Raw genomic sequence first — 57,671 nt, forward strand, 5'->3', positions numbered from 1 at the left:
ATGAACTTAGTGGTGGCAGGTGTTGCTGGTGCGAGTATCCCTATTATTCTTAAAAGAATGAATATAGATCCAGCACTTGCAGGGAGTGTAGTGCTAACCACGGTGACAGATATTGTGGGTATATTCGCCTTTTTAGGTACTGCTACTTGGTTGCTGGTTTAAATTAGAAACTTTTGCAAATAACTAAAGTAAAAAACACTTAGGGTAAAGCTGCAGCTATGACAACGGATACCAAAAATAAAAAAGACACACCTAAAAAAACGCCAAAACAAAAAGGGCTATCAATATTAAAAAGTGTATTGATATATGGCTCTATATTTTTCGTAATTTATAACGCTGTTAATTGGTGGAGGCAACCGGTCATGCCTGCAAATCCTCAATTACAATTAATAGACTATAAAGGGCAAAACATTGATTTATCAGCAATGAGCCAAGATAAACCAACGCTTGTGTACTTTTGGGGAACTTGGTGCCCTATTTGTAGTATTACCTCCCCTGCCATAAACGAACTCGCAAACGAGAATAACTACCCTGTCGTGAGCATCGCAATAAAATCAGGTTCTGATAAAGAACTACATGATTATCTAAATGATCACGGCTACAATTTTGCCACTGTCAACGATCAACACGGTGAGATATTTGCCGACTGGCAAGGACAAGTCACGCCATCCTATATAATCTTAAAAGATAATAAAATGAAGCAAGGGCTAACAGGAATTCAACCGTTATGGTCACTTAAATTACGTTTATGGTTATCATCAACGTTTTAAAAAACTAACTAGAAGTATATTGGCTCTAAATACGCCAATCTTAAGGGGAGTTTCTGAAAGTTCGCTCTTTATTACCTACAATAATATAGCCAATAAAGAGCAAGGTTTACTTAATTTACGTACTAACGAGGCTTAAAAATCCTTAGCGTAATTAAACTAATTACGCTAGATATTAGTAGATTAGATTACTAACGTGTACTTTGACGATTACCGCCTACTTTTGGTTTAGTGTTTGCTTTTTTAAATTGGCTAAAACCGGTATGTCGCGTTAGTGCCGGACGTCCGCCTTTACTGCGACCTTTACCTGCTTTTTCATCACGCCCTTCTTCAGGCACTAAACAGTTAGGCCCTTTACCAATTAAATTAGCTTTACCCATTTTACGCAGTGCTTCGCGTATCATCGGCCAACCTGCTGCATCATGGTAGCGTAAAATTGCTTTATGTAATCTACGTTGGCGAGCACCTTTAGGTACTGGAACAACTTCTGTATTGTTTTTTATATTACGTAAAGAGTTCATCTCTGTATGGTAAATAGTCGTTGCATTAGCCATCGGTGACGGGTAAAAATTTTGTACCTGATCAAGCTTAAAGTCGTTTAATTTAAGCCATAAAGCCATGTTTACCATGTCTTCGTCTTTTGTACCTGGATGAGCTGATATAAAGTAAGGAATTAAATACTGCTTTTTACCTGCTTCTTTAGAGTACTTATCAAATAATTCTTTAAATTGATCATACGCGCCCATACCTGGTTTCATCATTTTTGATAATGGACCATCCTCTGTATGCTCCGGCGCTATTTTTAAGTAGCCGCCCACATGATGCGTTACTAATTCTTTAACGTAACGAGGGTCGCGTACAGCTAGGTCATAACGTACACCAGAAGCAATCAAAACCTTTTTAATACCCTTAACTTCACGTGCTTTTTTATATAAGTCTATTGTTGGCGTATGGTCGGTATCCATGTGCTTACAAATCTCAGGGTACACACATGATAAGCGTCTACAGGTACTTTCTGCTTTTTTACTCGTACAACGCAGTTTATACATATTTGCCGTTGGGCCACCTAAATCAGAAATCACACCAGTAAAGCCAGGTACTTTATCTCTAATCTGTTCAATTTCTTCAATAATAGATTCTTGCGAACGACTTTGAATAATACGCCCTTCATGCTCCGTAATTGAGCAAAACGAACAACCACCAAAACAACCGCGCATAATATTTACCGATGTTTTTATCATGTCGTAAGCAGGAATTTTAGAGTCGCCGTAACTTGGGTGAGGAATTCGCTGATACGGTAAACCAAACACAGCGTCCATCTCATGTGTTTCTAATGGGTATGCAGGCGGGTTTACCCAAATAGAGCGATCGCCGTGTCGCTGAAACAGCGCTCTTGCACAACCAGGGTTTGTTTCTTGATGTAAAATACGCGAAGCGTGGGCGTATAGAGGTTTGTTAACACTTACTTGCTCATAAGCAGGTAACTTAACGTAAGTTTTTTCCCACGGTTTAGGTCGCGCAGGCTGAACCATGATTGGTTTTGCAGCTTCCGCCTTTAAATCAATACCCGCTTGTTTAAATTCAGATTTGCTACAGCCAACATCATCAGCGCCGTATGGATTTGGAATAGGATCAATTTTACCAATTTTATCTATAGCGGTAGAGTCACTGCCACGCCAACCTGGTAAAGGTTCTTTTCTAATAACAGCCGTGCCGCGAATATCTTGAATAGTATCCATTGTTTCGCCTGCGGCAATACGATGCGCAACTTCAACTAACGGACGCTCTGCGTTACCGTAAATTAAAATATCAGCTTTAGCATCAAACAAAATACTACGACGAACTTTTTCTTGCCAATAGTCGTAATGAGCAATACGACGAAGACTCGCTTCAATACCACCAATAACAATTGGTATTCCTTTGTATGCTTCACGACATTTTTGCGAGTAAATCATTACGGCGCGATCGGGACGTTTACCACCTACGTTATCTGGCGTGTAAGCATCATCGTGGCGCATACGCTTTTCAGCTGTATAGCGATTTATCATCGAATCCATGTTGCCAGCTGTTACACCAAAAAATAAATTCGGTCTGCCTAGCTCCATAAATGCATCTTTAGAGTCCCAAGCGGGCTGGGCAATAATACCCACTCTAAAGCCTTGCGCTTCAAGTACACGGCCAATTACCGCCATACCAAAGCTAGGATGATCAACGTACGCGTCACCACTAATTATTATTATGTCGCAGCTATCCCAGCCAAGTGCATCCATTTCTTCACGTGTAGTTGGTAAAAATGGCGCGGTGCCATAACATTCAGCCCAATATTTAGGGTATGAAAATAAGGCGCGCTTAGCTTTGAGTGTGCTCATAATTGTGGCCGTAGAATAACAAAAGGCGCGAATTATACCCTACTAAATTGTTTATATATACAAAGTAGTCAAAGCATATCGCACCTTAAATTCTAAATCGTTCATTAGCTTAAATAATAAATTAATCTTTTTTAGCGTTTATTTATAAATTCTATTAATTCATTCTCAGGCATGGGTTTAGCATACATAAACCCTTGTACCTCATCACACCCTAAATTCTTTAAGAACTGGGCTTGCGCTTGTGTTTCGACCCCTTCAGCAATCGTTTTTAAACCCAACTTAGCGCCAAGTGATATAACTAAAGCAGCAATAGCACCTGTATCATCGTTTGGTAAACCCTTTATAAATGCGCGGTCTATCTTTAATCTATCCAGTGGTAAACTTTGAATATAGCTTAACGACGAAAAACCAGTGCCAAAGTCATCAATAGCAACTTCCAACCCTAGTTCTTTAAGCTCTCTTAGAGTATTAATAACAGTTTCTAGCTCATCCATTACTACGCTCTCGGTAACTTCTAATTCTATGTTCTTTGGCTTAACACCATATTTTAACAATGTATTTTTAACAGTTTGTGCATAGCCTTTTACTTTAAACTGCGGAACAGACACATTAACCGCAATACAAATTTCTGTACCCATATTTTCTAGGCGCTTTTGCTGTTGGCAAGCTTGCTCTAATACCCACTGCCCTATATCGACAATTAAGCCCGCATCCTCTGCAAGTGGTACAAATACAGCTGGTGATATATACACGCCATCACCTGTCGGCCAGCGTAATAATGCTTCACACCCAATTAGCGACAAATCATCTAGTGCAAGTTGGGGTTGATACCATACCTCTAACTTATTCCGAGCAAAGTCATGACGTAGCTGCCTAATAATACCTAAACGCCAAGCCATTTTATCTTGCATATCAATACTGTAATAAACGCCTTCTTTATGCTTTGCTTTTTTAGCTTGATTAAGTGCGATATAAGCAACTTTCAGTGTATCAATACCACTACTTTGAAAGTCTTGTTGTTGGCATAAGCCCACTCTAAAGTCGATAGGCAGTAAATGTTCTTCTGCGTAAAATGGAATACCTAGTTGCTCATTCAATTTTTTTAAGTCAAATTCGTCTTGGCGAATAATAAACCCAAAAACATCAGCGCCAATACGTGAAAGTAATTTAGCTGATTGGTAATTTTCTTTTAGCCTTTGAACAATACCAATTAATACTTTATTACCGACCTCTTGCCCTAAGCCATTATTAATATCTGCAAAGTTAACTACATCAAGTAATACAAATACATAATCATTCACGTGGGGCTTTTGATAATGCACTACCCGTTCAATAAAGTTAGTACGATTTGAAATACCAGTAAGCACATCTTTATAAGCTGCATCTCTTAACTTTACAAATAGCCTTATGTTATCAAGTGCTACACTTACATTAGTTAAGAAAATTTCAGCAAATTGAAGCTGTGCTTGTAAGGGAGTGTGTTCGCACTCTATATATAAAGCCGCTTTTCGATGTTTGCTTTTCAATATAAATGTTGAACTTGAATCTATATGTTGGTGCTTTGACAAAGCAAAACATGACTCAACTTGTTCAAATACTCTGCTATCAACATTAATTAATTTTTCACCAAAATAGCCTTCGTAATGCCCACAACCACCTAATACTTGAATAAAGTCATCGCCATCCAACTTGCTACAAACAAGCCCTCTAGGTGCGCACTTTAAAATAACACTCATATGCTTGATGACTTCTTTGCATAATTGCTTAATATCAGTAAGTCCTAAAATAGACTTTGATGCTGAAACAATCGTGTTCATCGCATCACTTTGATATTCAAGCTGGCATACCTGCTCGTATGAGCGAATAGCCGTTATAAGCGAAGTTAATAACTTAGAGCGAGTAAGCTCTGTTTTCGTTTTATAATCATTTATGTCGTATTCTCGTATTACTTTTTCTTCTGGTGTATTGCCTGCTTGCCCTGTTCTTAAAATAATTCTTACATGTTGATTATTTAATTCGTCACGCACTCTTTTTACAACCTGCAAACCGGCATCGTCAGTTTCCATAACAACATCTAAAAAAATAACCGAAATATTTTTATTTTTAGCTAACACTTCTATTGCTTCTGCACCCGAATAAGCATCGTGAAATCGCAAACCAGCCCCTAAAAACTCAACTCCAGACAAAGCTAATTTTGTTACAGAATGAATCTCAGGTTCGTCATCAACAATTAAAATATCCCAAAACTTAGTCTGCTCAACAACAGCATCGTCTTCAAAATCTTGTTCAAAAAATAAAAAATCGTTTTGATCTGACGACATTCGCTCTCCTAAGTAGCAATCTATAAATTATTTTTGGTTTATAGTCTAATTCATACTATAGTCGATTAATAAAAAGTTGTTGTATTTCAACTTGAAAAACTAATAAAAGGTGTGCTTATTAAACCATTAAAAATATTAATCAAATGCGTGCTGTTATTACTATTGGTATTGGCACTGGTAGGGCTAATACTGCCTCAAAGTTATAGTGTAAATAAAACAATCGAAATTAATGCCAATCTTAAAGTAATAAAGCCGCTTATCACCGACTTTAGCCAATGGCAAAAATGGTCTCCATGGGAAAAAGTAGACCCCAGCATACGTTTTACTTTGGGCGAACCCAGTTCTGGCCTAGGAGCTCATCAGTCTTGGAAAGGAAAATGGGGGTATGGTGAAATGATCATAACTTCGGTAAGCCAAAATAAAGTCAGCTTCAACATACTTTTAAATGCTGAACATATTATCAGAGGCACTTTTAACCTTAGCGAGCAAAACGGTATAGTTACGTTAATATGTAATATTAAAGGTCAAACAACGGCTCCTTTAATATCTGGTTACACTGCAATTTTAAGCGAGTACGTACTCAGTAATACAGTTTCACTGGGGTTAAATAACCTTCAAACTGTTGCACAGCTTAGTGATCCACAAAGGATAATGCACAGTCATGACAGTCAAAACAGCACAGGCGAGAATTAATCTAGCCAACATCATTGAATCCTTACTTGGTTACCCTATAACAAAAGTAGGAAGTAACGGTGTACTACCTACTAACGAGCAGAGTTACGATATTAAGGGCCAAATTAAGCCGCTTTATCATATCAATAGTGAAAACTCTGTTTTAGCTCGCGCTCAAAAACGCCAAGATTTATTACTTATTAAACAACAACAAAATATAGAATCAATTTTAGCAATGGCTATGGGATTTTGCCCTGATGTAGCAAGTAGTAAACAGCCCGATGTTGACTGGGTAGAACACTTTATAGCTCTGTGTGAAGATACTTCTAATTCGTCAATGCAAATTTTATGGGCAAAAATTTTAACGGGAGAAACCCTTAATCCTGGTACGTTTTCAATTAAAAGCCTACAAACTTTAAAACATATGACACAGCGAGAAGCAGACTCTTTGCAAAAATGTGTGTCGCTCTCAGGCTATAACGAAAAAGACGACAGCCACTTTATATTACTCGGCTTTTACAAAAAACCGTCCTTGTTTGATTTGCTACGAAAAGGCAATAAAGTATCTCTAAATTTAGGAAAAACGGGTATTAGCTTTCCTGATATTTTAACGCTCATGGATCTTAATTTACTGTATAGAAAAGAAATTGAATCTGCAGTGCTTAAAGCGGGGCAAGAGCTTACCCTTTCATTTTTATCGCAAAAAGTAACGTTAAAGGCAAAGAGTAGTGATTTGGTATTAAGCTATTACAAATTTACGCAAACAGGTGATGAGCTTTCTAAACTCATTAATTTCCCTGTCAATAAGGTCTATAAGCAGTTGATTAATAATGCGCTAGAGGGAGAGTTTGATTTAGCGTGGCACGCAATAAAATAAAATGCCACGCTTTGTTTAATTAGAAAATACTAATTAAAAATGAACCTGAATACCCGCAAATGGGCCAGATGCATCAATATCAGTAGTAATATCATCTACATCATCAAGTTCTAATACCATAGAGCGGTAACCGGCTTTAACAGCAACATCTACTGCTAGGTTATCAATAAGTTCCCACGCTACGCCTACTTGGTAATCTTGTACTTTGCTATCGTCAATAGCCAAAAAGCTACCTTCAAAAAATACACTTAAACCAGTAAATGGTAAGCCAGCTTCGGCACGGCCGTATGCAAGAGGAACAAAACCGGAGAAGTCTTTGGTTTCGGTAAAGTTAGTACCACCATTTTGGGTAGTGCCACTTACAACAATATCACCGTCAAACTGTTTAGCATTTAAACCTAGGTCTATTGAAATTAAGTCATTATCAAAAATTTCATAATAAAAAATATAATCAATATGCGTTAAATCACTTACCGTATTTACAGTAGAACCAACAACATAATCAGAACCATTAAAGCTAAATGTATCTGTAAGCAGCGCTGAACCATTTAGCTCAAGCTCTGTATACTTTAATTTGATATTTGGTACTAACGGCACTGGGTGCTCAAGTGCCGCGTAGTAACTTACAAAAGTCTCATCTTCAAAATCAAAATCTTGAGATGCATTATTTTTGTAAGAAAATTGGCCATCGTTATCTGACTTCCATCCATCAACACCTACATATAAACCTAATAGGGTGTCAGCTTGCGCCGCTGGTGCTAAACATGCCATTGAAAGGGCTGCTGCTAAACAATACTTTTTCATTTTTTATCCTTGAGCTAGTAGTTCGCTAAGTTCGATTAAAGCCGCATTGGCTCTAGAAATATAATTTGCCATAACTAAAGAGTGGTTAGCAACATAGCCAAAACCATTCCCGTTTAAAATAAGTGGGCTCCATACTGTTTCTTGAGTTGCCTCAAGTTCACGTATGATTTGTTGTAAGCTTACACGTGCATTTTTCTTTTCAAGTACATCATTAAAGTCATACTCTATCGCTTGTAAAAAGTGTAGTAACGCCCAAGTAGCACCGCGCGACTCGTAAAACACGTCGTCGATTTCTAACCACGGCGTTCTTACTTGTTGCTGCAGTGGAGCAAGGGTTGCTTGTTTATTAGATGAATTACCTGCTAAATCGGTATTCACTTTTTCTTGGCCTACACTGGCACTTAAACGCTGACTTAAACTACCTAAACGTTTTTCAGCTTCTTTAAGCCAACTACGTAAGTTATCTGCTCGTGCGTAAAATTGGCTATCGCGCTCATGCTCGTTAGCAATTTGTCCTCGATATACCATTAAGTAGTCAATACCTTTTTGGTACTCACCTTCAGCACTTGGCCATGCCCATGCTTCAGAGCTTATATTAAACTGTGGCTGCGCCTTTTTAAGTGCTTCATGTTCAGTAGACTGTGATTGTGAACGACTAAAATCTTTTCGCATAGAAAGCGATAAATCACGTACCATTTCTAGCGCGCCATATTCCCACGCTGGCATATCATCCATAATAATACTTGGCGGTATTACATCATTTGATAAGTAGCCACCCGGTTTATCGAGTAAGGTATTGGCTACTGTAATCAATGTAGAAGTAGTTACATAACCCGTTACTATTTTTTCATTACGAAGCTGCGCTTGCTCTTTGGCGTTTGCAACAACGTCAAAACGTGAAGGTTCAGTGCTCCAATAAACAGCAATTGCGTAAAAAATGATAAGCAGTAAAACAACTATTCCTGCTATTTTTCCTTTATGTTGCGACATGTGTACTCCTAATGGTGAGCGTGTTGAGTAGAAGGTTTCGACTGTTTAGTTTGAGCTTCAAGCGACACGACTTGAGCATTAGTAAACAAGCGATTACCGTCACTAAAATATAGCGTGAGTTTACGTTCTTGCCCTACTTTTAATGGCTCTTGTGGTTCAAATACCATTAAATGATAACCGCCAGGTTGAAAACTGACACTTTCATGCGCTTTAATTTCAACTGATTTAACTTGTTGCATTTTCATCATGCCGTCTACATGTGAGTGCTCGTGTATTTCAACACGGCCCAAGCCATCAAGCGTTGCCTTAGTTAAAGTTGCTGCTGTTCCGCCGTGATTAATAAGCGTTAAGTAACCTACAGTTGAATTACTGCCAGGTAAAAACTCTCTAACTTGCGCGTTAACTACTTCGAGTACAGCCACATCTGAAGCATGTTCGTGTCCTGAGTGCGCCGCCAACGATGACGAAAAAAAACTAAATAGTAATGCAGAAGCCATCGAAAAACATAGTTTCGTCATCATTCTTATCCTTATGAAAACTTTAAATTACAGGCTAAATTTAACATAGTTAACCTATAATAGTCAGTCAAATTAAGGATTAAGAGGCTACTTTTTTGTTATCGGCAACAAGCCAACACAACACTGCAACAAATAGTAACGGCCATGCAATCATTATAGATCCGAATAAAAGCGCTAAAACAGTCCCTGCTAACGCCACTACACCCGCACCTACTAATCCCATAGTAATTAAAGCTACTACCGCAACTACAGTAACAATTGCGGCCAAAGCGCCTACAAGCTCTAGCCCTGCCCAGCTGATATCAGCAATCCATAACGGTAACTGCCAAGAGTCAACATGCACAAACGCTATTAAATCAGTAAACAGTAATAAATAGATAATTACACATACTGCCAAAGCTTTCATAGTAATTCTCCTTATACCAACCGGCTTATATACGGGGTTTATTTAACGATAAGCAAATTGCGCTATAACTAGGCAAAAGTTTTTATATCTAGTTGTTATACATATAAATTTTAACAACGTTATAGAGTGATTTAATTCGTTAAATTGTTCAAATATTTATGCCTATTGGTATTAATACTCTTTATTTTCAAGGCAGCAATGCGCAATAAAATAACCAAGAGCAACTGCAAACGGAAAGCTTAAAAATAATAAAATAGTTACTAAGCGCGTTGCCCACACCGGAAAATCTAATCGATGCGCCAAACCACTACATACACCTGATATTTTTTTATTTAACGTATCTTTATACCAACCACGTTGGCGATTAAAGCTATTCATAATCTTCTCCTTAAGCAGTCTGTTTTAAATCAGTTTTTAAAATTGTTTTCAACTGAGCTAGCTCAGCATCTATTTTTTCATTTTTAACTAAGGCTTCAATTTGTGCAGCTGTCGTATTTGCAGAGTCGGTTAACTCATACGCTTCTATTTGGGCTTCAATACTTTCTACACGTTGCTCAACTTGCTCAAACCGAGATAATGCATTAGCTACTTTGTCGCTTTGTAACGTTGTACTTATCTTTTTTCTTGCAGCTGCTACATCATGGCGTTTAACTAATTGTGCTTGCTTCGTTTTAGCTTCTACTATTTTTTGCTGCAGGCGCTCACAATCAACTTTAATTTTTGCGATAGACTCTTGCAAAGTTTCTAACTGAGTTTGCTTATTTACAATGCTTTCACTAACACGTTGCTTTTCAAGTAAAGCAGATTTAGCAAGGTTATCACTGCCTTTTTCAACCGCATGTTCAGCCTTAACTTGCCAAGCTGCTAATTCTGTTTTTTTAGTATCAATTTGACGATTAATTATTTTTTCTTCACACAATAAAGCAGCAGCTGTACTACGACACTCATTCAACGCATCTTGCATGTCGTTAAGCATTAGGTTTAAAAGTTTTTCAGGGTCTTCTGCTTTATCAAGCATAGCCACAATGTTTGATTGAATAACGTCATTTACGCGGTTAAATATTCCCATGGTATTCTCCTGTTGATTTTTAATTAATTTCAACAAGAAGATTCCAAGAGTTGTGCCAAGTCCATCAAAATAAAAATAAAATATTTAAAATCAAGGTAATAAACAATAAGACATCTAAATCTTAGTGACTTCAAGCTGAACAGGATAGAGTGTAATTGGCCAATAAATTATGATTTTGACTAATTTTTAGGATCAAAAAAGCCACTCGAAAGTAGCTTAAATTTAGAATTTTTAAGGCTTAGCTTTATTCTGGTACAAAGCTTAATGCTTTATCCATTACCGATAAATCAGCTTGCTTCCCGTGACCACTTTCAGAAAGGTGACGCCTAAAGCCTCGTGCACCAGGCTGCCCCTGAAAAATACCGAGCATGTGACGTGCAATATGCCAAAAATTAGCCCCCAAACGCATTTCTTCTTCAATGTAGCTGTACATTGAGCGCACTACGTCGTGGCGTGATTGTGTGTTTGCAGCATCACCATAAATTTTCTCATCAACGTCATTGAGCATAAATGGGTTACTGTAAGCTTCACGCCCAATCATTACACCATCGATATGTTGTAAATGTTCTAGGCTCTGCTCAATTGTTTTAACACCGCCATTTAAGCTTAAATCGAGTTGCGGATAATCTTTTTTAAGTTGATAAACACGTGGGTAATCAAGCGGTGGAACTTCACGATTTTCTTTTGGGCTTAAACCATTCAGCCATGCTTTACGAGCATGAATAATAAAGTCATCACACCCTACTTTATGGGACGCTTCAATTAGCGCACATAAAAACTCATACGAATCTTGCTCATCAATGCCAATGCGCGTTTTAACGGTAACAGGAATGTTTACTTCGCTTTTCATTGCTGCAACACAGTCCGCTACTAATTGAGGTTCAGCCATTAAACATGCGCCAAATCGACCATTTTGAACTCTGTCTGACGGGCAACCTACATTTAAATTTATTTCGTCATAACCACGCTCACCGGCTAACTTTGCACATTGCGCAAGCGCTTTAGGATCAGAGCCACCAAGCTGCAACGCCACTGGGCCTTCGTGTTTATTAAAATGTAAGTAGTCGCCTCGACCAAATAAGATAGCCCCTGTGGTTATCATTTCAGTATAAAGCACAGTATGTTTAGTCATTTTGCGATGAAAAGTACGACAATGGCGATCAGTCCAATCCAACATTGGTGCCACAGAAAAGCGTCTATCCAAAGTACATTTATTCAAAGCAAACCTCAGGGTATTAAAGTTATTAAGCACAGCTTAAAAGGCGCTGCATTTTACACAAAAGCCTAACGGGCATCAATGTTAAGAGAACACCTGCAAGCCAAAATAATGGGCTATGCCATTTAAAATATTGGTAACCGCAACCGAACTTAAAATAAGCCCCATAATTCTACTTATTATACTTGCACCACTGTCACCAATTAATTTATGTACATGCGTTGCAAGCAATAACAAAACCAGTACAACCGCTAATACAGCAAGCATCATTGAAGACGTTAGTAACTGCTCAACCCAGGTATACTCTTCATTACGAGTCATTAATACGGCGCCTAACATAGCGCCCGGGCTCGCAATAGATGGAATCGCTAACGGAAAAATAGCGGTTTCAGTACTATCGCGCACACTTTTAATTTCGGCTTCAGGTTTACTTTCACCAAATATCATTGAAAGCGCAAAAATAAGTAATATGATTCCGCCGGCTATTTGAAAAGCCGAAAGTGGGATTTCAATTGCGTTAAGTAATTGCTCACCTGCAAGTACAAAAAATAAGAGCACTAATGCAGATACGCCTACCGCTTTAAATATAACTTTACGTTTAAATTTCTCATCATCACCACGTGTGACTGCAATAAATACAGGGACAGTGCCAATGGGGTCAATAACCGCAAAAAAGAAAATAAATATAGCCAATAGTTCGTGCATTACTGGGTTTCCTAGGTAAAAAGCGCTTAATAAAAACGCTGCAACTACAACACAGTATGTTAGTATACCACGGTAGCATAAGGATAAGAGTAATGATGAATATAGAATCACTCGTAAGTAAAGCAAAACAAGTTTGTGACAACCGTGGTGCGCGTTTTACGCCTATCCGCGAGAAAGTATTTCGTCTATTAGCCAGTGCACAAGGTGGTGTTGGTGCATACGATTTGCTTGAGCAATTAAAAGTAACTGAAACAGGTGCTAAACCTGCAACTATTTATCGTGCATTAGACTTTTTAGCTGAACTAGGTTTTATTCATAAAATTGAAAGCACAAATGCATTTATGCTGTGCCATCATTTTGATCATATTCATCCTGTACAGTTATTAATTTGCGATACCTGTGGATTTGTTAAAGAGTTGCACTCGACCGTTATCTCTCATGAGTTAAATAATTTAGCCGCTGAAGGTGGCTTCGTTGTTTCTGGACAAACAATCGAAGCACATGGCAAATGTGAGTCTTGTAGAGCATCATAATCCCCCAAAATTATCCTTAGTGGCTATACTCATACTATATAGCCATTTATTAGCCCCAATTTAAGAGTACCCACTATGAATGTAGAGTTCATCAATCCGTTTTTATCATCTTTAATTAATGTTTTGAGCACTATGGCTCAAACTCAATTAAAACCGGGTAAACCTCGCATTAAAACTGATGAGATTGCCTGTGGTGATGTATCAGGTTTGATTGGTATGGTTGGCCCGCAAACTCGCGGATCATTTTCAATTACGTTTGATGAAGGGCTAGCATTAACCATTATGGAACGTATGCTTGGCGAAAGGCCAGATACTATAGATGAAGAAGTAACTGACATGGTTGGCGAGATAACCAACATGGTAACCGGCGGTGCTAAAAACTTACTAGGTGAGAAAGGCTTCGACTTTGATATGGCAACGCCTATTGTGGTATCGGGTAAGGGTCATACAATTACTCATAAAAGCCAAGGTAAAAAGATTATCATGCCATTTAGCTGTGACGCTGGTAATGCAAACATTGAAGTTAGCTTCGATAAACTATGAGTTGGCAGCAAAAGCAAATTACATTAAAACCTCGCCCGCGAGGTTTTCATATAATTGATGACGAAATATTGTCTCAACTTCCTGAACTGGCAAATTACAAAATAGGCTTGTTACATTTATTTATTCAGCATACCTCAGCAAGTCTTACCATAAACGAGAATGCAGACCCCACTGTTCGTATGGACATGGAAAGCCATTTCAATAAATTTGTTCCTGAACGTCAACCTTATTATCGTCACGATTATGAAGGTGATGACGACATGCCCGCACATATTAAAACCAGTACGTTAGGCTGTGAGTTAAGTATTCCTATTTCAAATGGTTATTTAGCGTTAGGTACATGGCAAGGTGTTTACTTGGGGGAGCATCGTGACTCTGGTGGCTCAAGGCGAATTATAGCGACTATTCAAGGGGAGCTGTTTTAACACAAGCTTCTCGGTTTAAAATGTTAACCTCTGTTTTTTTTCAGTCATACCCTCATAGATTCAAAATACGCCACTCTATAGACGTAAATCTTAGGCGCGCGAAGTAATAATTTCTAATAATCAAAACTTCAATGCTGAATATTACACATAGAATATAGTAGATGAGAGATATTTTAAATTATGATTTTTTAATACAGAAAATTTTGAAAGGATATAAAATGATTGGAGCGGTACACGAGGCTCGAACTCGTGACCTCGACCTTGGCAAGGTCGCGCTCTACCAACTGAGCTAGTACCGCATTATATTTTCATTCAACACTACAATTTCTTTTGGTTAGAAATTGGAGCGGTACACGAGGCTCGAACTCGTGACCTCGACCTTGGCAAGGTCGCGCTCTACCAACTGAGCTAGTACCGCATTTTACTTCTTTTAATCACTACAATTTCTTTTGGTTAGAAATTGGAGCGGTACACGAGGCTCGAACTCGTGACCTCGACCTTGGCAAGGTCGCGCTCTACCAACTGAGCTAGTACCGCATTTTAATTATGGATATAAAATGACCACAATAAAAACAACTCAAACACACTAACCCCGCGTGGGTTATCGTCTTGAGCGGGGCAGGATTCTACAATAATCCGATGTGTTTGCAAGTGTTTTTTACAAATTAAAGAAATTTTCTCTATAGACTTTTAATTCCATAATCGAATCTTTAATATCATCCAGAGCAAGATGCGAGCCTTTTTTGTTCACTTTTGCAAGAACTTCTGGTTTCCAGCGACGTGCTAATTCTTTAATAGTACTTACGTCAAGATTTCGGTAATGGAAAAAATCTTCAAGCTCGCGCATATATTTATTCATAAAGCGGCGATCTTGCCCAATTGAATTACCACACATTGGTGATACACCCGCAGGCACCCACTGTTTTAAAAAATCTAAAGTTTGTGCAACGGCATACTCTTCATCGAAAGTACTTGCTTTACAGCGCGCTGTTAAACCTGACTTTCCATGCTGAGTAGTACACCACTCGTCCATACCATTTAGTAATTCATCACTTTGATGAATAGCGATAGTTGGCCCTTCGGCTAATATATTCAAGTCTGCGTCAGTGACAACCGTCGCAATTTCGAGTATTTTATCGGTCTCTGGTTCGAGCCCTGTCATTTCAAGATCGAGCCAAATTAAATTTGATTTATTAATAGTCATAATTACCTAAGCGGTGCTTTCCTTTAGATCCAACGCATTTCGATATATCATATTAGCATCAACCGTCGAGCTAAAGCTTTTTTTAGGAAAAGCGACATTTAACTAAGGTTATAGGCCTCCAGTGGCAAAACAAAAAAAATTAAGTAAAGGCCAATCGCGTCAGATCAAGGCCAATCACCAAAAGCGCATTAATAGCGCAGACTCAAGACCGGCTAAAAAAGGGGCGCAAGAATGGCAAACCGATAACTTAGGTCAGGTCGAGAGCGCAATTGTGATCAGTCGTTTTGGCCAGCACGCCGATGTAGAAACTGAAAATGGCGATGTACTTCGCTGTAATATACGCCGTACCGTGTCTAATTTAGTATGTGGTGATGAAGTATTGTTTCGCCGTGCCAAAGTAAGTGAAGGCGATTTAGCCGGTGTAATTGAAGCCACGCAAGAGCGTCGTTCGCAACTTACCCGCCCTGACTTTTACGACGGTGTAAAAGTTATTGCAGCCAACATTGACCAAATATTGATGGTGTCGGCAGTATTACCCGAGTTTACCCCTAGTATTATCGACCGTTATTTAATAGCCTGTGAAGATATGGGTATTGAGCCAATTTTAGTGCTCAATAAAACCGATTTAATTGACGAAGCAGGCCTTAGCGAAATACAAAAAGTTCTCGATATCTATCGTAAACTTGATTACCAAGTACTCCTTGTTAGTAATATATCAGGCGATGGTATTGATAAATTAAAAGAAGTACTTGTTGATAAAAATAATATTTTTGTTGGCCAAAGTGGTGTGGGGAAATCAACCCTCGTTAATACTGTATTGCCTAACGCTGAAATATTAACTAAAGAAGTATCTGAAAACAGCGGCTTAGGCCAGCACACAACAACAGTTTCGCGACTACACCATTTACCAAGTGGCGGTAACCTAATCGACTCGCCAGGAATTCGTGAATTTGGATTATGGCATTTAGATGTTGAGCGTGTAACGTGGTGTTTTAAAGAGTTTAGAGAATTTATAGGCGGGTGCCGCTTTAGAGACTGTAAACATTTAAACGATCCGGGTTGCATAGTTAAAGAAGCTGTAGCCGATGGCAGAATTTCTCAATTGCGCTTTGACAGCTACCACCGAATTTTAGAAACAATGGCCGATGGCCGTGCAGGCGCCCGTGCGCCTCGCGTATAATTTAGGATAAATACTGTGAGTTTAGACAAATTTAAAATCGCAATGCAGTACGCAATGCCAAAACATTTTATTTCACGCGTAGTAGGTAAATTAGCTGCTGCAAAAGCGGGCGCTTTAACAACTACTTTAATTAAACTATTTATTAAGCAATACAAAGTAGACATGAGCGAAGCGCAATACCCAGATCCGGCTCATTATAAAAGCTTTAATGAATTTTTTACTCGTCCTTTAAAAGACGGCATGCGCCCAATGGTAGAAGATAGCAATATCATCACTCAGCCAGTGGATGGCGCAATCAGCCAGCTAGGCGATATTGTTGACGGACAGCTAATACAAGCTAAAGGTCACGATTACAGCTTACAAGCGCTACTAGGCGGCTCACAAGATGACACAACACCATTTTTAGGCGGTAAGTTTGCCACTATTTATTTAGCGCCTAAAGATTACCACCGTATTCATATGCCAATTGATGGCACCCTAAGCAAAATGGTTTACGTGCCAGGAGACTTATTTTCAGTAAATCCACTTACAGCGCAAAACGTGCCTAACTTGTTTGCACGTAACGAACGTGTGGTAGCAATTTTTGAAACTGAAATTGGTCCGCTTGCAATGGTACTTGTTGGCGCAACAATTGTAGCCAGCATAGAAACTATTTGGGCCGGTACTGTCACGCCACCAGCAGGTAGCGATGTATTTAGTTGGAAATACCCAACCACTGGCGATAATGCCATCACGCTTAAAAAGGGTGAAGAAATGGGCCGCTTTAAATTAGGCTCTACTGTGGTACTTGCATGGGGTGCTGATAAAGCGGAAATACTGGACGATCAATTACCTGAAGTGGTTACTCGCTTAGGTACTGCGTTTGCAAAAATTAACGACTAAAGTCAATCGTTAATTAGAAATCAAAAAACCGCGTTTATTTAAACGCGGTTTTTTAATTTTGTAGACCTAGAGCTTGCTCACGTTAAAAGCGTCAGCTTTTGGTTTATATTTAATTGCAGGCTGCACCGTTTATATTTTTATGGACTTCGTCCATCACGCCAGCAAGCTGTGCGTCTACAATTTTGGTGCAGAAGTTTTGATGTGTTGTAGACGTAGAGCTTGCTCACGTTAAAAGCGTCAGTTTTTGGTTTCTTAACGCCACATGTAATAACAGGCACAAGCCCCTCAAAAACCTATTTACCACACTCTTTACACTCTAAATCTTTAATCACTTTAAAGTGCTGTTGTTTTAAAGTAAGCGCATGAAAGGTTATAAACACACCCCCCTCTGCATGCCCCAGCAATAAATTGAGCGTAAGTTGCGCCTGCATAGAGCCTAATACACCAAGTAGCGGGCTGATAACCCCTGCGTTACTGCAATTTATAACGGGTGTAGCTTCGCTTTGTGGAAAAACACAGCCATAACACGGGCTATTACTTTGCCTAAAGTCAAAGCCCATTAACTGCCCTTTAGTTGCGAGTGCAGCACCAGAAATTAACGGTGTTTTATTAGTAATACAATAACGATTAACACTATAGCGAGTACTAAAGTTATCAGAGCAATCAAGTACTATGTCAGCCCCTTTTAGCATGTAGGCTGCATTATTCTCATCTAACTTTTGGCAATGCGTTACTATTTCTATTTGATTATTCAGGCTCGCTAATACTTTACCCGCTGCGGCGACCTTGTTTTGCCCTAAGTGGTTTATTTTATAAAGCACTTGGCGCTGTAAATTTGAAAGTTCTACCTCATCATCGTCAATTAAAATAAGCGTTCCAATACCCGCCGCAGCTAAATACAAAAGTACTGGGCTACCTAACCCGCCTGCCCCAACAACCGCAACCGTTGAAGTTTTAAGCGTTAATTGCCCTTCAAGCCCCACTTCTTCAAGCAATAAATGGCGGCTGTATCGTAGGGTTTCTTTATCGCTTAGCTCATTCACTTTTACTGACCATATTAAGATTAGCCTTGTTAGTATTACCCTTGTTAGTATTAATGTGCACTGCTTATGGCCACTTTCAGAGCGCTTATAGCCTCTACGTAATTATCAGCCTCTGTTATCGCTCGCACTACGGCAACACTGCCTACGCAGGTTTTAGCTACCTGCTCAGCACGGCTTAAATCTATACCGCCTATTGCTACTGTTGGGTAACTTTGCATAAGTGGTACAAACTTAATCAGCTTTTCAAGACCTTGTATTTGACCTGTCATGTCTTTTGTTGTGGTTGGGTAAATAGCGCCAAATGCCATGTAACTAGGGCGATAATTATGCGCACGCAGCATTTCATAAAAACCATGAGTCGAAAGCCCAAGCCTTAACCCAGCCACTTTAATAGCGGCTAAATTAGCAATGTCTAAATCCTCTTGCCCTAAATGCACACCATATGCACCGTGCTTAATAGCTAACTGCCAGTAGTCGTTTATAAATACCTGTGCGTTGTATTGCTTGCCCAGCTCAACAGCTTGCTTAATGAGCCCATCAAGCTCATCTTGGGTTTTATTCTTAACGCGCAGCTGAGCTGTTTTAATGCCTTGTTGTAAGCACTTTTCTAGCCAATCGGTACTATCTACAACTGCATATAAGCCAAGCGATTTACTTTCGCACGTTGCAAAATCAGCAGCCATATTAAAATCAAGTGGCACATCAAAATCGAGTTCATCGCCAAGCCAGCTACCTGGCTCAATTACTTGTGGGTAGTCAGCTAAATTAGTGGGGAATGAAGTCTGAGCAACCGGTCCAATTCCCTCGCCGTAGCGTACAGACTGTTTTAACCCTTGGTTTATATATGCTTTAGCTAAAATAAAGGCATCTTTTAATGGGTAATCTTTAGCTAAACACGCAGCAATTACCGAAGCCATGCTACATCCGGTGCCGTGGTTATGCGGTGTTTGTATTTTTTGATTACCAAGCCAATACTCTTCACCATCTTGCGTAAAATTATTTACACAATAATCAATACAATAGCCGCTTGGGTAATCCCAATGCCCGCCTTTAATAACAACGGCTTTTGCACCCCAGCTTAATAGCTTATTAGCCGCTTCTTTTATTGCCGCAGGGCCAATTAAATACACACCGGTTAATAACTGTGTTTCGTGGGTGTTTGGGGTTATTACATCCACCAGCGGCAGTAAACATTCTTTAATTGCGCTTACCGTATCTTCTTCTGTTAGTAAGTCACCGCTTGAGGCAATCGCAACAGGGTCATATACAATAACGGGAGGCACTGGCCACTTAGCTTTATAGTGACTTATATGTTCGCTGATCAACTGAATTTGCTGCACGTTGGCTAACATACCAATTTTAATCACTTTGGCTTTCATGTCTTTTTCAAGCGCTAGTAACTGCGATTCAATAATATCGGTAGACACTGCATTAATAGCCTCTACGCCTAAACTATTTTGTGCAGTAAGCGCCGTAATTGCCGTGCAGCCATGCACGCCAAAACTTTGCATTGCTTTTATATCAGCTTGAATACCTGCACCGCCGCCAGAGTCAGAGCCGGCAATTGTCCATACTACGTTATTCATATTTTTTTCCTTACTGCTGATGCCAAAATGGCATCCCCATTGTAGGGGTTGATGGGGCTGCTACGTCTTTTTCCGGCATCGCTTTTGCTTTGTATGCAAAGCGCCCCGCTTCAACTGCGGCTTTAAATGCGCGGCTCATAGTAATTGGGCAACCCGCCCCTGCAATGGCTGAATTTAATAATACCGCATCATACCCCATTTCGAGTGCTTGGCAGGCATGCGATGGTAAACCTAAACCTGCATCTACTATTAATGTGGTATCGGGTAAGCGCTCTCGAATAGTTTTTAAATTATAGCTATTTAACAAGCCTTTGCCTGTACCTATTGGTGCTCCCCACGGCATAAGAACCTCACACCCTAGCTCATTTAAACGCTGGCAAAGTACTAAGTCATCGGTGCAATAAGGCAGTACCTTAAAGCCATCCTTAATCAATATTTTTGTCGCTTCAAGTAGCGCAAAAGGGTCTGGCTGTAAATTGTAATCATCGCCAATCAGCTCTAGCTTTATCCAATCGGTGGCAAATACCTCTCGGCACATTTTTGCAAGCGTTATGGCCTCTTTAACACTGTGGCACCCTGCGGTATTAGGCAGTATTTTTAAACCGGTGTTTTTTATTAACTGCCAAAAGTCATCACCTGCCGCTGCACTTTGTTGGCGCCTAAGCGACACGGTTACAATTTCAGCTCCAGAGGCGACTATTGATTGGGTCATAATATCGGGCGACGGATAAAGCGCAGAGCCTATTAACAAACGACTCTTAATTTGCTCTCCATAAATAGTTAAACAGCCTTTAGTTTGCATGAGCTTTATCCGCCTTGAATGGGTGACAGCAACTCAACACTGTCGCCTTCATTAAGTACATAGTTACTGTGCTGACTTTGTGGAATAAATTCGCTATTAACAGCAACAGCAAAAGGCGCGGCTGCACCAAAACTTTGAAGTACCTCAACGAGCGCTTTGTTATTAACATTAAGTAGCTCGCCATTAATTGTAATGTTCATTTTATTCTCACTCTATTCGTGAAACTGCTTGTGCCACTAATGCCGGCGCCAACATATAACCATGTCGATATAAGCCGTTAATGCTAATTACATTACCAACTTTTGATACTTCTGGGCGGTTATCGCTAAATGCGGGGCGTAATCCGGTTTGAATATTAAGTAGTCGTGCTTCGGCAAACCCGCTATGTACGGTATAAGCGGCTGAAAGTAATTCAAGGGTTGAGCGCACTGTTGCCGCGCCGCTGTCTTGAGATTCGATTTCGGTCGCACCAATTACATATTCATTATTGGGTTTAGGCGCTATATAAATTGGATAACGCGGGTGCATTAAACGCACGGGCCTGATTAAACTTACCTCTGGTGCGTATAACCTTGCTACTTCGCCGCGCACACCTCTAAGCGGTTTATCAACTTGAGTATTTTTAGCACCAAGCCCACGGCAATCAATAATGTAATCGAATGGTCGATTGTTTATTTTGTTGTCGCTAATGGTTACGCGCTGGTTAAACACAAACTTTACTTTGCGTTTGTTGAGCTGTGCAAAGCTGGCTTTATAAAATGCTTGGTTATCTATTTGCCCCTCGCAGGGTAAAAATAAGCCTTGATTAAAGCGCCCTGCAAGTTCAGGTTCAAGCTTTGTAATTTGTTGAGCATTTATATGTTCGGCAGTGTGATCAGCTAGCGGTTTTATACGCTGTGCAAAGCTTTGTAAATCGCCTTTGTCCTGTTGGTGCGCAATGACCAAAGTTCCTTGCTGCTGAAAAAAAACGTCACTTTCAAGTTCAGCAATAATACCCGGCCAGCGCTTCATTGAATCAAGGCCCATTAATGCTAAGTCAGCCTCGCATAATACCGACTCAGCCAGCGGTGCCAGCATAGCTGCAGCCACTTTACCTGCGCTATTTTGTGTATGCTCATCGTCAGCTTCAAACACCGTTACATGATGCAACTTACTTAGCTCAAGGGCAGCTAAGCGCCCTGCTAAACCAAAACCCACCACAGCAATGTTATAAAACATAAAACCTCCAAAGCAGTTATTAGTAGGTGCGAATTCACTCGCACTTCTTCAACTTTTAAAGAAGCGAGGTATAAAACCTCACCTACGTCTGCATCTAACTTTTAGCTATACCGCTTTGTGGTAAATCTCTGAGCCTGTTTGCTTAAACTCAGCTGATTTAGCTTTCATTTCGGCTTCTACATCAACCATTTTGATTTCAATAGCCTCGCCAGCATCATTTGGATCAATACCGCGTGTTTCTAAATCTTTAGCGTAATCGCGTACTTCTTGGCTAATTTTCATAGAGCAAAATTTAGGACCACACATAGAGCAAAAGTGAGCTACTTTGCCTGATTCTTGCGGCAAGGTTTCATCGTGATATTCACGAGCACGGTCAGGGTCTAAACCAATATTAAATTGGTCATGCCATCTAAACTCAAAGCGTGCTTTTGATAAGGCGTTATCGCGCTCTTGCGCGCCTGGGTGCCCTTTTGCTAAATCAGCGGCATGCGCTGCAATTTTGTAGGTAATTAAGCCTTCTTTAACATCTTCTTTATTTGGCAGACCTAAATGCTCTTTAGGTGTTACATAACACAGCATTGCACAGCCGTACCATGCTATTTGAGCCGCCCCAATACCTGAGGTAATATGGTCATACCCTGGTGCAATATCAGTCGTTAGCGGGCCTAATGTATAAAATGGCGCTTCGTCGCAATGCTTTAATTGCTCATCCATATTGGCTTTAATCATGTGCATTGGTACATGACCAGGGCCTTCAATAAATACCTGTACATCGTGCTTCCACGCAATTTTAGTCAGTTCACCTAATGTGCGTAGCTCACTAAACTGCGCCTCATCGTTAGCATCAGCAATAGAGCCTGGGCGAAGTCCATCACCCAATGAAAAACACACATCGTATTGTTTTAAAATTTCGCAAATGTCTTCAAAGTGCGTGTATAAAAAATTTTCTTTATGATGCGCCAAACACCACTTAGCCATAATTGAGCCACCGCGCGATACAATACCGGTCACGCGTTTAGCCGTCATTGGTACGTAGCGAAGCAGTACACCGGCATGAATAGTAAAGTAATCAACACCCTGCTCGGCTTGTTCAATAAGCGTATCGCGGAAAATCTCCCACGTTAAATCCTCAGCCACACCGTTTACTTTTTCAAGCGCTTGATAAATCGGTACTGTGCCAATAGGTACAGGCGAGTTACGTACAACCCATTCGCGCGTTTCGTGAATGTAACGCCCCGTTGATAAGTCCATCACGGTGTCTGCGCCCCAGCGGGTAGACCACACCATTTTTTCTACTTCTTCTTCAATAGATGAGCTAACCGATGAGTTACCAATGTTGGCATTAACTTTTACTAAAAAGTTACGACCTACAATCATAGGCTCTGTTTCTGGATGGTTTATATTATTTGGTAAAATAGCGCGACCACGGGCTATTTCGTCGCGTACAAATTCTGGGGTAATAAATTCAGGAATACTCGCACCAAACGACTCGCCTTTATGCTGCGCGGCTAGTAATTCTTTACGAATTTCTGCACGTCCCATATTTTCGCGAACGGCTACGTATTCCATTTCAGGAGTAATAATCCCTTGGCGTGCGTAGTGCATTTGCGTTACGTTTTTACCAGCGACACCACGGCGAATTTTTGGAAGGTGATCAAAGCGAATATGATCCAGCCCTTCATCTGCCATGCGCTGCTGCGAAAACTGCGACGTCACTGACTCTAAAACCTCAGTGTCACCACGGCTTTCAATCCATTGTTCACGAAATTTTGGTAAGCCTTTGCGCACGTCTAGTTCAAAATTAGGATCGGTATACGGGCCCGACGTATCGTAAACACGAAGCGGATCGTTTGACTCATAAACAGGGTTTTCATCTGTGCCGCCAATAAACGTGTCACTTAATGTGATTTCACGCATACCAACGCGCACGCCAGGTTGAGTACCTTCAACGTATACTTTATGAGAATTTGGGAACGGTTGACCCGTTAAGTTATAAATATATTCAGACGCGGCAGCACGAGTTTCTCGGCGTGACGCTTTATTTGTAGTATTTGACATGACTTGCCTCATTGCTTAAGGGTTGTCTTGTCAGATATTCCGAGGAATAGAGAAAGATCGTAAAGTAGCGTACATGCTACTTTGCAGCCTAAAAAAACAAAATCACTTTATTGTGCGCATAAAAAAAGACGCACAAGCGTCCTGATTTAGGCAGCTTGTTCCCTACGCAGGTATTAACCTGATCAGGTTCACGGATCCCGCTTTCGCGATCTCAGCCACAAACTAATTAATTAGCTTTGGCACTCCGACAAGTATTGATATATAAATTCTGTTCATTGATTTGAAGGTATTACCCAACAAATCTGCACTGAGTGTACGTCAGTTAAAAACTGCCCGCAAGGGGCTGTTTTTCAAAAACTTAAAATTATTTAGGGATAAACACAAATGTTTGCTCGCCTTGCATGACTAATTGCTGGTCTTGCATTTTAAGCTCGGCACCTTGCTTTAAGGCTTGTAATAACTGCTGCTCAAACTCATCAAGGTCTTCGCCGCACGACTTGCGCGTCATTCCTAATTTACTTACGGTAAGGTTACTTTCTTCAAGCGAGCCCTCACCAAAAAATTTGTTACAGCCAGCAAAACCGTTTACTTGCAGTGCTTCAATAAAGCTCATTGATGCATTAAACGAAGGTGGAATTGCTAAACCATCAACACGTGATAATTGCCATTGGGTGTATTTAAGCTGCTCACTGGTAACCGTCCCTGTTGATGCGCAACCAACACATAAACCGACTATAAGCATCGGTATTGCTGCTAATTTCATGCTACTACTAACTAATTGTCTAATTAATATAATTGTAACAATATTTATGCCCTTTATCCGTTAAAAATGCATGTTTTAAATGTAAATTTTTGTTCTATGATAGTTTAAAAGTTATACAATTAAGCACTAAGTTGTAGTTTTGAATACGTTATCTATTTGCTCTGGTAAAAACGGCCTACCTTTTTCATTAACGGACGTTCCTATAACCAGTGCATTGAGCATTACTTTTTCATCGCTTTTACGTATAACCGTTTGCTTAAACGCAAATTTTAAACGACTAATACGCTGCGGCTCTACAGCCACATAAAATTCATCCCCAGGTAATAGTGAATGTTTATAGTCCATTTCGCTGCGCATCACGACTAGGTTAATTTTATCTTTCGCTAATTGAGCAAAATCAATACCGTGTGCGGACAAAAATTCATGGCGAGCATGCTCTAAATAATTAAAATAAACACTGTTATTTACGATACCTTGTAAGTCACATTCGTAATCACGTACTTTGAAGTCAACTTTAAAGGTCATATTAGTAATCCTGATTATTTAACGTATAATTGCCGCGTTTATAGCACATGTGTTTAAATAATTGCTACCATACGAGTCCCTAAAATGGAGTTAAGTAACCCAATGAACTTACGTTTGTCTTTAATTACTGCCGCACTTTTACCGCTGCTTGGTGCACCAATTGCAGCTAACGCTGATGATAGCGACCTAGAAAGAATTGTTGTAACCGGCGATTTTCAGCGCGAAAGCATTCAAACTTTAAGCGCGAGTGCGAGCTTATTCAGCGAAGATGAAATTAATCAACGTGGTGCAAATTACTTAGACGAAATGTTAGGCAGTGCCGCCAATGTAAATTTTGCATCTGGTGCGTCGCGTGGTCGTTACATCCAAATTCGTGGCGTGGGACTTCGCTCACAATTTGTAGACCCTATTAATCCATCTGTAGGCTTAGTAATTGATGGCATTAACTATTCTGGTCTTGGTGGCAGCTCATTATTATTTGATATAGACCAAGTAGAAATTTATCGTGGCCCACAAGGTACACGCTTTGGCGCAGACGGTATGGCCGGTATGATCCAAATGGGTTCAGCTAAAGCCACGAGCGATCCAAGTTTAAAATTACAAGTAGGTGCTGGCACATACAACACACGTGAAGCAGGCATTGCAGCAAGTACAGGCTTAACAGATGATACTAGCGCACGCATTAGCTACTTTCGCAGAAAGTCAGACGGTTACGTAGATAACTTGTATTTAAATGACGAAACACAAAATCAAGACGAACAAGTAGCCCGCTTTAAAATAAACAGTCAGCTTACAAAGCATTTAAATACTGAGTTAAACCTTCACTATATTGATATAAACAACGGTTACGATGCATTTACGCTTGATAACAGCCGCAATAGTGTTGCCGATGAGCCAGGGCAAGATAATCAAGAAAGCTACGCAATCGGTGTTAATAATACTTACACTGGTTTTGATTTATTTGATGTAAATCTAAACCTATCGGCTATTGATACCGAATTACTTTACAGCTTTGATGAAGACTGGGTATGTAACGATACAAGTGAACCACAGTTATGCGCTGCTGGCTTACATCCTGATGGATACAGCTATGAAGACGCTTACTATCGCGATCGTGATGATAGAGCAGCTGAATTACAGCTCAGTGGAAAATTAAAAAATTGGGTCTTGGGGGCATATTACCAAGTGCGTGATGTAGACCTTGACCGTCAACGTAGAAAATTTTCTGAATACCAAACCTTTAATTCTCGATATGAAGTAAGTAATACTGCGATTTATGGCCAAGTAGAGACATCAATTGGTCCAAAAACTACATTAATTACTGGTTTACGTGTAGAGCAATACCAAGGTGACTACACCGATAGCAATGGCTTTATAGAAGATACTGACGATGTAATGGTTGGCGGTAAAATTGCGCTAGAGTATCAGGTAATTGATCGTACGATGATCTACACCAGCATTACGCGTGGCTACAAAGCTGGCGGTATTAATTCAGAAGCACTGGCTAAAGCAAAAGATGAAGGCTTAAACCTAAGCGCTGATTTTCTCCAGCAGCACACCAGCTTCGACCCTGAATATTTATGGAGTGGCGAATTTGGTGTTAAAGGTTCATCGCTTGATGACAAATTTACACTTCGCTTAGCCGCATTTTACATGCATCGTGACAACATGCAGTTAAAAGGATGGTTAATAGAAGATCAACAATTTACCAGCTATGTTGATAACGCAAGTTCTGGCAGCAATTACGGACTAGAAGTTGAAGGAAGTTACCAACTAACCGATAACCTGTTTTTAACAGGTAGTGCTGGTTACTTAAATACTGAAATAGACGATTTTGTTGCTAGATCTAATATCTATCAAGCCCCTTTAAATCAAGACGGTCGTGAGCAAGCACAGTCACCTAAATATCAATATGCTTTTACTGCTCGCTATAACTTTACAAGTGAGCTTTACGGTATGATTGGTGTTGAAGGTAAGGACGACTACTACTTCTCTGATAGCCACAACTCACAAGCACCAAGCAGCAACTTAGTTAATTTAAGCTTTGGCTACGAAGCAGACATGTGGGCAGTTCGCGCATGGGCTCGTAACGTGTTTGATGAAACGCTCCCTACACGTGGCTTTGAGTTTGGTAACGATCCGCAAGATGGTTATGCAACGCATACTTACACACAATTAGGTGAGCCTCGCGTAGCAGGTGTTACGTTTACGCTTAATCTGTAAAACACAGCCGTTGGCTTTCAAATGAAAGCTACAGCAAGCAATAAAAAACACCGCGTTTAAATTAAACGCGGTGTTTTTATATAAGAAGTAAAAATTTGTTGTAGACGTAGAGCTTGCTCACGTGAGAAGCGAAGCTTCTGATTACTTTAAGTTAAGCATAAACGACATATAATCGAACAACTTTTTAAAGCTTCGCTTTAACGCGTCAGCAAGCTGCACGCCTACAGGGTATTTAAAACACCGAGTTCAATTTTATGGCTGTGTTGTAGACGTAGAGCTTGCTCACGTGAGAAGCGCAGCTTCTAATTACTTTACACTAAGCATAAACGACATATAATCGAACAGCTTTTTAAAGCTTCGCTTTAACGCGCCAGCAAGGTGCACGCCTACAGGCTAAGCATCACGCTCTTTGCACATCAAACGCAATTACGTCTTTAATTTTCTCTTTGTTTGTTGCGAGCATTACCAACCTATCAATCCCCAAAGCCACCCCTGCGCACTGTGGTAATCCATGCTCCAGCGCTTTAATTAAACGCGTATCCATTGGCACTTGCTTTAAACCGTTTTCAGCGCGGTATGCGTTATCTTCATTAAAACGTTTAGCTTGCTCACTGGCATTTGTGAGTTCGTTAAAGCCGTTAGCCAATTCCATATTTTTGTAATAAAGCTCAAAGCGCCCTGCTACGCGTGTATCGTGTTCACAAATTTGTGCAAGTGCCGCTTGAGAAGCTGGAAAATGATAAACAAAACACGGTTTTTCTTGTCCTATTGTTGGCTCCACTTTCATACAAAACAATAATTGCAGTAAGGTATCTTTATGCGTTTCATTTTGGGCTATATCAGCAAACCCCTGCTTACACGCTAGTTGCTTTAATTGCTCTATGCTTGCGGTTAACGGGTCGAGGCCGAGTGCTTTTTCAAACGCTTGCTGATAAGTAAGTCTAGTTGCAGGCTCGACACCTAAAACAAGTTGCATTAACTCATCCATTTCATCCATAAGTGCAAATTCATCAAAGCCTGGGCGATACCATTCCAGCATAGTAAATTCAGGATTGTGATGACTACCCGCTTCTTCATTTCTAAATGCTTTACAAAGCTGAAAAATAGCGCCTGAGCCTGCTGCTAACAAGCGTTTCATGGCAAACTCTGGAGATGTTTGTAAAAATAAAGGAAGCCCACCAGCATGCCCTGGACCTACAAATGTGGTATTAAAACTAGCTAAGTGCACATCGGTTACACTGGCAGCACTTAAGCTTGGCGTTTCTACTTCTAAAACATCACGTGCATAAAAAAATTCACGAATGCGACGTAATATCGCTGCGCGTTGTTTTAGTGTTTCAATGCTTGCGCTTGGGGCCCAAAGATCTGCTGACATATTTTCTCCAAAAAAAATCCCAGCGTAAGCTGGGATTTTATAAACAATGTTAAAGCTTACTTAACACGGCTTACGTATTCACCGTTACGGGTGTCTACTTTAATTACTTCGCCAATTTGTACGAACAATGGAACTCGTACTACAGCACCTGTGCTAAGCGTTGCTGGTTTACCACCAGTACCCGCTGTATCGCCTTTAAGGCCAGGATCTGTTTCAGTGATCTCAAGCTCAACAAAGTTAGGTGGTGTAACAGCAATAGGGCTGCCATTCCATAATGTAATTGTGCATAAATCATTTTCAACTAACCATTTTACTGAATCGCCTAGTGCTTTTTCGTCAGCAGCAATTTGCTCAAATGTTTCGTTGTTCATGAAATGCCAAAATTCGCCATCTGTATATAGATACGCTAAATCAGTATCCATTACATCAGCACCTTCAACTGATTCACCCGATTTAAAGGTTTTTTCAAGCACCTTACCAGAGATAAGTTTACGGATACGAACACGGTTAAACGCCTGGCCTTTACCAGGTTTTACCATTTCATTTTCTAAGATACTGCAAGGCTCGCCGTCCATCATAATTTTTAGGCCGCCCTTGAACTCGTTGGTGCTATAATTCGCCATCGTTTCCTCTATTTATATTTTTTCGAGTAATCTACATGCCAATGATACAAAGAAATGAAGCAAATTTGCATAAAAACTGGCAAAAAGAATTAGCAAATGTAGTTACCTGCCCAAAAACCTTGCTTGAAATGGTCGGTTTATCGAGCCAAGTCCATGAAAACGACCTAAAAGCCCGTAGTTTATTTCCGGTACGCGTGCCTATCCCTTTTATAAAAAAAATACGCAAAGGCGATCCAAACGATCCTCTTTTGCTACAAGTTATGCCACGCCATCAAGAATTTTTGACTAAATCGGGTTTTAATAAAGATCCCCTGCTCGAGCAAGATAACGACCAGCCAGGCCTTTTACATAAGTATAAATCACGTGTTTTAGTGATGTTTAAAACCGGCTGTGCTGTAAATTGCCGTTACTGCTTTAGAAGGCATTTTCCGTATCAAGAAAATCAGCTCAATAAAAAAAGCCTGCTAGAAACATTGAGCTACATAAAATCAGATGCCAATATAAACGAAGTGATTTTAAGTGGTGGCGATCCACTCATGGCCAAAGACGATGCAATAAGCTGGTTTTTAGATGAACTTGAGCAATTACCACAAATAAAACGAATGCGAATTCATAGCCGTTTACCAGTAGTTATACCTGCGCGAGTGACCGATGAGTTATGTGAACGATTAGCAAAATCGCCATTAAAAATTATTTTTATTAATCACATAAACCACGCAAACGAAATAGACGCTGATTTTAAAGCCGCTATGCAAAAGCTTAAACAAGCAAACGTAACGCTTCTAAACCAAGCTGTAATTTTAAAAGATGTGAATGATACGCTCGATGCACAAATAAATTTAAGCGAAGCGTTATTTGACGCAGACGTATTACCGTATTATTTGTATTTGCTAGATAAAGTTGAAGGGGCCAGCCACTTTGATATTAATGAAGCGCAAGCAATTGAAATAATGGCAGAGCTATTAAAAGCTCTGCCTGGATTTTTAGTGCCTAAATTAGTAAGAGAAATCGGTGGTCAAAAAAGTAAAACACCTATCGACCTTAAGCTAATTTAAAACAGCATTTAAACATATATATTCACGTTGTTACCCAGTGATGCAGTCGCCGATTTAGCCGGCGTTTGCGCACTTGACGATTGCGCTGCACCTTCAATAAGTGCAAGCGCCGCAGCGCCATCAGCTAATTGCTGTTTTTTAGACAAAGCAGCAGTGTAAAGCTCGCTGCCTTGGCCTGAACCAGACATAGCTGGTAAATTTCCACCTGATATATTCATAATTATAAGCCTTAATCAACCTGACTTTTAAATGTAATCCACGTATTATGTCGGCCATGCAGCACAAAGCTTTAGGAAAACCATGGATTCTATTATTGAACAACTCAACACTAACTTAAAAATTGTTTATCGTCAGGCACTTGATGCCGATAAAAAATTAGACGAATTACAACAACAAGGCCATGGCAAATTTAAAGCCTTATTTACTGCCGATTCAGGCTTTAATTTTGAAGCAAAACGCTTTAAGCCTTATGTTCTTGATGTAGCCGCTGACGTAGAAAGCTTATCTAACGATGGTTTTGATGAAGAAAAGCTTAAAACAACCGTTATTAAGTTACAGCAAATACTAACGCTGTTAGCTACTTTTAAGTAATATAATCAGCTTAAAAAAATGCCGCTATTTAGCGGCATTACTATTTTAAGTTAATCTAAACTTGGTAATATTTGTTCACCAAACCACTCTGTTAGTAAGCGTTTTTCGTAATAGAATGATTCGTCGCGGCCCATTTTAATTTTATCCATAAAGCCCATATCTTTAAGCTCCACATCAGTATCTTTACTTAGCACTGTACCGTCTTTATCGGTTAACGAATAATCTAGCTTAATGCGTGGAAAATAAATGGGTTTCACTACACGAATTTCATCCATACCGCCATAACGCACATCACCCGCTAAATCTAAATCAGTAAACTCTACGTTTAATTTATAATCTTTTGGCAATTGTTCGGCTAGCTTAGCCATATGCTTTTCGAAACTTGCTGCCACACTTTTGTGATATGAGCTCTTAGTTTGATTTGACGCTCGCACATCACGATAATCATTAAAGTCATGCCATTTAACAACAGACTCGCCCGCATGGGCAAGTGCAGGCAATGCGATACACATTGTTGCTGCTATTTTTTTAACTAAATTCATATCTTTCTCCAAAGAGGTAGACCAATCACAAAGGTGTAGATTGGAATAAACCTAGCATTAGCTATTACTAGACCCAGTTTAGCACTTGTTTATTAACTATAACTTAATCTTACGTATAAAGTGTTACTTATAGCGAGCAAAATGTAATCAAAATTATTAATATTAATTCATATAAATATCATGATTTACTGTAAATAATAAAAGTCACAGATAAAGCATGTAAACCATCTCAATTTATGGTGAAATTAGCTTAATTGATAAAAGGTACCCACGGAGCTTTCATGACTATTTTAGTAACCGGTGGCGCAGGCTATATTGGCTCGCACACTGTTTTAGAACTTTTACAGCAAGGTAACGATGTTGTTGTTATTGATAATTTAAGTAACTCATCACAAGAATCACTTGCGCGCGTAAAGAATATTACAGGCAAAGAAGCCACTTTTTACCAAGGCGATATTCTCGATAAACCCTTTTTAGATTCAGTATTTGCAAAACACACAGTTGATAGTGTTATACATTTTGCAGGTTTAAAATCAGTGGGCGAGTCGGTTGCAAAGCCTGTTGAGTACTATCAAAACAATGTGCAAGGTACGCTTACGCTTGTTGATGCAATGCGCGACGCAGGCGTATTTAAGTTAGTGTTTAGCTCGTCAGCCACGGTATACGGCGACCCTGCAAGCTTACCAATTAAAGAAGACTTCCCTGTAGGTGGTACTACTAACCCTTACGGCACATCTAAGTTAATGGTTGAGATGATGCTACAAGATATCGCTAAATCAGATGAGCGCTTTGCGTTTGCTATTTTGCGTTACTTTAACCCAGTCGGTGCACATGAGTCGGGCTTAATTGGTGAAGATCCTAATGGTATCCCAAATAACCTTTTACCGTTTATCGCACAAGTAGCGGTAGGTAAATTAAAGCAACTCGCTGTATTTGGTGATGACTACGACACAGTTGATGGCACAGGCGTGCGCGACTACATCCACGTTGTAGATTTAGCTATTGGCCATTTAAAAGCGCTTAATAAAATTGCCAGCAGCACGGGGGCATTAGTTTATAACCTAGGTACTGGTAACGGGTATTCTGTACTACAAATGGTTAATGCATTTATTAAAGCAAGCGATCAGGCTGTGCCCTATCAGGTTTCACCTCGCCGCCCTGGTGATATTGCAGCGTGTTATGCCGCACCAGAAAAAGCACTTAATGAACTTGGCTGGGAAGCAGTACGCGGTATTGATGAAATGATGCAAGATACGTGGCGTTGGCAGTCAAATAACCCAAATGGTTATAAAGGTTAATTAAAACAAGCTTCGCCCTTAAAATAAGTGCGCGGTATCGAGCCGCGCATACCGAGTATCTTAAATACCGAATTCAATTTGTGGCTGCGTCGTAGGAGTAGAGCTTGCTCACGCGAAAAGCGCAGCTTTTAATTACTTATATTTAATTACTCATATCTAATATCTAACAAAAAATATTTTTTATGTCTGTGCCCACTGTCTTAGCAAGTTATGATAAACCCCCGTCAACTGAATAATCTCTGGGCTATCTTCTACTTTGCTGCGCAAACTTTGAATCGACATATCTAAATCAAATAACAAACCACGTTTTTCGTCGCTGTTTACCATGCTCTGTAACCAAAAGAATGAGGCTAATCTACGCCCACTCGTTACAGGCATTACACGATGTAAACTCGTTGAAGGGTACAACACCATGCTGCCTGCGGGCAGCTTTACGTTATGTGAGCCATAAGTGTCTTCAATAACAAGTTCACCGCCCTCATAATCTTCGGGGTCATTAATAAATAACGTCATTGATACATCTGTACGGATTTTTACTGGCGTACCCGGCACTTGTCTAATTGCATTATCTACGTGCACACCAAACGATTGCCCGCCTTGGTAACAGTTAAATAACGGAGGGAAAATTTTTGCAGGAAGCGCCGCCGACATAAACAAATTACTGCGCGCAAGTGCTGCCATTATAATGTCGCCAAGCTCTTGGCATTCAGGGCTATTTTCAGGTAGCTGTAAGTTATTTTTTGCTTTGGTTGATTGATGCCCTGCGGTAATACTGCCATCGGCCCACTGGGCTTTAAGCAAAACCTCATGACAATAAGCCACTTCTTCTTTCGTTAATAGCTCTGGAATTTTAACTAGCATGTGCGCCCTCTCACATTTTCATCAAATAATTAAGGGCAGAGTTAACTCTGCCCTTTTATGCCGTACTTATTTTACTCTTAGAAAGAATAGCTCGCTGTTAAGCTAAACTTACGGCCGTCACCTGGTACAAAGTGTCCACCACCTAGCTGATCAACGTAATCTTTATCACCTAAGTTTTCACCATTAAACTGCAGGCTCAAATCTTTTGATATGTCATATGCAACCATCAGGTCAAAAATAGTATAACCTGGCGCACGAGAACGTGTTGACGTAGTGCCGTTGTAACGCTCACCTACATATTGCGCACCTAAACCAAACGATAACTTATCCGACATATCGTATGTAGTCCAAACACTTGCGCTATTTTTAGGTGTACGTGCAAGCTCGTTACCAATTTGAGTTGCGTCGTCGCCTAATGCTTTAGTTACTTCGCTATCTTGGTAAGTGTATGAAGCAATTACAGTCCACTCTTTAGTAATTAAGCCTGTTGCTGAAAGCTCTAAACCTTGTACGCGCTGTTCACCACCGAGTATTTCATCACTTGAGCTATCTGCAAATGGGTCATCAGTACGGGCATTGGTTTTTTCAGTACGGAAAAGTGCAGCATTAGTTTGCAGGCGACCATCCATTAGGCTCCATTTAGTTCCTAATTCATAACTGCGGCTTTCTTCTGCGTCTAAATCAGCTGCATTTGAACGCGTAGATACCGTTAGGCTTTCCGCTGATGGATTGAATGAATTACCTGCGCCTAAATATACACTGCCATTTTCTGCTGGTTTATAAACTACAGCTGCATTCCAGCTAAATAAATCGTCACTTGTAGAAATTAAAGCGCTTGGGTCATTGTAATCGTTATGGTAATCCGTAGTGAAGCTATCAAAGCGAATTCCGCCCGTAACTTCCCATTGCTTGTTAAGCGTTACTGTATCAAATGCATAAATAGCTTGGTTTTTAGCTTTAGCTTCAATGCTTGTACCGTCACGGCCGTACACACCCGTAAATGCAATTGTTGCGTCAGGGTTGTATAAGTCGTTACGTATTTCATCTTCAATTAGGTTGTCTGGAGTTGTAGCGACTAATGCGTGACGTGTAAACGTTTCGTTTGCAAGTTCAACACCCACTACAACATCATGAGTAAAGCCAGCAAACTCATAGTTACCAATTAAATCAACTTGAAGTGCAGCAAGTGAATTTTCTGTATCACGTGTTTTTTCATCTGCAAAGGTAATATCAGTGTCGGTTGTAACCGAGAAATAACGCGGTGCAGTTGTTACTGATTCACGCTTAACTTTACCTAAACGACCTTGCACACGTAAGGTCGTATTTTGAGAAAAATCATACTCATAACGAGCTGTTGTTGAGTAGGCTTCAATATCTTCGTAATCACGGTAAATATTACCGTAAAAGTTATCAAAATCAACAGGAGAAGGTGAGCGCGCACTATCTGCAAGTTCAGCTACAGGCGTATCACTGTAAACCCAAGGAATGCCGTAATCTGGTAAATTATCTTGGCGTTGATACTCTAGGTTTAAATCAAAACGGCTGTTTGTACCAAGTCCTGTTGCAAATGCAAACGCAACAGCATTTGTTTCATTTTCAACATGGTCGCGACCTGCAACATCACCTTTATCAGTAAGAAGGTTTATACGTAGCGCGCTTGTATCGTTTACTTGAATGTTAGTATCAAAACGACCACGGTAATCGTTTTCTGTACCTAAACGTAGCGAAACGTCGTTAAAGTTGTCTAACTTCGCCTTTTTACTTTCTAAATTAACACTACCACCTGTTGCACCACGACCAGAAACTGCTGAGCCTGGGCCTTTTGCAACTTCAACGGCTTCAATGTTGTAAATATCACGTGTGTAACCTGCAACATCGCGAATACCATCAACAAAAATATCATTTGTAGCACTAAAACCACGAATCGACATGCTATCGCCAGTAGGTGAGCCACCCTCACCTGCAGCTAAAGAAATACCTGAAACATTACGTAAAGCATCACGTAGGCTATCTACGTTTCTATCTTTCATTACCGCTTGGTTAATTACCGTTACAGTTTTAGCTGTATCGAGTAGCGGTTGAGTGTATTTATGCGACGTTGATTTTTCTACAACATAGCTAGACTCAGTTTTAGTTTCTGCTTTGGTTACCGATAGTTCTTGAACATCCTGTGCACTTGCCCAAGTTGAAAGCGTAGCTGTAACAACTGCTGCAATTGGCTTCACGTACGCATTTCCTTTATTCGATGGCTTACTCATGGTTACTCCGTAGTTTTTATTAAGCACTTAACTATTGTTAATTTAAGGTACATATTTAATTTCGGCGAAATCCTACCACTCAAATAACGCAATGTAAACGATAACTGTTATCAATTGCATTGTTATGTGAATTCCTATATTGTATACACACTCAAAAATTAACAGTAATTACGTCCTTGTAATTACTTGTCGTAACTTTCAGGATTGTTGTTAAGTAATGCGAAGCTTAATTAAACCAATTAGCGTAGTTATCGCGCTTTGTAGCACCATGGCAGTAAAAGCCGACACTGTTAGTGAGCTAGAACAACTCGTTAATAAATGGCTACAAATAGAAAATCAAAACACAGAATTAAACACTCACTGGCTTGAACAAAAAAGCAGCATGGAGCAAACCTTAACGCTTCTAAATGCTGAGCAGCAGCAACTTAGCGAGCTTAATCAGCGAAGAAAAAAAAGCACCAGTGAGCTTGCCCAAAAACGCGAACAGCTTGTAACTCAGCAATCAGAACTTGAAAATGATCAACAGCAATTAAATGATCAACTAGCACGTATTTCTGGGCAATTACTTTCATTACAAGTGCAATTACCCCCGCCACTTTTAAGTAGTTGGAAAAACACTGGTGATTTAACCGACTCACAACTCAGTACAACTGACAAATTACAAACAGCGCTAAAAATGCTGACCCTACTTAATGATTTTCAACAACGTATTTCCATTCACGAAATGGCTATTAAACACCCTGACGGGCAAGAAGTGTGGGTAAAGCAGCTTTACTTAGGTGCAGCTCAAGCATGGTTTGTAAGCGAAGACTTAAGTTACGTAGGTATTGGTTTTCCAAGTGACTTAGGTTGGCAGTGGGAATTTGACCCAAGCATTAATGCTGAGCAAGTTGCACTGGGTATTGCTGTACAGCAAAAAAAGCGCGCTGCTGATTGGGTAACACTCCCAATATTAAGTTATGTAAATAAAAACCAGCAAGGGGCTAAATAATGGCTACTAACAGCATAATTGCAGCATTTAGCGCCACAGTGTTACTTTTTAGTGCAAATATTTCTTTTGCAGCTAGCAGTGATGATGCTAAACAAAGTATTTTAAGTGATATTAAAACAGCGCAACGCACTCTAAATAAAACTCAAAATAGTATTTCAAAAGAGCAAGCGTCCCTTGCAAAGCAAATTTTTACCAAGCAGCAATCGCTCAGTAAATTGCGCGCGCAAGCAGCCGTTAATCGCCGTCTAGCTGACGAAAATACGTTAAGCCTTGATCAGTTACAAACCCGATTAGACACTTGGCAACAGCAGCAGCAATATCAATTAAACTTACTTAGCCGTTTTGTGCGCCAAAATACCAGCAACAGTGCTAGCAGTAACGAGTCGACTAATAATCAAAACGAGTTATTAAACCGCGTTATATCGCAAATTAATAATCAAGAACAGGCACTTTACCCACACTTTAATAAGCAATCGATTGTGCTCAGTAATGGCGAATTAAGCCAAGCTAGTACTCTTCAAGTAGGGCCTGTTCCATGGTTTAGTACGCAAACACCTAAACTTATGGGCTTATTAAATTTGGATGATGAATCTAGTGCATTAAAAGTAGCGTTAGTGCAATCAACAAGTAACGATAACCCACTCGATAATACTTTAAATCAAAATGGTGCAGGCTCAACATTACTTACTTTTGATCCTAGTTTAACGCACTTAGTCACGAGCCAAGCTCAACAAGAAAGTCCGCTTGAACACTTAGAAAAAGGCGGCTTATGGGCTATCCCTATTATTTTATTTGCCTGCTTTGCACTAACTATTGCGCTATTAAAAGCCGCACAACTACTGCGTTTAAGTAAAATTAAAATGCACTCTCAAATGCAATTACAGCAATTTTTTAAAGCTGAAAATAGCAGTGAATTTGCAGGTATGCAGCAGCAGTTATTTAACTTAACGCTGCAAAGCGAAAAAGGCCAAATACGAGACGATCAATTATTTAATCAGTTAATTCACGATAAGCATAAACTCGATAACTTTATTGGCGCTATTGCCGTTACGGCGGCAGTAGCTCCATTACTGGGCTTGTTAGGCACTGTTAGCGGCATGATCGAAACATTTAAAATGATGACCTTGTTTGGATCAGGTGACCCAGAAGTTGTATCGGGCGGTATTGCACAAGCCCTTATAACAACCGAACTGGGTTTAGTCGTGGCCATACCTGCTCTGGTATTAAATGCATTGCTATCACGTAAAGCTAAGGCGTATTACAGCCAACTAGAAGGCTTTGCATTACAGCTTAGTCAACTAGAAAAAGGAGAAAACAATGTTTGAAAAAATCGTTAGTAACCCTATATGCTGGTGTATTCTTTTACTCGCTTTATTTGTATACCAGCTGATTTTTCATGACTTACTACACCTTAAACAATACCAAGCGCAGCGCAAAGGTTACTGGCAAGAGGTTAGCTCTATTTTAACAGCAGCGCTTCCGCTACTTGGTTTATTAGGTACCATTGTTGGTTTGCTTGATACATTTAAAGTAATGGCGCTGGGCCATAACGAGTTAATGAGTGACGCCATTGGTGATGCATTACTAACAACTCAATTGGGCCTTGTGTGCGCTATTCCTGCGTGGTTAATGCAAGCGTATTTAGCGTATTCGCAGCGTAATCCTAAATTACATACATTAAGTAAGCAGTTAGGGTAACACTATGCAATCACGTTTAAAGCACAAGCTAGAGCAAGAAGCTGAGCAGCATATTGATATGTCGCCACTGCTTGATGTTGTATTTATATTGCTAATATTTTTTATTGTTACAACCGTATTTGTACGCGAAAGTGGCGTTGAAGTTGATAAACCACAAGCCGTATCGGCCAGCCGTCTTGAGCAGCAAGTTATATTTTTAGCAATAACCGACTCTCAACAAGTATTTTTTGATGGTAGCCAAATTGGTGTTGCTGGCGTGCGTAGTAGTGTCGAGCAAATGTTAAAACAGCAACAACGCCCTGTAGTTATTCAAGCTGATAAAACAGTGCCTACTGAGTTACTTGTTCAAGTAATTGACGAAGCAAAGCTGGCAGGCGCGGCGCAAGTTAACTTAGCTACGAAGCAATAATATGCACACGATTGAGTCGTCTCAAAAAACAAAAAACAATCGCCATCCACTTTTTGCATTTGGCCTTAGCCTCATTGTACTTAGTGCTGCATTACTACTTTTATGGCTTGGACAACTTGCCGAACACCATATACAAGACAAAGTGGTTGTACGTGAGATTGCCATGGTGGCACTGCCACCTCCTCCTCCGCCATCAATATCGCAACAGCAAACAAGTGAGCCAATGCAAAGCTTAGCGGTAGAGGGGGCTGGCGCGTCTATTCAAGCCGTAAAAATTAAGATCACCAGCAATTTAAGTATTGTAAAACCCGATACACCTAGCGTAAAAGTAAGCGCGCCACAATGGCAATCAATGAGTGTAAATTGGGATGCATTTAGCTTAAATCAACTCGATGGTCTCCCAACTTTGCTAACCCCCGTTAAGGCCGTTTTACCAAAAAGCTTAACCCGTCGAGGTGTTGATGTATTTACTGTAAAACTCGATGTATTTATTGATGAAAGTGGTAAGTTAAGTTTAATTGAGGTAGTACAAAATCCATACCCTGAACTTAAACCAGCTATCGACAAAATTATTAAACAAAGCCGCTTTAGTGCACCTAAAAAAGAAGGTGAAACCGTACGCGCTCGCTTTATTTGGCCAATCGAATTTAAACCTTAAGCCTATTAAAATGAAAAACATGAATGTAATTAAAACGCTAAAACCATTAACTCGCGCAGTTATCACTACTTTAATGTGCTCACTCCCTTTATTAGGTGTAAGTAGCGTGCATGCAAGCGCCGTGAGTACACCATTAAAAAGTGCGCCACTAAAAGTAACTTTATCGCCTAGCGATCCAACATGGCAGTTAGCTATAAATAATAAATTACTGGGGCCTACAGAAGTTCTTATTGAGCCGACCGAGCGCGGTTTTGCTCGCCAAGTACAACCACTATTACAAGCCGGTAATTACAGTGAAGTTGCGGCGTTATTTAAAGGCCGCGATATAAATCAAGATAGCACCGCTTTAAACTTATTACGTGCACAAGTACTGCTTTCAACAAAAGACTTTAATAACGCTGAACTAGCTTACTTAGCGTGTTTAAAAGCCTCACCTGATTTAGTAAAAGCACATCAAGGTTTGAGCCTTTTATACATGCAACAAGCAAAGTATGACAAAGCGCAAACGCACCTAGTTCACAGTATTGAACTTGGCCAAGCTGATGCACAAAGTTATGCGCAACTTGCTTATATACACGTGCAGCATAGCCAACCTTGGAGCGCAGTAGCGGCGTACCGCCAAGCGCTTATGCTAGCGCCAGAAACAAGCCAATACCAACAAGGGCTATTGTTTGCGCTAATTGAATCGGGTGACTTAAATCAGGCAAATGCATTATTAAAAGAATTACTTAATAAAAGCCCTGATAAAGCTGAACTTTGGCTACAACGTGCACAAATAGCATTACAGCTTGATCACAAAAAGCAGGCGCTTGCTGCTATTGAAGTGGCCTTAAAACTCAATCCTAAAGATACCAGCAACCAGCTTTTAGCTGCCCAGTTGCATTTAAGTGAAGGCAGCACTGAACGCGCTGTTAGTTTATTAAAGCAAGGTTTAACACACGCAAATAAAAAACAGCAAATTGAGGTTATTAATACCACGATGCAAACGCTAGGCTGGCTTGTATCGGAGCAAAAATGGAATTTAGCTAAAGATCTAATAGGCAGCGCAAAAAGATTAACTAAGCAGCTACCCCGTGATGAACAAGCTCAATTTTCTGTATACAGTGCACAACTTGCTATGCAGCAAGGTAATACTACGCGCGCTCTTAAAAGCTTAAATAACGCACTTAAAATAAACCCGAATTTAGGTGATGCCCTACTTAGTTTAGCGAGTATTTATCGCAGTAAAAATCAGCTTACCCAAGCTAAACTTATGTATGTTCGTGCACAAGCCCTACCTGATTATCAACTATCGGCATGGCTTGGGTTATCGCAAATAGCGATTGATTCTAAAGAATACCCGAGTGCGCTAAAGCATCTTAGAAAAGCATTACAAGCTAACCCGGAGCGCCAGGATTTAATTACCAACATTCGCGCCCTTGAGAATATAGTGCGCCAAGAAGGATAAGTTTAAAGCCGTGGTTAAATTTACTTGTAGATGCAGCGCTTGCTGGCGTGACGAGCAAAGCTCGTAATTTCTATATGCAATAAGATCTTAAGTGATTTGTTCACAAAAAGGTTTAGAAGGCGCTGCGCTTTAGAGAAGTAAAAATACATAATTACTATTGTTTTATGTCTTCTCATTTACTTCTCATTCGCTTCTCTTTGTGCAATAAGGTTTTAAGTGATTTGCTCACAAAGAGGTTTAGAAGGCGCTGCGCTTTAGAGAAACCAATAAGTAAATAAAGTATCAATTATAAATATTAAAAGCTGCGCTTTTCGCGTGAGCAAGCTCTACGCCTACCGATAAAATTTAACGCTGTGGTTAAACTGACTTGTAGCCGCACAGCTTGCTGGCATGTAAAAACGAAGTTTTTAAAATGGCTTAATAATTAGAAGCTACGCTTCTCACGTGAGCAAGCTACCGGTAAAATTTGACGCCGAGGTTAAACTGACTTGTAGACGCACAGCTTGCTGGCGTGACGAGCAAAGCTCGTAATTTCTATGTTTTAATGTCTTCTCATTTACTTCTCTTTGTGCAATAAGTTTTTAAGTGATTTATTCACAAAGAGGCTAAAAAGAAGCTCACGCTTCTCACGTGAGCAAGCTCGTCTACAATATATATCAAAGCGTTACCAATTTTGCATTTCAACTATGCGCGATTGCGTGCGCGCATATTCAAAGCTCAACTTTTTACCTTTATACAAATGTTCAATGTCGGTTTGAGCATTTATCACCAGCAATTTATGGCAATCGTAAAACTCATCTACTAATGCAATAAAGCGCCGTGCTTCGTCGTCAAAGGTGTGCTCATCAAGCGTTTGTTTTTCGCGTTGGTAGCTATCTTCTATACCATGAACAATAACTTTGCCCGTTGCTTTAACACCCATTTGCGGCACGTTCGATACATATAACACATCAAATTGCGTTGCTAAAAACATATAGTCGTTAGCACTGCGCGGGCCTGAGCATAGCGCCATAAAATCAATCATCAAGGCGTTATCTGCTTTTAATAAATAAGGTAAATTGCGGCCATGTACACTAATTGTATTTTTATATGTTACCTCTGCATAAGAAACTAAAAACTCATTTTCAAAATCGTGATTTGATAAATTAATAAAATAGTGACGACTATTTTTACCGTATCTAAAGCGGTGATCGTCCTCGCCTGCCACGTTAATTATATGGCAGTGACTATTAATTAAATCGATAGTAGGTAAAAATCGCGCTCGTTGCAGGCCGTTGTAATAAAGCTGCTCTGGCTTTGCGTTCGATGTAGCCACCAGCACAACACCTTGATCAAACAATGCATTGAACAATCTCGCCATAACCATAGCATCGCCAATGTCGCTCACAAAAAATTCGTCAAAACACAGTACTCGAATATTTTTAGCCCACTGTTTTGCAATCAGAGTTAATGGATTTTTTTGACCTTGTAGCTGCGTAAGTTGGGCATGCACTTGCGCTATAAAATGATGAAAATGCAGCCGCTGCTTTTGCTCAATAGGTAAGTTTTTATAAAATAAATCCATCAACATGGATTTACCTCGCCCTACGGGTCCATATAAATAAACACCTTTTATTAAGGGCGCTTTTTGCCACCATGATGTGTGAGCTTGAAGTTGCTCGCTTAGCGTATTTAAAGCTTCCACTGCATTTTGCTGCGCAGCATCAAAACACAGTTCACCCGTGTCTATTTTTGCTTGGTAAAGGCTTAAAATTTGTGTGCTGTGCACTGTCATGGTATTTCACTATCGGCTATAATCGCGCCCATTGTAGCCGACTAAAAATGTGAACCAAAATGAAATTCCCTTGCCGCTTAGATAAATTTATTAGCCACTTAACTGAAATACCGCGCACGCAAGCCCGCGCTAGTATAAAGCGAAAAGAAGTAAGCGTTAATGGCGAAGTAATCACATCACATAATTTTCAGCTAGCCCAGCAAGATGAAGTACTGCACCAAGGTACGCCTTTGGTATTTTTAGGTAAGCGCTATTACATGCTAAATAAACCTGTTGGCTATGTATGTGCTAACAGTGACGAGCTACATAAAACTGTTTTTGACTTACTTGATGAGCCAAATATGAGCGACTTTCACGTGGCAGGTCGTCTTGATATAGACACCACAGGGTTAGTTATTATTACTAATGATGGCGATTGGTCACATAAAATCACGTCACCTAAAAGCAATAAATTTAAAACCTACCTAGTCGAAACTCAAGAGCTTATTACCGATGAAGCACTTGAGCAATTACGTACAGGTGTCATGCTGCATAACGAAAAAGATTTAACCCGCCCAGCTATAGCAGAGAGACTTGCTAATTACGGCCTGCGTTTATCAATAAGTGAAGGTAAATATCATCAAGTTAAACGTATGCTTTACGCAGTAGATAACAAAGTGGTTGAGCTACATCGCGAGCAAATTGCGGGAATTACCCTAGATGAAAACTTGGCTAGTGGTGAATATCGACTATTAACAACTCAAGAAATCAAACTATAAAAGCGCTTTAAAGGAGCCTAAGTTTGGATATATTAGTTAAAATAATACAACTAAACTTTTACTTGAGCCTTTCAACTTGCTCCACTAAAATAGCGCCCTTCAAAATCACTAAGGTCGGCCGTGTTAGTTAACTACAATCCCCCTATGAGTCCGTATTTAACAATACTTTTTCAGGATGACGACTTACTTATCGTTAATAAGCCAAGTGAGTTATTAACTGTCCCAGGTAAAGATCCTAAACATGCCGACAGCTTAATTAATCGCGTTAATCGTGTTTTTCCAACAGCACGAATAGTACACCGCTTAGATATGGCCACCTCTGGCATACTCTGCCTTGCCATGAATAAAGCCGCGCACAGACATTTAAGTATGCAGTTTCAAGAGCGCGAAACAGCCAAACGTTATATAGCACGTGTATACGGACACCTTGAATCTGAAACAGGATCAGTAGATTTACCCCTTATTTGTGATTGGCCTAATCGCCCAAAACAAATGGTTGATCACGACAGAGGTAAACCTTCGCTTACGCATTTTAAAATACTAGAGCGTGAAGAAAATGCAACCCGTGTAGAGCTAACCCCCATCACTGGTCGCTCGCATCAACTACGTGTGCATATGCTAAGCCTTGGTCACCCTATTTTAGGTGATAGACTTTACGCCCATAAAGAGGCACTTGCTGCCGCTCCTCGCTTACAATTACATGCACAAATGCTGAAGTTGAAGCACCCAACCACTGAGCAAGTACTTACTTTTGAAGCCGAGCCTGAATTTTAACTGGCTCATATACGTCGTAAATTATTAAACTTTTAGATAACTTTGCCGATACCTAACTAATTGTCATTAGTTAGGTGCGTTATGCTATTTTCACGGTTTTTAAAAGGCGCTTTTTATATACAGCTCAGCTGTGCGCTACTTTTAGCTAACCCTATCAGCGCGGCGGAACATATTGCCCCACCTAGCCTATCAAGTATTGAAAATAGCGACATTGAGCGACTTCTTCCAAGCGATGAAATAAAACCAATATTAGCGGGTGAAACAGAATTTTTAAGTCTTTATAGCGAATATATGAGCGCTGATTTTAGAGGAGTAGTATTACTTATACCCGATTGGCACTCTTCACCTACCAATAACTCAGGCATGAGTTACTTGCGTAAAGAGCTTAATAATTTAGGTTACAGCACCTACGCAATGACAGTGCCCGACATTGATTGGCAAACTAGTAAAATGGCAAAAACAACGCCCAGCGAAACCGAAGCTGCGCCGAGTAACACCGAGGAACCTGCATCACCCGACACAACAGCAAACGCCCAATCGCAGCCTGCAAAAGTAAAAGAAGAACCTCATTACGTTAATGCAATTGAAAAAGTAACCGATGACATACTTGATAACTACAAAATAAATCTCATTTCTCGCTTTAATGCGCTGTATCAAACCGCTATGGAAGATTCGAGTAATATAGTGGTTATAGCACAAGGCACGAGTGCGGGTGTGTTGTTGGAGTACTATGCAGATTTTCCAGATGAGAGACTAGATGCGTTTATCAGTTTAAGCAGTTATCTACCTAATACCAAGCGTAACGAAAGCTTGAGCCAAACGGCATCACTTGTTGCACCCGCTTTGCTTGATATTTACTACGCAAATGACAGCACAGACATTTTAATGAGCCTTAAAAATCGTCAGCGCTGGGTTAACCGAAATGCAAAGTTTGATTACCGCCAACGCAAGTTGTTTGGCCTGCGCGATCAACCCGATCAACACGCACGCCTAACAAAAGAAATAGACGGTTTTTTACGCCGACTTTTTTAAATACTCATAAGCAGCTTGAATATCTTGGCTCTTTTTAACAGCCAGCTCCATCATGTGCTTTGGTAGGCCTTGCGACACTAACTTATCAGGGTGGTGTTGCGACATAAGTTTACGGTACGCTACTTTTATATCACGCTGCGTTGCATCGCTATTTAAACCTAATAACGCCAATGCTTGCGCACGGTTCATGTTATTATTTGGCGGTACATGGTGCCCAGAACCTTCACGGTAACTACTACTTTGACCTTGGTTTTGTTGCTGCTGATTAAACTGCTGTTGTTGCTTTCTAAAGTTAAACTCTGCTTGGTAGCGCTTTAATACAAATGCAAAACGTGTTTTAGAAATACCTAACTGTTTACTTACTTCTGCTAATAATTGCTTTTCTTGTTCGGCTAATACCCCGTCAGAAAATGCCATTTGAATTTGTATTTCTAAAAACAACTGTATTAGATCGTTTCGTTTAGCAAAGCGTTCTTTAAAATCGTGTACTGTTTCTTTAAGTGAAAAGTCGCTCTCTTTACCTGACTGAAATGCATGTTGGGCTTCGCGGCGTTCTTCGCCCTTTAAGCCCATTTCATCCATAAACAAGTTAGCTGCTTTTATATGTACTTCGCTAACTCGACCATTCGACTTCGCAATGTGCCCCATAACAGCAAAGCAACTTGAAAAGAACAAAGCTTGGCGCTCATTCACGTCGTCACCACTAAATAAGCTAGAAAAGCCGCCTGCTTTATCAAAGTTATTTTTTAAGCTTTTATCAAATAAATGACCTAGGTATAAACCTAAAATGGCACCAAATATTTTGCCAAACATAAAGCCAAAACAAAAACCGAGAATTTTTCCCCACATCTATAATACTGCCTTCTTAAAAATTGAGTTGTTACGCCTCAAGGCGCTTGTTTAATTGGTTTAAACGCTCTGGTGTACCAATGTCATCCCACTGCCCTATATAGAGCTCAGTTGAGACTAAATGTTCATTTAGCTTTTCACGTAAAATAGGCCCTAAAGGGCGAATACCTTGCGTTAGTCCTTTAAAAAAATCAGCCTGATAGCGGCCAATCCCCGAAAATGTATATTTTTGACTATCAGGCGATAAATGGCTCAATGCAAAGTCGCCGTTAGGATTGTGTTGCGGGTTTTCTATAAGCACTATGTGCGCTTCACCGGGCTGTAAATGGAGTTGCATTAGCGCACTTACATCATAATCGGTGTATACATCACCATTTACTACAATGAAAGAGTCGCCCAACAGCGGTAACGCTTCAATAATACCGCCAGCCGTTTCAAGGCCACCTTCAACTTCTTGGCTGTAAAGTATATTTACACAAAATTGGCTGCCATCTTTAAAGTAGTCTTTTATTTTATCACCTTGCCAGGCAAGGTTTATTACAATATCGGTAATGCCGGCAGCTTTAAGGTTATTTATATGGTGCTCAATAAGTGGTTTTTCTGCCACTTTTAACATTGGCTTTGGCATATTTTGCGTTAGCGGCATCATACGTTGCCCGCGCCCTGCGGCTAAAATCATCGCTTTCATGAGCGCTCCTTTGCTAACTTTTCAGTTACTTTGGGCACAATGGTATTTTTTGTCCACTCACTCAATGCGTTAAGCTCTGGGTAATTTGCCGCTACTTCAATAATGTAATCAAGCGTCGGTAAAATATTATCTAAATAACCTGTTTTACCATCGCGTAAATATAATCGACAAAATATACCCGCAGCTTTTAAGTGGCGCTGTAATCCGGTTAAATCAAACCAATATTTAAACTCATCAAATGAAATGTTAACCAGTAAATTTTGAGCCGTAAATTCTTGATAAGCAAAATCAAGCAAGCTTGTTAACTCTTGGTGAGGCAGTTTAAAGTAGCAATCGCGCAGTAGCGATACCAAGTCGTAGCAAAGCGGCCCACGTACAGCATCTTGATAATCTATAATTGCCCACTGGCCGTTACTGTTCATAATATTACGGCTATGGTAATCGCGATGAACGGTAACAGTGGGTTGCTCAAGCATGGCCTTTATTAATAGCGCTGAACTTCTTTGCCACATTACGTTTTGCTCTGCGCTTAGTGGCTCATTAATAAAGTCACTCACTAACCACTGGCTAAATATATCAAGTTCTAGTTTTATAAAATCTTCGTTATACGCTTGCATAGCATAAGCTGCCGGCGTTTTTGCCCACTGAGCACTTAAGCTAATTAGTGCTTGATAGTGTTCGGTGCGATTTGCATCATCAAGCATATCGGCTAGGTGCGTACTCCCTAAATCACTCAGAACAAAAAAGCCCTGTTTCTCATCACTTGCAATAATAGTAGGAAGTAAAAAACCTTGCTCAACAAACACCTGATTTAGCGAAATGTAAGGTTCGTTATTCACTTTTTGCGGATCTGAGTCCATCACTATTAAATGCTTATTATCGTGATTTAAACGGTAATAACGGCGAAAGCTAGCATCACCCGTGATCGCGTTTAAAGTATGCGACTTGGCATTAAGCTGTGTGTTTATAAATTGTTGTAAATTCTCAAAGCGTGTCATTTTATAAGATATCTATTTTTCACTAAGTTAATTAGGTCAATTACTGTAATTGCCATTATTTTCCTTTATTATGTGTATATTATATTAAACACACAGTATTAAGGTCGATAAATGAGCAAAACCTGGGGCATATTGATGCTAAGCGTAGTTAGCGCACCATCGCTTGCCGAAACTGAACTGGCACACAACCTTTGTGGCATTTCAATGCAAACCAGAGCTTGGCAACCACTTGAAGGCCTTAACCTTGGTGAAGTTGATATTCAAGCTGATGATGTAGAGCTACTTGGCACTCAAAGCGCTGAATTTACCGGCAATGTTGATATTAACACCCTTAAGATGAGTTTGTCCGCACAAACTGCGTTGATAGACAAACAGCGTGGTTTATTAAATGCAACGGGGCCAATCACTTATCAAGACTATGTAAGTAAAGTAAACAGCACCGGATTAAATGCCGATTTAAATAATTCAGAAGTCAGCTTGTTAGGCGCCGACTACAGCCTAACCGAACAACAAGGTAAAGGCGGCGCTGAAAAGCTCACTGTTAATCAGTCTGGCCTATTACTCATGAATGCAAGCTTTACTACTTGCCCAAGTGACACCCCAGTGTGGGAAATTGAAGCTGACGAAATAAACCTTTCACGCGAAGAAGGCTGGGGCGAAACATATAACGCCGTATTACGCATTCTCGATACACCGGTTTTATATTTACCTTATTTTACATTTCCGCTGGATGAACGCCGTAAATCAGGTTTGCTTACCCCGACTATTTCAAGCTCTGACAAATACGGCCTTGAAACAATTACGCCGTACTATTTAAATATTGCACCTAATTTTGATGCCACTATTACGCCTCGTTATATGTCTAATAAAGGGCTGCAATTACAAACCGAATTTAGATACCTAACAGAGCAACATGAAGGCTTAGTAGGGATTGAATACTTAGATAGTGATGATTCTGAGCCAGATTTGAATGAACGCTACATGTTTCATTGGCAACAACAAAGCTACCTAGGTGAAAACTGGCGCGCAAACGTTGATGTAACCAATGTAAGCGATGATAACTACATCACCGATTTAAGCTCAAATTACGCCAGTAAAACCGATACTCAGTTGTATCGTACCGGTTCACTTACTCATTTAGGTGAAACATGGCGCACCGATATTAAAGTACAAAACTTTGAAGTACTGGGCGATCACTTAGAGTCTTACACTGCTATACCGCAAGTTAATTTTACGCAAACTGCTCCATGGCGTTTTGATAATTTTGACTTTAGTGTGTCAGGTGAAATTAGCCATTTTACTAATGATTCATCAGAAGTGGCCATAGACAGCGCAACTCGTGTACACGTAGAGCCTAAAGCACGCTATAACTATGCAACGCATGCATGGTCTTTTTTATCTGAAGTGAGCTTACTGCAAACTAATTATAAGCAAAGCGGAAACTTAACAGGCACGCAATACAGCGATACCGTATCGCGTACTATTCCTAAAGTACGTTTGTACTCTCAGCTTAATTTTGAGCGCGACGCATCTTACTTTTTTGAAGACGCTATACAAACGCTAGAGCCGCAAATTCAATATTTATATACGCCTAATAAAGACCAGTCAGATATTGGTTTGTTTGATACAACCAAACTACAAGACGATTATTATGGTTTATTTAGAGACGTGCGCTTTTCGGGTGTTGACCGTATAGCAGCCGCGAATCAATTTACGTTAGGTGCTACAACGCGCTTGTTTGATAAAAAACAAGAAGAAGTATTTAACTTTAGTGCTGGCCAAATATTTTATTTAAGTGACGATGCCAAGCCAACAGAGCAAGGCTTAAACTCAGACACTAATTATAATGCACTATTTGCAGCTCAAACCATGTTACATTGGCACCGCCGTTGGTACCTCGCTGGAGGTATTCAATACGATACAGATGGCAAGCAAATGGTACAGTCAAATGTAACGCTTGATTATAAAGGTGATAATAATCAGCTAGTACAATTGAACCATCGCTATGCAAATGATGTCTCAGGAAATACAATCGAGCAAGCAGGTGTATTTACAAGTATTCCTATTAGCGACGAATGGCAATTTATTGCGAGCTATCATCGAGATCTTGAAAACAACAGAAGTATCGAAGTATTGAGCGGATTACAGTATGAATCATGCTGTTGGGCTATCCAAATTACTGGGCACCGCCAAATTGAAACAGATTTAAATCAATCAATAGGCCAAGAACAAGCAACTTTTGATTCAGGTATTAGTTTGAATTTTGTATTAAAAGGACTTGGCAGTAAAAGCCGTTATGATGCACAAAAATTATTACAACAAGGTATTTTTGGCTATCGTAGACCGTATTTTCTTAGTAACTAGTATCACAACAGTACTATCAGCAAGAGTAGTAAAAAGAATATGAATTTAAAAAAATTATTAACATCAGCAGTTTTAAGTGCCAGCCTTTGTCAAAGTGCAATGGCCGCACCAGTAGAAATAGATAAAGTTATTGGCGTTGTAAACCAAGGCGTAATTTTAAAAAGCGAAGTAGACACCATTATTAATCGTGTTAAAAAGCAAGCCGAAGAACAAAACCAGCAATTACCAAAAGATGAAACTCTTCGTGTACAAGCCGTTGAGCGTTTAGTAAATCAAGCCCTTATGATACAAATGGCTGACCGTATGGGGTTACAAATCTCAGACAGCCAACTCGATCAAACTCTTGCAAGCATGGCACAAGAGCAAGGCGGAACAATTGCCGATTTACGCCGTACTATTGAAGGTTCGGGTGAAAGCTTTCAAGCTTACCGTGAAGAAATTCGTAAAGAAATAACAACGCAGCAAGTAACACGTGCAAGTGTCGATCGCCGTATTTATATTAGCGAGCAAGAAGTTGATAACCTTTTAAAAATTATGGAAACCCAAGGTCAAAGTGCTGAAGAGTACGACATAGGTCATATTTTAATAGATATCCCTAACGATGCGAACGCTGACGAAATTGCTGGCGCAAAAACACGCGCAGATAAAGTTATTGAGCTATTAAACGATGGCCAAGAATTTAAGCGTATTGCTATTTCATCATCAAGCGGCTCTAAAGCACTTGAAGGTGGACAGCTTGGTTACATGGGCATTAACGAAATGCCATCGCTTTTTGCTGAAGCAGTAAAAGGCCAAAAGAAAGGCGCTATTGTTGGCCCTCTTCGCTCTGGTGCCGGTTTTCATATCATTAAAGTACAAGATGTTCGTGGCCTACAAGTTGTAGAAACAACTGAAGTGCGTTCACGCCATATACTAATTAAACCTTCGATTATTTTAAGTGAAGAAAAAGCACGCTCTATGCTTGCTGGCTTTGCAAAAGATTTACGCGCAGGAACTGCCGACTTTGGCAAGTTAGCTAAAGAATACTCAGAAGATCCAGGCTCTGCACTTAAAGGTGGCGAATACGATTGGACTGATCCAACAACTTACGTACCTGCGTTTAAAGATACTCTGCTTTCTCTTAAGCAAGACGAAATAAGCGAACCGTTTAGAACACAGTTTGGTTGGCATATTGTTCAGTTACTTGGTAAACGTGTAGCTGATAAAACTGAGCTAGCTAAACGTAACCGTGCTCACGGTATGTTGTTTAACCGTAAATTTAAGGAAGAAAGTTTTAACTGGCAGCAAGAAATGCGCGAGCAAGCTCACGTTGAAATTTTCCCTATAGACCAATAAATATGACCCTAAGAATTGCTATTACACCGGGTGAACCTGCCGGTATTGGCCCAGATTTGCTACTCACGCTTGCTCAGCAAGCGTGGGATGCTCAACTTGTAGCAATTGCCGATGGCAAGCTGTTAAAAGAGCGTGCAAAACATTTAGGCCTAACAATAAACTTAATTGAATTTGATGATAATGCACCCGCTATCGTAGCACCTGCTGGCAGCCTGTATATTCACCAAGTTGATTTAGGTACTGATGTAGAACTTGGCGTACTAAACGACGGTAACGGACAATACGTGTTAGATACCTTGCGTATAGCAAGTGAAAAAAACATGGACGGCACCTTCGATGCTGTTGTTACGGGCCCTGTTCACAAAGGCATAATTAATAAAGCGGGTATTTCATTTAGCGGGCACACTGAGTATTTTGCACAGCAGTCAAATACTGCTGATGTAGTTATGATGCTTGCAACAGAGGGCTTACGAGTTGCACTTGTAACCACGCATATTCCACTTGCGTATGTATCGCGTGCCATTACACCAGAGCGCTTAACTAAAGTAGCGGGTATTTTAAATCACGACTTACAAACTAAGTTTGGTATAGAAAAACCACGTATTTTAGTGTGTGGCTTAAATCCGCATGCCGGTGAAGATGGCCATTTAGGCCGTGAAGAAATAGAAACAATCACACCAACGCTTGAGATACTTAGAAGCGAAGGTATGAATTTAATTGGCCCACTACCGGCCGATACTTTATTTCAAGATAAATACCTATCTGAAGCAGATGCAGTGCTTGCTATGTATCACGATCAGGGATTACCTGTGCTAAAATACAAGGGATTTGGTAAATCGGTAAATATTACCCTTGGCTTACCATTTATCCGCACATCAGTTGACCACGGTACTGCACTCGATTTAGCAGGAACTGGTACAGCTGACGTTGGCAGTTTTGAATTAGCGATCCGCGAAGCAATTAAGCTCGCCCAAGAAAAAGCACAAAATCAATGACCGATAAAGTACATTTAGGACACCGCGCTCGTAAGCGTTTTGGGCAAAACTTTTTATTTGATGAGTCTATTATCGATAAAATAGTCTCTGCGATCGATCCTAAACCAGAAGACAACTTAGTAGAAATTGGCCCCGGCCTTGGCGCAATTACTGAGCCAGTAGCTGATTTAAGTGGCCATTTAACGGTTGTTGAATTAGATAAAGATTTAGCACAACGATTAATTGAACATCCATTTTTGGGTCCTAAATTAACCGTTAACCAAGGCGATGCAATGACGTTTGACTTTGCAAGCTTGGTTCGCGATGACAAAAAATTGAAAGTGTTTGGTAACTTACCTTACAATATTTCGACACCGTTATTGTTTCATCTTTTTGAATTTTCAGATCATATTGAGCACATGCACTTTATGCTTCAAAAAGAAGTAGTAAAACGCATGGTAGCAGGCCCAGGTAGTAAAACATTTGGCCGTTTAAGCGTAATGACTCAATACTACTGTAATGCAATGCCGGTTGTTGAAGTACCACCTGAGTGCTTTAAACCAGCGCCAAAAGTTGACTCTGCTGTTATACGTTTAATACCTAAGAAGCCAGAGCAACGTACAGCAAAAAGCGTTAAAATATTAAACACAGTGTGTTTAGAAGCCTTTAATCAACGCCGTAAAACACTGCGTAACAGTTTAGGTAATTTACTAACTGCAGAAGAGCTTACTAGCATTGGCATTGATATAACGCTGCGTGCTGAGCGCTTATCTTTACAACAATTTATTGATATAGCTAACTGGATTTATGACAACAAGCAGTAATATTGGATCGCCTGTAAAGGTATCTGTAGAAACATTTTACGTAGAAGGTCAATCTCAACCTGAGCTTGAAAAATACGTATTTGCTTACTCGGTAACAATTAAAAACCATAGTTTATGTAGTGCAAAATTACTGAGCCGCTATTGGTTAATTACCGATGCAAATGGCAAAGAAGTAGTAGTAGAAGGTGAAGGCGTTGTTGGCGAAATGCCAGACATTGGCCCAGGCGAAAGCTATAAATACACCAGCGGGGCAATTTTAGATACACCTGTAGGCACTATGCAAGGCCATTACACGTTACGCAACGAATTTGGCTCTGAGTTTCAGGCGCCTATTAATGTGTTTCGTTTGGCTTGCCCTAACATTTTACATTAAGTCGTAACCACTGATGGCAGATTATGCGATAGGTGATTTACAAGGGTGTTTTAGTGAATTTAACACCCTTTTGCAACGGGTTGATTTTAACCCAAGCAAAGATCACCTTTATTTAGTTGGCGACATCGTTGCCCGCGGGCCAGACTCCCTAGCCTGCTTAGACTATATTTACCAACATCAAAATAGCATGACCATCACTTTAGGCAATCACGACCTCCATATGGTTGCCTGCTACTTTCTTAACAAACCTACCAATCCAAAAGATAAACTAAACCCAATATTTGAAAGCCCAAAATTAACGCATTACATTGCCTTTTTACAAACCCAGCCATTGGCTCTAGAGCTTATAAAGCATAACTGTTTTATATCTCATGCAGGATTAAACCCCGATTGGTCTATTGAAAATGCACTAAAGCACGCGCAATTTGCACAAAGCTGTTATCAATCAAATAACGCTAAAGCATTTTTTGAACACATGTATCAACCTCACCCTGCAGAGTGGTCAAGCAACCTTGATGACTTTGAAAAATTTAGATACATAGTTAACTACTTTACCCGCATGCGTTTTTTAACAAGTGATAACAAACTCGAGCTTAATGCAAAGGGTGCAATAACCGATAGCCAAACATTAACCCCTTGGTTTAACCATCCTAATATAGCTAAAACTAAACACGATATTATTTTTGGCCACTGGGCCGCGCTTGAAGGTAGAACAGATAATCCACGGGTTCACGCCTTAGATACGGGCTGTGTATGGGGGAACACCATGACCCTAATGGAGCTAAGTACAAAAAAAATTATTGTAGAAAAGTCCCACCTTTCGTCTAAATAAACTGAAAAAAAACAATACATCTGTTAGATTTATAAATTAATAGTTAAAATTAGTTAAAGTAATTGATTTTAATTACTTAACTTATTGGTACAAACGCCGATAAGTTTTAATTGAAGTACTTTTGAGTGGAAACCTTATGAACCTGACAGTAAGCCAACGTATTTGGGGTGGTTTTATATTTATCACACTATTATTATTAATAATTGGTGGTAACTCCTTAATAAAAATTGCAAATATTGACCGTTCCACTCAAAAAGTGAACCAACTATCACTCCCAGCATTAAATAAAAGCTCTGAGCTACAAGCCGAATTTATTTTAATGAGTAAAGCCGCTCAAGCGAGTTTTTACACGACATCCGCCAATGAGCTTGCGCCAATAAAAGCACAAGTTCTCGAGCAAAAGCAATTATTCAACACTCTTCATCGCGAACTTCAAGACGTAGTAAAAAATGATGCAACGCTTAATCAAAGTAGCCAAAACGTAGAAAAAACCTACTTAAGCTTTTTAAGCACAGTTGAAAACTTATTAGAAGATAAAAGCAAACAGCTAGCATTAAATAAAACATTAAAAGCACAATTAGAAAATATAGAACTAAGTGCAGAAGATGCTAACTCTGTTGTACTCGATATTACCGACATTGACGGATTTGAGCAAAACCACCCTCGCGCTTATCAAGCTGCTAACAATTTAGAAAACAACTTTATGTCGGTAGTTAGTAACAGCACCGACATGCTAACCGTTAAAACGCTTAATACTCTCGATATTGTTAAAAACGAGCAAACTTATTACCTAGAAGAAGTAACGCGTACTATTGCATTAATTAAACCTGCGATTGAGCAAACTCACAGCGATTTATATTCAAGCTTAAAAGAGTATGTTGATACTTTAGAAAACAACATAAAAGGTGGCAGCGGTTTAGCTGCAAACAAAAAACGATTAATTGACTCGATTACGCTAACAGAGACAGAGCTTGCCCAGTCAGAGCAAGCCACCAAAATGGCACTTAACCAAATTGATGAGTTAGTTAATCAAGCAAGTGATGTTGCGTTTAAATTACAGCAAGGCGTGCGCAGCGACGTAGACTCAGCAAACTTATGGACGTGGGTTGGTATGATTATAGCCACCCTTTTAGCTGTAGCGATTGCTATTATTACTGTTAGCCGCATTACTAAACCACTTGCTGAAGTTAACCGAATTTTAGATATTGTTGCCAGTGGCGACATGACACAACGTTTAGACGACAGCGCTAAAGACGAATTTGGCGAACTATCTAAAAGCTGTAACACGCTAATTGACAGCCTACGCAGCCTAATTAAAGGTATTATTTCGCGTTCCACTCAACTTGCAGCAGCATCAGAGCAAACATCGGCCATTACCTCAGAATCAAGCCAAGCAATTCGCAACCAACAAGCACAAGTTGAACAAGCCGCAACCGCAACAACCGAAATGAGCAGTACATCGCAAACGGTTAGCAACAGCGCTCAACAAGCACTTAGCGAAATTAAAAATGCGGATAAAGAAGCTGAACGCGTTAAAGGTATTTCGAATAACAATAAAGCCACAATTGAGCAATTAGCACGTGAAGTAGACGACGCCTCTCAAGTAATTAATAAACTACATCAAGATAGCGCATCAATTGGCAGCATATTAGATGTAATACGCGGAATAGCTGATCAAACTAACCTACTTGCATTAAATGCCGCAATTGAAGCTGCACGTGCTGGTGAATATGGCCGAGGCTTTGCGGTTGTAGCAGACGAAGTGCGCTCTTTAGCGAGTAAAACTCAAGAGTCGACCCAAGAGATACAATCAATGATTGAATCACTACAAACAGGCGCTGAAGCTGCCGTAACTGCTATGAGTAAAGGTAAACAACGTGCGGTATCGTGTGTTGAGCAAACCGACCTAGCAAGTAGCGCTCTTGATTCAATTACATTTGCGGTTTCGCAAGCTCACGACGTAAGTGAAGAAATTTCGACCGCGGCACTTGAGCAACAACAAGTAGCACAAGAAATTAGCGAACGCCTTGAGTCGATTGTAGCCATTGCAGAGCAAACAGCCGAAGGCGCAAACCAAACTAATATTTCAAGTTCAGAAGTAGCAAAACTTGCCGAAGAACTTCGCTTGTCGGTAGACGAATTTAAAGTTTAGGTTTACTAAAACGATTAAAAAACCCCGATGGTACCATGTACCATCGGGGTTTTTGTTTATCAGGACTTTGAAAGTGAGATGTAAAACTTTATCCACAACATACACACCCTATCGATGCGAATTTACTACGCGCTTATCTAACTTAACTTTATAAAAAGCGAGGTATAAAACCTCACCTACAATACACACACCCTATCGATGCGAATTTACTTCGCGCTCATCTAACTTAACTTTACTTCGCGCTCTCTTATTTTGAAACCTCTGCTACCTTTAAACAAAAGTACTGAAGGCCTGAAAAATGTATCGTTCAGATTTATTGCGAAAAGGCAGAGTATCATTAACAAATCGATTTTACTCAATCACACTAGTGGCGCACAAAAGAGAAAACATATTTATTTCTATGGATATTAATCGTTTGATAATCACAGAAATGAAAAAG

59 protein-coding genes, 3 tRNA genes and 1 riboswitch (2 of these 63 running past the window's edge) are annotated in these 57,671 nt (G+C 40.0%); of the genes, 30 read left to right on the top strand and 32 right to left on the bottom strand.

All coding sequences use genetic code 11. From position 1 onward, the window contains the following. Together mgtE and BW142_RS02090 are read left to right on the top strand one after the other, a co-directional pair. Window positions 1-162: the 3' end of a magnesium transporter gene (gene mgtE, locus BW142_RS02085; protein ID WP_024599252.1), read on the top strand. It extends 1,197 nt beyond the left edge of the window; only the last 162 of its 1,359 coding nucleotides appear in the window; the start codon falls outside the window, past its left edge; its stop codon occupies window positions 160-162. Between the two features lie 56 nt (window positions 163-218). After that, window positions 219-770: a protein disulfide oxidoreductase gene (locus BW142_RS02090; protein ID WP_076923719.1), complete on the top strand. Its 552-nt coding sequence runs from the start codon at window positions 219-221 to the stop codon at window positions 768-770. 188 nt (window positions 771-958) lie between these two features. Here the strand turns inward: BW142_RS02090 and BW142_RS02095 are convergent, their stop codons facing one another. Next, window positions 959-3,136 (bottom strand): YgiQ family radical SAM protein, encoded by a 2,178-nt coding sequence (locus tag BW142_RS02095; protein ID WP_076923720.1) that lies wholly within the window; start codon window positions 3,134-3,136, stop codon window positions 959-961. Window positions 3,137-3,267: 131 nt separating this feature from the next. Then, entirely contained in the window at window positions 3,268-5,457 is a 2,190-nt protein-coding gene (locus tag BW142_RS02100; RefSeq protein WP_076923721.1) for an EAL domain-containing protein, read from the bottom strand. Window positions 5,458-5,568: 111 nt separating this feature from the next. Here BW142_RS02100 and BW142_RS02105 point away from each other — a divergent pair, with 111 nt between their 5' ends. Beyond that, the gene (locus BW142_RS02105; protein ID WP_007580289.1) at window positions 5,569-6,150 is read left to right on the top strand and encodes an SRPBCC family protein; all 582 of its coding nucleotides are present in this window, start codon (window positions 5,569-5,571) and stop codon (window positions 6,148-6,150) included. After that, window positions 6,119-7,006 carry a TIGR03899 family protein gene (locus BW142_RS02110; RefSeq protein ID WP_076923722.1) on the top strand — a complete coding sequence of 296 codons (888 nt, stop codon included), beginning with the start codon at window positions 6,119-6,121 and terminating at the stop codon, window positions 7,004-7,006. Before BW142_RS02105 ends, BW142_RS02110 begins: the two co-directional genes overlap by 32 nt. A gap of 33 nt (window positions 7,007-7,039) precedes the next feature. On the opposite strand, the gene BW142_RS02115 is transcribed toward BW142_RS02110, so the two are convergent. The 8 genes from BW142_RS02115 to BW142_RS02150 form a co-directional block, all read right to left on the bottom strand. Next, a complete protein-coding gene (locus BW142_RS02115) occupies window positions 7,040-7,810 on the bottom strand; it encodes a TIGR04219 family outer membrane beta-barrel protein (RefSeq protein WP_076923723.1) in 771 nt (256 codons plus the stop codon). A 3-nt stretch (window positions 7,811-7,813) separates the two neighbouring features. Continuing rightward, window positions 7,814-8,800, bottom strand: a complete 987-nt coding sequence (locus BW142_RS02120; RefSeq protein ID WP_002957928.1) for a DUF2333 family protein — start codon at window positions 8,798-8,800, stop codon at window positions 7,814-7,816. Window positions 8,801-8,808: 8 nt separating this feature from the next. Beyond that, the gene (locus tag BW142_RS02125; protein ID WP_076923724.1) at window positions 8,809-9,318 is read right to left on the bottom strand and encodes a copper chaperone PCu(A)C; all 510 of its coding nucleotides are present in this window, start codon (window positions 9,316-9,318) and stop codon (window positions 8,809-8,811) included. 79 nt (window positions 9,319-9,397) lie between these two features. Continuing rightward, the gene (locus BW142_RS02130) at window positions 9,398-9,724 is read right to left on the bottom strand and encodes a hypothetical protein (protein ID WP_024599244.1); all 327 of its coding nucleotides are present in this window, start codon (window positions 9,722-9,724) and stop codon (window positions 9,398-9,400) included. A gap of 171 nt (window positions 9,725-9,895) precedes the next feature. Next, window positions 9,896-10,102: a PspC domain-containing protein gene (locus tag BW142_RS02135; RefSeq protein WP_024599243.1), complete on the bottom strand. Its 207-nt coding sequence runs from the start codon at window positions 10,100-10,102 to the stop codon at window positions 9,896-9,898. A 10-nt stretch (window positions 10,103-10,112) separates the two neighbouring features. Beyond that, window positions 10,113-10,793 carry a PspA/IM30 family protein gene (locus tag BW142_RS02140; RefSeq protein ID WP_076923725.1) on the bottom strand — a complete coding sequence of 227 codons (681 nt, stop codon included), beginning with the start codon at window positions 10,791-10,793 and terminating at the stop codon, window positions 10,113-10,115. A 244-nt stretch (window positions 10,794-11,037) separates the two neighbouring features. Continuing rightward, on the bottom strand, window positions 11,038-11,970 hold the full coding sequence (dusA, locus tag BW142_RS02145; RefSeq protein WP_024599241.1) for a tRNA dihydrouridine(20/20a) synthase DusA: 933 nt from the start codon (window positions 11,968-11,970) through the stop codon (window positions 11,038-11,040). Between the two features lie 123 nt (window positions 11,971-12,093). Then, window positions 12,094-12,714 (bottom strand): MarC family protein, encoded by a 621-nt coding sequence (locus tag BW142_RS02150; RefSeq protein ID WP_024589771.1) that lies wholly within the window; start codon window positions 12,712-12,714, stop codon window positions 12,094-12,096. Window positions 12,715-12,809: 95 nt separating this feature from the next. Here BW142_RS02150 and BW142_RS02155 point away from each other — a divergent pair, with 95 nt between their 5' ends. From BW142_RS02155 to BW142_RS02165, 3 genes are all read left to right on the top strand, one after another. Continuing rightward, window positions 12,810-13,247: a transcriptional repressor gene (locus BW142_RS02155; RefSeq protein WP_024599240.1), complete on the top strand. Its 438-nt coding sequence runs from the start codon at window positions 12,810-12,812 to the stop codon at window positions 13,245-13,247. A 75-nt stretch (window positions 13,248-13,322) separates the two neighbouring features. Further along, window positions 13,323-13,790: a chemotaxis protein CheX gene (locus tag BW142_RS02160; RefSeq protein ID WP_007580265.1), complete on the top strand. Its 468-nt coding sequence runs from the start codon at window positions 13,323-13,325 to the stop codon at window positions 13,788-13,790. After that, the gene (locus tag BW142_RS02165) at window positions 13,787-14,215 is read left to right on the top strand and encodes a secondary thiamine-phosphate synthase enzyme YjbQ (RefSeq protein ID WP_024599239.1); all 429 of its coding nucleotides are present in this window, start codon (window positions 13,787-13,789) and stop codon (window positions 14,213-14,215) included. Before BW142_RS02160 ends, BW142_RS02165 begins: the two co-directional genes overlap by 4 nt. Window positions 14,216-14,438: 223 nt before the next feature. On the opposite strand, the gene BW142_RS02170 is transcribed toward BW142_RS02165, so the two are convergent. From BW142_RS02170 to orn, 4 genes are all read right to left on the bottom strand, one after another. Further along, window positions 14,439-14,514, bottom strand: a tRNA-Gly gene (locus tag BW142_RS02170). A 43-nt stretch (window positions 14,515-14,557) separates the two neighbouring features. Further along, a tRNA-Gly gene (locus BW142_RS02175) sits at window positions 14,558-14,633 on the bottom strand. 43 nt (window positions 14,634-14,676) lie between these two features. Continuing rightward, window positions 14,677-14,752 (bottom strand) — tRNA-Gly (locus BW142_RS02180). 121 nt (window positions 14,753-14,873) lie between these two features. Then, window positions 14,874-15,419: an oligoribonuclease gene (gene orn, locus BW142_RS02185; protein ID WP_004336052.1), complete on the bottom strand. Its 546-nt coding sequence runs from the start codon at window positions 15,417-15,419 to the stop codon at window positions 14,874-14,876. 121 nt (window positions 15,420-15,540) lie between these two features. Here orn and rsgA point away from each other — a divergent pair, with 121 nt between their 5' ends. Together rsgA and asd are read left to right on the top strand one after the other, a co-directional pair. Further along, a complete protein-coding gene (gene rsgA, locus BW142_RS02190; RefSeq protein WP_024606370.1) occupies window positions 15,541-16,599 on the top strand; it encodes a small ribosomal subunit biogenesis GTPase RsgA in 1,059 nt (352 codons plus the stop codon). Between the two features lie 15 nt (window positions 16,600-16,614). Continuing rightward, complete coding sequence (asd, locus tag BW142_RS02195; RefSeq protein WP_024606371.1) at window positions 16,615-17,481, top strand: archaetidylserine decarboxylase; 867 nt, start codon at window positions 16,615-16,617, stop codon at window positions 17,479-17,481. A 293-nt stretch (window positions 17,482-17,774) separates the two neighbouring features. On the opposite strand, the gene BW142_RS02200 is transcribed toward asd, so the two are convergent. The 8 genes from BW142_RS02200 to BW142_RS02235 all read right to left on the bottom strand — a co-directional run bounded on the left by BW142_RS02200 (window position 17,775) and on the right by BW142_RS02235 (window position 25,476). After that, window positions 17,775-18,524 carry a HesA/MoeB/ThiF family protein gene (locus tag BW142_RS02200; RefSeq protein WP_076923726.1) on the bottom strand — a complete coding sequence of 250 codons (750 nt, stop codon included), beginning with the start codon at window positions 18,522-18,524 and terminating at the stop codon, window positions 17,775-17,777. Between the two features lie 50 nt (window positions 18,525-18,574). After that, window positions 18,575-20,110 carry a thiamine phosphate synthase gene (gene thiE / locus BW142_RS02205; RefSeq protein WP_076923727.1) on the bottom strand — a complete coding sequence of 512 codons (1,536 nt, stop codon included), beginning with the start codon at window positions 20,108-20,110 and terminating at the stop codon, window positions 18,575-18,577. 10 nt (window positions 20,111-20,120) lie between these two features. Then, window positions 20,121-20,912, bottom strand: coding sequence for a thiazole synthase (locus BW142_RS02210; RefSeq protein ID WP_076923728.1), 792 nt, complete (start codon window positions 20,910-20,912; stop codon window positions 20,121-20,123). 5 nt (window positions 20,913-20,917) lie between these two features. Next, window positions 20,918-21,112: a sulfur carrier protein ThiS gene (thiS, locus tag BW142_RS02215; RefSeq protein WP_024600336.1), complete on the bottom strand. Its 195-nt coding sequence runs from the start codon at window positions 21,110-21,112 to the stop codon at window positions 20,918-20,920. Between the two features lie 7 nt (window positions 21,113-21,119). After that, on the bottom strand, window positions 21,120-22,130 hold the full coding sequence (locus BW142_RS02220) for an FAD-dependent oxidoreductase (protein WP_076923729.1): 1,011 nt from the start codon (window positions 22,128-22,130) through the stop codon (window positions 21,120-21,122). A 105-nt stretch (window positions 22,131-22,235) separates the two neighbouring features. Continuing rightward, a complete protein-coding gene (thiC, locus tag BW142_RS02225) occupies window positions 22,236-24,188 on the bottom strand; it encodes a phosphomethylpyrimidine synthase ThiC (RefSeq protein WP_076923730.1) in 1,953 nt (650 codons plus the stop codon). 142 nt (window positions 24,189-24,330) lie between these two features. Next, window positions 24,331-24,445: riboswitch (TPP riboswitch) on the bottom strand. A gap of 107 nt (window positions 24,446-24,552) precedes the next feature. Beyond that, entirely contained in the window at window positions 24,553-24,951 is a 399-nt protein-coding gene (locus BW142_RS02230) for an META domain-containing protein (protein ID WP_010555269.1), read from the bottom strand. 126 nt (window positions 24,952-25,077) lie between these two features. Continuing rightward, window positions 25,078-25,476 carry an acyl-CoA thioesterase gene (locus BW142_RS02235; protein ID WP_024600333.1) on the bottom strand — a complete coding sequence of 133 codons (399 nt, stop codon included), beginning with the start codon at window positions 25,474-25,476 and terminating at the stop codon, window positions 25,078-25,080. Window positions 25,477-25,560: 84 nt separating this feature from the next. Between BW142_RS02235 and BW142_RS02240 the strand changes: the two genes are divergently transcribed. Then, a complete protein-coding gene (locus BW142_RS02240; protein WP_171972304.1) occupies window positions 25,561-27,699 on the top strand; it encodes a TonB-dependent receptor in 2,139 nt (712 codons plus the stop codon). Between the two features lie 400 nt (window positions 27,700-28,099). Here BW142_RS02240 and epmA read toward each other — a convergent pair whose 3' ends face one another. Next, window positions 28,100-29,074, bottom strand: a complete 975-nt coding sequence (gene epmA, locus BW142_RS02245) for an elongation factor P--(R)-beta-lysine ligase (protein WP_076923731.1) — start codon at window positions 29,072-29,074, stop codon at window positions 28,100-28,102. A 56-nt stretch (window positions 29,075-29,130) separates the two neighbouring features. Next, window positions 29,131-29,697: an elongation factor P gene (gene efp / locus BW142_RS02250; RefSeq protein WP_010555265.1), complete on the bottom strand. Its 567-nt coding sequence runs from the start codon at window positions 29,695-29,697 to the stop codon at window positions 29,131-29,133. 41 nt (window positions 29,698-29,738) lie between these two features. Between efp and epmB the strand changes: the two genes are divergently transcribed. Continuing rightward, window positions 29,739-30,752, top strand: coding sequence for an EF-P beta-lysylation protein EpmB (gene epmB / locus BW142_RS02255; protein ID WP_076923785.1), 1,014 nt, complete (start codon window positions 29,739-29,741; stop codon window positions 30,750-30,752). 8 nt (window positions 30,753-30,760) lie between these two features. On the opposite strand, the gene BW142_RS02260 is transcribed toward epmB, so the two are convergent. Further along, window positions 30,761-30,970: a hypothetical protein gene (locus BW142_RS02260; protein WP_024600329.1), complete on the bottom strand. Its 210-nt coding sequence runs from the start codon at window positions 30,968-30,970 to the stop codon at window positions 30,761-30,763. An 82-nt stretch (window positions 30,971-31,052) separates the two neighbouring features. Here BW142_RS02260 and BW142_RS02265 point away from each other — a divergent pair, with 82 nt between their 5' ends. Further along, on the top strand, window positions 31,053-31,343 hold the full coding sequence (locus BW142_RS02265) for a prephenate dehydrogenase (RefSeq protein ID WP_076923732.1): 291 nt from the start codon (window positions 31,053-31,055) through the stop codon (window positions 31,341-31,343). 50 nt (window positions 31,344-31,393) lie between these two features. Here the strand turns inward: BW142_RS02265 and BW142_RS02270 are convergent, their stop codons facing one another. Then, a complete protein-coding gene (locus BW142_RS02270) occupies window positions 31,394-31,885 on the bottom strand; it encodes a DUF3016 domain-containing protein (RefSeq protein WP_024600328.1) in 492 nt (163 codons plus the stop codon). Window positions 31,886-32,166: 281 nt separating this feature from the next. Between BW142_RS02270 and galE the strand changes: the two genes are divergently transcribed. Next, a complete protein-coding gene (galE, locus tag BW142_RS02275) occupies window positions 32,167-33,183 on the top strand; it encodes a UDP-glucose 4-epimerase GalE (protein ID WP_024600327.1) in 1,017 nt (338 codons plus the stop codon). A gap of 180 nt (window positions 33,184-33,363) precedes the next feature. Here the strand turns inward: galE and BW142_RS02280 are convergent, their stop codons facing one another. Together BW142_RS02280 and BW142_RS02285 are read right to left on the bottom strand one after the other, a co-directional pair. Beyond that, complete coding sequence (locus BW142_RS02280; protein WP_076923733.1) at window positions 33,364-34,044, bottom strand: Fe2+-dependent dioxygenase; 681 nt, start codon at window positions 34,042-34,044, stop codon at window positions 33,364-33,366. A gap of 77 nt (window positions 34,045-34,121) precedes the next feature. Further along, complete coding sequence (locus BW142_RS02285) at window positions 34,122-36,302, bottom strand: TonB-dependent siderophore receptor (protein ID WP_076923734.1); 2,181 nt, start codon at window positions 36,300-36,302, stop codon at window positions 34,122-34,124. 217 nt (window positions 36,303-36,519) lie between these two features. On the opposite strand from BW142_RS02285, the gene BW142_RS02290 reads away from it, so the two are divergent. From BW142_RS02290 to BW142_RS02315, 6 genes are read left to right on the top strand one after another with little or no spacing between them, the layout of a single operon-like run. Continuing rightward, complete coding sequence (locus BW142_RS02290) at window positions 36,520-37,293, top strand: DUF3450 family protein (RefSeq protein ID WP_024608007.1); 774 nt, start codon at window positions 36,520-36,522, stop codon at window positions 37,291-37,293. After that, entirely contained in the window at window positions 37,293-38,618 is a 1,326-nt protein-coding gene (locus tag BW142_RS02295) for a MotA/TolQ/ExbB proton channel family protein (protein WP_076923735.1), read from the top strand. The genes BW142_RS02290 and BW142_RS02295 overlap by 1 nt, the downstream gene beginning before the upstream one ends. Beyond that, window positions 38,611-38,991 carry a MotA/TolQ/ExbB proton channel family protein gene (locus tag BW142_RS02300; protein ID WP_002960812.1) on the top strand — a complete coding sequence of 127 codons (381 nt, stop codon included), beginning with the start codon at window positions 38,611-38,613 and terminating at the stop codon, window positions 38,989-38,991. Before BW142_RS02295 ends, BW142_RS02300 begins: the two co-directional genes overlap by 8 nt. A gap of 4 nt (window positions 38,992-38,995) precedes the next feature. After that, window positions 38,996-39,400 carry a biopolymer transporter ExbD gene (locus BW142_RS02305; RefSeq protein WP_076923736.1) on the top strand — a complete coding sequence of 135 codons (405 nt, stop codon included), beginning with the start codon at window positions 38,996-38,998 and terminating at the stop codon, window positions 39,398-39,400. Window position 39,401: 1 nt separating this feature from the next. Then, entirely contained in the window at window positions 39,402-40,058 is a 657-nt protein-coding gene (locus BW142_RS02310; protein ID WP_024608005.1) for an energy transducer TonB, read from the top strand. 19 nt (window positions 40,059-40,077) lie between these two features. Further along, window positions 40,078-41,505 carry a tetratricopeptide repeat protein gene (locus tag BW142_RS02315; RefSeq protein ID WP_083707542.1) on the top strand — a complete coding sequence of 476 codons (1,428 nt, stop codon included), beginning with the start codon at window positions 40,078-40,080 and terminating at the stop codon, window positions 41,503-41,505. Between the two features lie 664 nt (window positions 41,506-42,169). On the opposite strand, the gene zapE is transcribed toward BW142_RS02315, so the two are convergent. Then, entirely contained in the window at window positions 42,170-43,279 is a 1,110-nt protein-coding gene (gene zapE / locus BW142_RS02320) for a cell division protein ZapE (protein WP_076923737.1), read from the bottom strand. A 59-nt stretch (window positions 43,280-43,338) separates the two neighbouring features. Between zapE and rsuA the strand changes: the two genes are divergently transcribed. The 3 genes from rsuA to BW142_RS02335 all read left to right on the top strand — a co-directional run bounded on the left by rsuA (window position 43,339) and on the right by BW142_RS02335 (window position 45,843). After that, window positions 43,339-44,037 (top strand): 16S rRNA pseudouridine(516) synthase RsuA, encoded by a 699-nt coding sequence (gene rsuA / locus BW142_RS02325; protein WP_076923738.1) that lies wholly within the window; start codon window positions 43,339-43,341, stop codon window positions 44,035-44,037. 120 nt (window positions 44,038-44,157) lie between these two features. Beyond that, window positions 44,158-44,811 carry a bifunctional tRNA pseudouridine(32) synthase/23S rRNA pseudouridine(746) synthase RluA gene (gene rluA / locus BW142_RS02330; protein WP_024608001.1) on the top strand — a complete coding sequence of 218 codons (654 nt, stop codon included), beginning with the start codon at window positions 44,158-44,160 and terminating at the stop codon, window positions 44,809-44,811. Window positions 44,812-44,892: 81 nt separating this feature from the next. Further along, a complete protein-coding gene (locus BW142_RS02335; protein ID WP_024608000.1) occupies window positions 44,893-45,843 on the top strand; it encodes a DUF3530 family protein in 951 nt (316 codons plus the stop codon). Here BW142_RS02335 and djlA read toward each other — a convergent pair. From djlA to BW142_RS02350, 3 genes are read right to left on the bottom strand one after another with little or no spacing between them, the layout of a single operon-like run. Next, entirely contained in the window at window positions 45,826-46,692 is an 867-nt protein-coding gene (gene djlA / locus BW142_RS02340; RefSeq protein ID WP_024600316.1) for a co-chaperone DjlA, read from the bottom strand. The genes BW142_RS02335 and djlA overlap by 18 nt on opposite strands. A gap of 31 nt (window positions 46,693-46,723) precedes the next feature. After that, on the bottom strand, window positions 46,724-47,380 hold the full coding sequence (gene murU, locus BW142_RS02345) for an N-acetylmuramate alpha-1-phosphate uridylyltransferase MurU (protein ID WP_076923739.1): 657 nt from the start codon (window positions 47,378-47,380) through the stop codon (window positions 46,724-46,726). Next, window positions 47,377-48,378 (bottom strand): phosphotransferase, encoded by a 1,002-nt coding sequence (locus tag BW142_RS02350; protein WP_076923740.1) that lies wholly within the window; start codon window positions 48,376-48,378, stop codon window positions 47,377-47,379. The genes murU and BW142_RS02350 overlap by 4 nt, the downstream gene beginning before the upstream one ends. 111 nt (window positions 48,379-48,489) lie before the next feature. Here BW142_RS02350 and lptD point away from each other — a divergent pair, with 111 nt between their 5' ends. The 8 genes from lptD to BW142_RS02390 all read left to right on the top strand — a co-directional run. Then, complete coding sequence (gene lptD / locus BW142_RS02355) at window positions 48,490-50,742, top strand: LPS assembly protein LptD (protein WP_024592325.1); 2,253 nt, start codon at window positions 48,490-48,492, stop codon at window positions 50,740-50,742. Between the two features lie 39 nt (window positions 50,743-50,781). After that, window positions 50,782-52,077: a peptidylprolyl isomerase SurA gene (gene surA, locus BW142_RS02360; RefSeq protein WP_024600313.1), complete on the top strand. Its 1,296-nt coding sequence runs from the start codon at window positions 50,782-50,784 to the stop codon at window positions 52,075-52,077. 2 nt (window positions 52,078-52,079) lie between these two features. Then, the gene (gene pdxA, locus BW142_RS02365) at window positions 52,080-53,072 is read left to right on the top strand and encodes a 4-hydroxythreonine-4-phosphate dehydrogenase PdxA (protein ID WP_024600312.1); all 993 of its coding nucleotides are present in this window, start codon (window positions 52,080-52,082) and stop codon (window positions 53,070-53,072) included. Beyond that, window positions 53,069-53,875, top strand: a complete 807-nt coding sequence (gene rsmA, locus BW142_RS02370; RefSeq protein WP_002960838.1) for a 16S rRNA (adenine(1518)-N(6)/adenine(1519)-N(6))-dimethyltransferase RsmA — start codon at window positions 53,069-53,071, stop codon at window positions 53,873-53,875. Before pdxA ends, rsmA begins: the two co-directional genes overlap by 4 nt. Continuing rightward, the gene (gene apaG / locus BW142_RS02375) at window positions 53,859-54,248 is read left to right on the top strand and encodes a Co2+/Mg2+ efflux protein ApaG (RefSeq protein WP_007585091.1); all 390 of its coding nucleotides are present in this window, start codon (window positions 53,859-53,861) and stop codon (window positions 54,246-54,248) included. Before rsmA ends, apaG begins: the two co-directional genes overlap by 17 nt. Window positions 54,249-54,261: 13 nt before the next feature. Then, window positions 54,262-55,080 (top strand): symmetrical bis(5'-nucleosyl)-tetraphosphatase, encoded by an 819-nt coding sequence (locus tag BW142_RS02380; RefSeq protein ID WP_076923741.1) that lies wholly within the window; start codon window positions 54,262-54,264, stop codon window positions 55,078-55,080. Window positions 55,081-55,216: 136 nt separating this feature from the next. After that, window positions 55,217-57,232 (top strand): methyl-accepting chemotaxis protein, encoded by a 2,016-nt coding sequence (locus tag BW142_RS02385; RefSeq protein ID WP_076923742.1) that lies wholly within the window; start codon window positions 55,217-55,219, stop codon window positions 57,230-57,232. 298 nt (window positions 57,233-57,530) lie between these two features. Next, window positions 57,531-57,671, top strand: partial view of a transposase gene (locus BW142_RS02390; RefSeq protein WP_076923743.1) — the start only. The gene runs 312 nt beyond the window's last position; 141 of the gene's 453 nt are visible here — the first part of the coding sequence; its start codon is at window positions 57,531-57,533; its stop codon lies beyond the right edge, outside the window.

This window comes from Pseudoalteromonas sp. EB27, assembly GCF_001974875.1.
Lineage (GTDB): Bacteria > Pseudomonadota > Gammaproteobacteria > Enterobacterales > Alteromonadaceae > Pseudoalteromonas.

Coding starts and splice junctions, on each gene's coding strand:
- BW142_RS02230 (WP_010555269.1), bottom strand. CDS start 24,951: ATGAAATTAGCAGCAATACCGATGCTTATAGTCGGTTTATGTGTTGGT.
- murU (WP_076923739.1), bottom strand. CDS start 47,380: ATGAAAGCGATGATTTTAGCCGCAGGGCGCGGGCAACGTATGATGCCG.
- BW142_RS02135 (WP_024599243.1), bottom strand. CDS start 10,102: ATGAATAGCTTTAATCGCCAACGTGGTTGGTATAAAGATACGTTAAAT.
- pdxA (WP_024600312.1), top strand. CDS start 52,080: ATGACCCTAAGAATTGCTATTACACCGGGTGAACCTGCCGGTATTGGC.
- BW142_RS02240 (WP_171972304.1), top strand. CDS start 25,561: ATGGAGTTAAGTAACCCAATGAACTTACGTTTGTCTTTAATTACTGCC.
- BW142_RS02265 (WP_076923732.1), top strand. CDS start 31,053: ATGGATTCTATTATTGAACAACTCAACACTAACTTAAAAATTGTTTAT.
- BW142_RS02260 (WP_024600329.1), bottom strand. CDS start 30,970: ATGAATATATCAGGTGGAAATTTACCAGCTATGTCTGGTTCAGGCCAA.
- BW142_RS02270 (WP_024600328.1), bottom strand. CDS start 31,885: ATGAATTTAGTTAAAAAAATAGCAGCAACAATGTGTATCGCATTGCCT.
- BW142_RS02380 (WP_076923741.1), top strand. CDS start 54,262: ATGGCAGATTATGCGATAGGTGATTTACAAGGGTGTTTTAGTGAATTT.
- dusA (WP_024599241.1), bottom strand. CDS start 11,970: ATGTTGGATTGGACTGATCGCCATTGTCGTACTTTTCATCGCAAAATG.
- BW142_RS02110 (WP_076923722.1), top strand. CDS start 6,119: ATGACAGTCAAAACAGCACAGGCGAGAATTAATCTAGCCAACATCATT.
- BW142_RS02210 (WP_076923728.1), bottom strand. CDS start 20,912: ATGCAAACTAAAGGCTGTTTAACTATTTATGGAGAGCAAATTAAGAGT.
- epmB (WP_076923785.1), top strand. CDS start 29,739: ATGATACAAAGAAATGAAGCAAATTTGCATAAAAACTGGCAAAAAGAA.
- BW142_RS02350 (WP_076923740.1), bottom strand. CDS start 48,378: ATGACACGCTTTGAGAATTTACAACAATTTATAAACACACAGCTTAAT.
- thiS (WP_024600336.1), bottom strand. CDS start 21,112: ATGAACATTACAATTAATGGCGAGCTACTTAATGTTAATAACAAAGCG.
- BW142_RS02300 (WP_002960812.1), top strand. CDS start 38,611: ATGTTTGAAAAAATCGTTAGTAACCCTATATGCTGGTGTATTCTTTTA.
- BW142_RS02140 (WP_076923725.1), bottom strand. CDS start 10,793: ATGGGAATATTTAACCGCGTAAATGACGTTATTCAATCAAACATTGTG.
- BW142_RS02155 (WP_024599240.1), top strand. CDS start 12,810: ATGAATATAGAATCACTCGTAAGTAAAGCAAAACAAGTTTGTGACAAC.
- BW142_RS02160 (WP_007580265.1), top strand. CDS start 13,323: ATGAATGTAGAGTTCATCAATCCGTTTTTATCATCTTTAATTAATGTT.
- apaG (WP_007585091.1), top strand. CDS start 53,859: ATGACAACAAGCAGTAATATTGGATCGCCTGTAAAGGTATCTGTAGAA.
- BW142_RS02290 (WP_024608007.1), top strand. CDS start 36,520: ATGCGAAGCTTAATTAAACCAATTAGCGTAGTTATCGCGCTTTGTAGC.
- BW142_RS02385 (WP_076923742.1), top strand. CDS start 55,217: ATGAACCTGACAGTAAGCCAACGTATTTGGGGTGGTTTTATATTTATC.
- surA (WP_024600313.1), top strand. CDS start 50,782: ATGAATTTAAAAAAATTATTAACATCAGCAGTTTTAAGTGCCAGCCTT.
- zapE (WP_076923737.1), bottom strand. CDS start 43,279: ATGACAGTGCACAGCACACAAATTTTAAGCCTTTACCAAGCAAAAATA.
- thiE (WP_076923727.1), bottom strand. CDS start 20,110: ATGAATAACGTAGTATGGACAATTGCCGGCTCTGACTCTGGCGGCGGT.
- BW142_RS02090 (WP_076923719.1), top strand. CDS start 219: ATGACAACGGATACCAAAAATAAAAAAGACACACCTAAAAAAACGCCA.
- efp (WP_010555265.1), bottom strand. CDS start 29,697: ATGGCGAATTATAGCACCAACGAGTTCAAGGGCGGCCTAAAAATTATG.
- BW142_RS02295 (WP_076923735.1), top strand. CDS start 37,293: ATGGCTACTAACAGCATAATTGCAGCATTTAGCGCCACAGTGTTACTT.
- BW142_RS02315 (WP_083707542.1), top strand. CDS start 40,078: ATGAATGTAATTAAAACGCTAAAACCATTAACTCGCGCAGTTATCACT.
- orn (WP_004336052.1), bottom strand. CDS start 15,419: ATGACTATTAATAAATCAAATTTAATTTGGCTCGATCTTGAAATGACA.
- rsmA (WP_002960838.1), top strand. CDS start 53,069: ATGACCGATAAAGTACATTTAGGACACCGCGCTCGTAAGCGTTTTGGG.
- rsuA (WP_076923738.1), top strand. CDS start 43,339: ATGAAATTCCCTTGCCGCTTAGATAAATTTATTAGCCACTTAACTGAA.
- BW142_RS02310 (WP_024608005.1), top strand. CDS start 39,402: ATGCACACGATTGAGTCGTCTCAAAAAACAAAAAACAATCGCCATCCA.
- BW142_RS02150 (WP_024589771.1), bottom strand. CDS start 12,714: ATGCACGAACTATTGGCTATATTTATTTTCTTTTTTGCGGTTATTGAC.
- BW142_RS02335 (WP_024608000.1), top strand. CDS start 44,893: ATGCTATTTTCACGGTTTTTAAAAGGCGCTTTTTATATACAGCTCAGC.
- djlA (WP_024600316.1), bottom strand. CDS start 46,692: ATGTGGGGAAAAATTCTCGGTTTTTGTTTTGGCTTTATGTTTGGCAAA.
- BW142_RS02115 (WP_076923723.1), bottom strand. CDS start 7,810: ATGAAAAAGTATTGTTTAGCAGCAGCCCTTTCAATGGCATGTTTAGCA.
- BW142_RS02235 (WP_024600333.1), bottom strand. CDS start 25,476: ATGACCTTTAAAGTTGACTTCAAAGTACGTGATTACGAATGTGACTTA.
- lptD (WP_024592325.1), top strand. CDS start 48,490: ATGAGCAAAACCTGGGGCATATTGATGCTAAGCGTAGTTAGCGCACCA.
- BW142_RS02305 (WP_076923736.1), top strand. CDS start 38,996: ATGCAATCACGTTTAAAGCACAAGCTAGAGCAAGAAGCTGAGCAGCAT.
- BW142_RS02125 (WP_076923724.1), bottom strand. CDS start 9,318: ATGACGAAACTATGTTTTTCGATGGCTTCTGCATTACTATTTAGTTTT.
- galE (WP_024600327.1), top strand. CDS start 32,167: ATGACTATTTTAGTAACCGGTGGCGCAGGCTATATTGGCTCGCACACT.
- BW142_RS02100 (WP_076923721.1), bottom strand. CDS start 5,457: ATGTCGTCAGATCAAAACGATTTTTTATTTTTTGAACAAGATTTTGAA.
- thiC (WP_076923730.1), bottom strand. CDS start 24,188: ATGTCAAATACTACAAATAAAGCGTCACGCCGAGAAACTCGTGCTGCC.
- BW142_RS02220 (WP_076923729.1), bottom strand. CDS start 22,130: ATGTTTTATAACATTGCTGTGGTGGGTTTTGGTTTAGCAGGGCGCTTA.
- BW142_RS02120 (WP_002957928.1), bottom strand. CDS start 8,800: ATGTCGCAACATAAAGGAAAAATAGCAGGAATAGTTGTTTTACTGCTT.
- BW142_RS02095 (WP_076923720.1), bottom strand. CDS start 3,136: ATGAGCACACTCAAAGCTAAGCGCGCCTTATTTTCATACCCTAAATAT.
- BW142_RS02130 (WP_024599244.1), bottom strand. CDS start 9,724: ATGAAAGCTTTGGCAGTATGTGTAATTATCTATTTATTACTGTTTACT.
- epmA (WP_076923731.1), bottom strand. CDS start 29,074: ATGTCAGCAGATCTTTGGGCCCCAAGCGCAAGCATTGAAACACTAAAA.
- BW142_RS02285 (WP_076923734.1), bottom strand. CDS start 36,302: ATGAGTAAGCCATCGAATAAAGGAAATGCGTACGTGAAGCCAATTGCA.
- BW142_RS02280 (WP_076923733.1), bottom strand. CDS start 34,044: ATGCTAGTTAAAATTCCAGAGCTATTAACGAAAGAAGAAGTGGCTTAT.
- BW142_RS02165 (WP_024599239.1), top strand. CDS start 13,787: ATGAGTTGGCAGCAAAAGCAAATTACATTAAAACCTCGCCCGCGAGGT.